The organism is Pseudomonas sp. Z1-29 (assembly GCF_051131995.1).
In the GTDB taxonomy this organism is placed as follows: Bacteria; Pseudomonadota; Gammaproteobacteria; order Pseudomonadales; family Pseudomonadaceae; genus Aquipseudomonas.
On sequence record NZ_CP071645.1, the window covers coordinates 680,001 to 736,087 of the forward strand.

Here is a 56,087-nt window from a genome sequence, read left to right on the forward strand (position 1 = left end):
ACCGCCCGTCACACCATGGGAGTGGGTTGCACCAGAAGTAGCTAGTCTAACCTTCGGGAGGACGGTTACCACGGTGTGATTCATGACTGGGGTGAAGTCGTAACAAGGTAGCCGTAGGGGAACCTGCGGCTGGATCACCTCCTTAATCGACGACCGCAGCAGCTTCATGAGCTCCCACACGAATTGCTTGATTCATTGAAGAAGACGATTGGGTCTGTAGCTCAGTTGGTTAGAGCGCACCCCTGATAAGGGTGAGGTCGGCAGTTCGAATCTGCCCAGACCCACCAATTTCATGGTGTTCCCTGTAGCGATACGGGGCCATAGCTCAGCTGGGAGAGCGCCTGCCTTGCACGCAGGAGGTCAGCGGTTCGATCCCGCTTGGCTCCACCATTACAGATTGGTACCAACGTTTAAAGCTTAGAAATGAGCATTCCACCGTACGGTGCCTGAATGTTGATTTCTAGTCTTTTGATTAGATCGTTCTTTAAAAATTTGGGTATGTGATAGAAAGATAGACTGAACGTTACTTTCACTGGTAACGGCTCAGGCTAAGGTAAAATTTGTGAGTTCTCTTAGTTGAGAAATTCGAATTTTCGGCGAATGTCGTCTTCACAGTATAACCAGATTGCTTGGGGTTATATGGTCAAGTGAAGAAGCGCATACGGTGGATGCCTTGGCAGTCAGAGGCGATGAAAGACGTGGTAGCCTGCGAAAAGCTTCGGGGAGTCGGCAAACAGACTGTGATCCGGAGATGTCTGAATGGGGGAACCCAGCCATCATAAGATGGTTATCTTGTACTGAATACATAGGTGCAAGAGGCGAACCAGGGGAACTGAAACATCTAAGTACCCTGAGGAAAAGAAATCAACCGAGATTCCCTTAGTAGTGGCGAGCGAACGGGGACTAGCCCTTAAGCTTCTTTGATTTTAGCGGAACGCTCTGGAAAGTGCGGCCATAGTGGGTGATAGCCCTGTACGCGAAAGGATCTTAGAAGTGAAATCGAGTAGGACGGAGCACGAGAAACTTTGTCTGAATATGGGGGGACCATCCTCCAAGGCTAAATACTACTGACTGACCGATAGTGAACTAGTACCGTGAGGGAAAGGCGAAAAGAACCCCGGAGAGGGGAGTGAAATAGATCCTGAAACCGTATGCGTACAAGCAGTGGGAGCCCACTTTGTTGGGTGACTGCGTACCTTTTGTATAATGGGTCAGCGACTTATTTTCAGTGGCGAGCTTAACCGAATAGGGGAGGCGTAGCGAAAGCGAGTCTTAATAGGGCGTCTAGTCGCTGGGAATAGACCCGAAACCGGGCGATCTATCCATGGGCAGGTTGAAGGTTAGGTAACACTGACTGGAGGACCGAACCGACTACCGTTGAAAAGTTAGCGGATGACCTGTGGATCGGAGTGAAAGGCTAATCAAGCTCGGAGATAGCTGGTTCTCCTCGAAAGCTATTTAGGTAGCGCCTCATGTATCACTGTAGGGGGTAGAGCACTGTTTCGGCTAGGGGGTCATCCCGACTTACCAAACCGATGCAAACTCCGAATACCTACAAGTGCCGAGCATGGGAGACACACGGCGGGTGCTAACGTCCGTCGTGAAAAGGGAAACAACCCAGACCGTCAGCTAAGGTCCCAAAGTTATGGTTAAGTGGGAAACGATGTGGGAAGGCTTAGACAGCTAGGAGGTTGGCTTAGAAGCAGCCACCCTTTAAAGAAAGCGTAATAGCTCACTAGTCGAGTCGGCCTGCGCGGAAGATGTAACGGGGCTCAAACCATACACCGAAGCTACGGGTATCACGCAAGTGATGCGGTAGAGGAGCGTTCTGTAAGCCTGTGAAGGTGAGTTGAGAAGCTTGCTGGAGGTATCAGAAGTGCGAATGCTGACATGAGTAACGACAATGGGTGTGAAAAACACCCACGCCGAAAGACCAAGGTTTCCTGCGCAACGTTAATCGACGCAGGGTTAGTCGGTCCCTAAGGCGAGGCTGAAAAGCGTAGTCGATGGAAAACAGGTTAATATTCCTGTACTTCTGGTTATTGCGATGGAGGGACGGAGAAGGCTAGGCCAGCTTGGCGTTGGTTGTCCAAGTTTAAGGTGGTAGGCTGAGATCTTAGGTAAATCCGGGATCTTAAGGCCGAGAGCTGATGACGAGTTACCCTTTGGGTGACGAAGTGGTTGATGCCATGCTTCCAAGAAAAGCTTCTAAGCTTCAGGTAACCAGGAACCGTACCCCAAACCGACACAGGTGGTTGGGTAGAGAATACCAAGGCGCTTGAGAGAACTCGGGTGAAGGAACTAGGCAAAATGGCACCGTAACTTCGGGAGAAGGTGCGCCGGTGAGGGTGAAGCACTTGCTGCGTAAGCCCACGCCGGTCGAAGATACCAGGCCGCTGCGACTGTTTATTAAAAACACAGCACTCTGCAAACACGAAAGTGGACGTATAGGGTGTGACGCCTGCCCGGTGCCGGAAGGTTAATTGATGGGGTTAGCTAACGCGAAGCTCTTGATCGAAGCCCCGGTAAACGGCGGCCGTAACTATAACGGTCCTAAGGTAGCGAAATTCCTTGTCGGGTAAGTTCCGACCTGCACGAATGGCGTAACGATGGCGGCGCTGTCTCCACCCGAGACTCAGTGAAATTGAAATCGCTGTGAAGATGCAGTGTATCCGCGGCTAGACGGAAAGACCCCGTGAACCTTTACTATAGCTTTGCACTGGACTTTGAATTTGCTTGTGTAGGATAGGTGGGAGGCTTTGAAGCGTGGACGCCAGTCTGCGTGGAGCCATCCTTGAAATACCACCCTGGCAACTTTGAGGTTCTAACTCAGGTCCGTTATCCGGATCGAGGACAGTGTATGGTGGGTAGTTTGACTGGGGCGGTCTCCTCCTAAAGAGTAACGGAGGAGTACGAAGGTGCGCTCAGACCGGTCGGAAATCGGTCGTAGAGTATAAAGGCAAAAGCGCGCTTGACTGCGAGACAGACACGTCGAGCAGGTACGAAAGTAGGTCTTAGTGATCCGGTGGTTCTGTATGGAAGGGCCATCGCTCAACGGATAAAAGGTACTCCGGGGATAACAGGCTGATACCGCCCAAGAGTTCATATCGACGGCGGTGTTTGGCACCTCGATGTCGGCTCATCACATCCTGGGGCTGAAGCCGGTCCCAAGGGTATGGCTGTTCGCCATTTAAAGTGGTACGCGAGCTGGGTTTAGAACGTCGTGAGACAGTTCGGTCCCTATCTGCCGTGGACGTTTGAGATTTGAGAGGGGCTGCTCCTAGTACGAGAGGACCGGAGTGGACGAACCTCTGGTGTTCCGGTTGTCACGCCAGTGGCATTGCCGGGTAGCTATGTTCGGAAAAGATAACCGCTGAAAGCATCTAAGCGGGAAACTTGCCTCAAGATGAGATCTCACTGGGACCTTGAGTCCCCTGAAGGGCCGTCGAAGACTACGACGTTGATAGGCAGGGTGTGTAAGCGCTGTGAGGCGTTGAGCTAACCTGTACTAATTGCCCGTGAGGCTTGACCATATAACACCCAAGCAATTTGCTGATCCTGCTCTGGAAACGGAGAAAGGCACCAGATTGCGGTGTGTGAAGACGAAATGAACCGAAAGTTCGAGTCAAAACCCACAAACTATCGCATACCCATTCGCTGGAACGTGACCGCAAGGCACGCGCTGGCTACCGAATTTCTTGACGACCATAGAGCATTGGAACCACCTGATCCCATCCCGAACTCAGAAGTGAAACGATGCATCGCCGATGGTAGTGTGGGGTTTCCCCATGTGAGAGTAGGTCATCGTCAAGATTAAATTCCGAAACCCCTATCTGCTGACGCAGGTAGGGGTTTTGTTTTGCCCGCAGGAAAGCGCTTGGGTGTTTCTATGCAACCGTCTTGTGCATGGCTATCATGCGGGCCTCGTTATCAGGCGCAGTTCGTATGCTCACGTTGCTAAAACTTCTGAAGGACGGCCGTTTCCATTCGGGCCAGGCGCTGGGTGCTGGGTTAGGTATCAGTCGTAGTGCGGTATGGAAACAATTGCAGCACCTGGAGGCGGAGTTAGGCTTGTCTGTGCATAAGGTTCGAGGCAAGGGGTATCGCCTGGCGAAGCCGCTGTTGCTTTTGGATGCGGCCGAAATCCGCGCGGCAGAAGGCTGTGAGTGGCCTGTTCACCTGTTTGATTCGATTGACTCCACTAATGCCGAAGCGCTGCGGTCCATCGGGCGTGGCGTGGAAGCGCCATTCCTTGTTCTGGCCGAGCGGCAGATAGCCGGTCGGGGACGTCGCGGCCGCAAATGGGTCAGCCCATTCGCCGAAAACCTCTATTACAGCCTGGTGCTGCGCATTGACGGTGGCATGCGGCAGATTGAGGGGCTTAGTCTTGTCGTCGGGCTCGCTGTCATGCATTCGTTGCGTGACATGGGAGTCGTTGAGGCAGGGTTGAAGTGGCCTAACGATGTGTTGGTAGGTGAAAAGAAAATCGCCGGCATACTGCTTGAGTTGGTAGGCGACCCTGCGGATGTTTGTCACGTTGTCCTGGGTGTCGGGGTAAACGTGAATATGCAATCGACTGATGAAGTTGATCAGCAGTGGACGTCCATGAGTCTTGAAGCGGGTCGTGATTTTGACCGGAACGAGTTGGTGGCGCGAATGAGTGGAAAGCTTCAGGGGTATCTGGAGCTGCATCATGCGTCGGGATTTGCAGCGATCCAGTCGGAGTGGGAGCAATACCATTTGTGGCAGGGGCGGGCTGTGTCGCTGATTGCCGGTATCAATCGGATTGACGGCGTGGTGATGGGCATTGATCGCCAAGGTGCGCTGCGTTTGAAGGTGGATGGTGTGGAAAAGATATTCAGTGGTGGCGAGCTCAGCTTGAGGTTGCGTGATGATTCTTGAGCTTGATTGCGGCAATAGTTTTATCAAGTGGCGCGTTGTTCGTGCAGATGGCGTCACCCCTGTCGGCGGTGGGGTAGTCGGCTCGGATAGCGATTTGCTTGCGAGCCTGACAGGCTCAGATAAATTTCAGCTGAAAAAATGCCGTCTTGTCAGCGTCAGGACTTCTGAGGAGACCGATTTGTTGGTCGCCTCCCTGGTAGAGACATTTGGCGTCTCCGTGGCTCGCGCAACACCTACCCAAGAGATGGCGGGCGTTACAAACGGTTATGAAGACTATGAGCGCTTGGGGCTTGATCGATGGCTGGCTTTGCTCGGTGGGTACCACCTGGCTTCGGGCGCATGCCTGGTTCTGGATTTTGGTACGGCAATCACGGCAGATTTCGTAGCGCCTGACGGGCAGCACTTGGGAGGGTTCATCTGCCCTGGTATGCCTCTGATGCGTAACCAGTTACGTACCCATACCCGGCGAATCCGCTATGACGATACTGCTGCAGAACGGGCTCACGAGAGTCTTGCTCCTGGCAGGGCAACGGTCGAGGCGGTGGAGCGTGGTTGTATGCTGATGTTGAGAGGCTTCGTGCTGACTCAGCTCGAATTGGCGCGGCAATATTGGGGAGAGGATTTCGAGGTGTTTCTAACGGGAGGGGATGCCGATCTGGTTTCCGGGGTTGTTCCAGATGCCAAGGTCGTGCCTGACCTGGTTTTTGTTGGTTTGGCGATGGCTTGTCCTTTGTCTTGAGGTTTTCTATGCGGTGGCTATTTTTGTTGTTGCTGGTTTTAAATGGCTTCTATTACATCTGGCATCAGCAAGAGGTCCCGCTTCGCGCCAAGGATGTCACTCCGCTGAGCCTGTATCGAGGTTCGCAGCAAGACATCCATCTCCTGAGCGAGACGGCGGATGCGCTAGTCAGGCGTGAGCCGGGTAAATCGAGTGAAGGGCAAAAGAACTGCAACTACCTGGGTGGCTTCGTTCGCCCGGAGCTGGCCAGGCAACTGGAGCAGCGACTGGTTTCTTCGGGGGTTGCGGGCCGTACCGTTACGTTTAGCTCGCCAGCGTCTCCAGAGTCTGGTGGATTCTGGGTCCAGGTTCCACCGGACAGCGCGGCGAAGATGAATGAGGTGCTGCTTCAAAACCTTTCCAAAGAATTCAATGAGTTAAAACATAAAATAATGCCTTGCGAAGGGGTTGCGCCTGCTGGGTAGTTTGCATAGAATGGCGCCCGCTTCGCAGTGAAGACCTTTAACGGTCATCGGTACGAAGCGGCGTCAACGCAGCTAACCTCAGGTTTTTTATGAGAAAATGCTTGACAGAAGGCTGGCATGATATAGAATGCCGGCTCGCTTAGGAGGGGTTCCCGAGCGGCCAAAGGGATCAGACTGTAAATCTGACGTCTACGACTTCGAAGGTTCGAATCCTTCCCCCTCCACCAGTTTTAGCGTGAGCTGCAAGCTCCGCGGGTATAGTTTAGTGGTAGAACCTCAGCCTTCCAAGCTGATGATGCGGGTTCGATTCCCGCTACCCGCTCCAAGTTTGCAGGTTGTGCAAAGTGTTTTGCTCTTGTAGCTCAGTTGGTAGAGCACACCCTTGGTAAGGGTGAGGTCAGCGGTTCAAATCCGCTCAAGAGCTCCATATTACAAGGCAGATATGAAAATATCTGCCTTTGTTTTAATGGCTCGTGTGACTCGCTAAATTCTTCTCCTAGGGGTGATTTCGATGGCTAAGGAAAAGTTCGAACGTAATAAGCCGCACGTCAACGTTGGTACCATCGGTCACGTCGACCACGGTAAAACCACGCTGACCGCTGCTCTGACCCGTGTCTGCTCCGAAGTTTTCGGTTCGGCCAAGGTTGACTTCGACAAGATCGACAGCGCCCCGGAAGAAAAAGCTCGTGGTATCACCATCAACACCGCTCACGTTGAATACGATTCGGCCGTGCGTCACTACGCACACGTTGACTGCCCAGGTCACGCCGACTACGTAAAAAACATGATCACCGGTGCTGCCCAGATGGACGGCGCGATCCTGGTTTGCTCGGCCGCCGATGGTCCGATGCCGCAAACCCGTGAGCACATCCTGCTGTCCCGTCAGGTAGGCGTTCCGTACATCGTTGTCTTCCTGAACAAGGCTGACATGGTTGACGACGCTGAGCTGCTGGAACTGGTTGAGATGGAAGTGCGCGACCTGTTGAGCACTTACGACTTCCCAGGTGATGACACTCCAATCATCATCGGTTCGGCTTTGATGGCTCTGAACGGCCAAGACGACAACGAAATGGGCACCACTGCGGTGAAGAAGCTGGTTGAGACTCTGGACAGCTACATCCCAGAGCCTGAGCGTGCTATCGACAAGCCGTTCCTGATGCCAATCGAAGACGTATTCTCGATCTCCGGTCGCGGTACTGTTGTGACTGGTCGTGTTGAGCGTGGCATCGTCCGTATTCAGGAAGAAGTTGAGATCGTCGGTCTGCGCGACACTCAGAAAACTACCTGCACCGGCGTTGAAATGTTCCGCAAGCTGCTCGACGAAGGTCGTGCTGGCGAGAACTGCGGCGTGCTGCTGCGCGGCACCAAGCGTGACGACGTTGAGCGTGGCCAGGTTCTGGTCAAGCCAGGTACCGTCAAGCCGCACACCAAGTTCACCGCAGAAGTTTACGTTCTGAGCAAGGAAGAAGGCGGCCGTCATACTCCGTTCTTCAAAGGCTACCGTCCACAGTTCTACTTCCGTACAACTGACGTGACTGGTAACTGCGAGCTGCCAGAAGGCGTTGAAATGGTAATGCCAGGTGACAACATCCAGATGACCGTCACTCTGATCAAGACCATCGCGATGGAAGACGGTCTGCGTTTCGCTATCCGTGAAGGCGGTCGTACCGTCGGCGCTGGCGTCGTAGCCAAAGTCATCGAGTAAACAGTTGTAATGTCTTTTTCGGGCCGGCATAATGGTCGGCCTGATTTTGTTTTAGGTCAGTAGCTCAATTGGCAGAGCGACGGTCTCCAAAACCGTAGGTTGGGGGTTCGATTCCCTCCTGACCTGCCAGATTCACTCGGTGTGTCTGGCTTTCTTTTCACAGGATCTTCATAGATGACTCCTAAAGCTGAAGCTCAAGGCTCTCGCTTCGATCTGCTCAAGTGGCTAGTGGTAGTCGCTTTGGTGGTTGTTGGCGTTGTCGGCAATCAGTATTTTTCTGCTTCGCCGATCCTGTACCGCGTACTTGCATTACTCGCTATTGCTGCTGTTGCTGCCTTTGTAGGCCTGCAAACAGCCAAGGGCAAGTCTTTCTTTGTACTCGCTAAGGAAGCTCGCACCGAGATTCGTAAAGTCGTATGGCCGACTCGCCAAGAAACCACGCAGACCACGTTGATCGTTGTGGCTGTTGTTCTGGTAATGGCGTTGCTGTTGTGGGGGCTTGATTCCCTGCTCGGCTGGCTTGTTTCCTTGATTGTTGGCTAAGGGTGTCCCGTGGCTAAGCGTTGGTACGTTGTGCATGCTTACTCGGGTTACGAGAAGCATGTCATGCGCTCGCTGATAGAGCGCGTAAAGCTGGCTGGCATGGAAGATGGCTTTGGCGAGATTCTGGTCCCCACTGAAGAAGTGGTGGAGATGCGTAACGGCCAGAAGCGCAAAAGTGAACGCAAGTTCTTTCCAGGCTATGTGCTGGTACAGATGGATATGAACGAAGGGACTTGGCACTTGGTCAAGGATACCCCTCGGGTGATGGGCTTCATCGGCGGAACCGCCGACAAGCCTGCGCCGATCACTGACAAAGAGGCAGAAGCAATTCTGCGTCGCGTCGCTGATGGTAGCGACAAACCGAAGCCGAAGACGTTGTTTGAACCAGGTGAAGTTGTACGGGTCACTGATGGTCCATTCGCCGACTTCAATGGTACGGTCGAAGAAGTTAACTACGAAAAGAGCCGGATCCAAGTGGCAGTGCTCATTTTCGGTCGCTCTACTCCGGTAGAGTTGGAGTTCAGTCAGGTCGAAAAGGTCTGATTGAGCAGGCATCCCAACCCCGCAGCCCAAGGCTGTGGGGTTTTGTCGTCACTGGGATAAACGCGCAAGCAACCGGGGAGCCTTTCGAGGCGTTCGAACCCGTAATTGGAGTGCCTCATGGCCAAGAAGATTACCGCTTACATCAAGCTGCAAGTGAAGGCCGCTCAGGCTAACCCAAGCCCACCCGTTGGTCCTGCACTGGGTCAGCACGGCGTGAACATCATGGAATTCTGCAAGGCTTTCAACGCCCGTACCCAGGGTCTTGAGCCAGGTCTGCCGACTCCAGTGATCATCACTGTCTACAGCGACCGTAGCTTCACTTTCGAAACAAAAAGCACCCCTGCTTCGGTTCTGCTGAAGAAGGCTGCAGGTTTGACCAGCGGTTCCGCTCGTCCAAACACCGTTAAGGTTGGCACCGTTACCCGTGCTCAGCTGGAAGAAATCGCGAAAACCAAAAACGCGGATCTGACTGCAGCTGATATGGATGCAGCCGTGCGTACTATCGCCGGTTCTGCTCGTAGCATGGGCCTTAACGTGGAGGGTGTGTAATGGCTAAGCTGACCAAGCGTCAAAAGGCTATCGCCGGCAAAATCGAAGCAGGCAAGGCCTACAACTTTGTAGACGCCGCCGCTCTGCTGGCCGAGCTGTCGACTGTCAAGTTCAGCGAGTCGTTCGACGTTGCTGTAAACCTGGGCGTTGACCCACGTAAATCCGACCAGGTCGTTCGTAGCGCTACCGTGCTGCCACACGGCACTGGCAAGACCGTACGTGTTGCCGTGTTCACTCAGGGCCCTGCAGCTGAAGCTGCTCTGGCTGCTGGCGCTGATCGCGTAGGCATGGACGACCTGGCTGCCGAAATGAAAGGCGGCGACCTGAACTATGACGTCGTGATCGCATCCCCGGATGCCATGCGTGTTGTAGGTCAGTTGGGTCAGATCCTCGGTCCACGTGGCCTGATGCCTAACCCTAAGGTTGGTACCGTGACTCCAGACGTAGCCACCGCGGTTAAAAACGCCAAGGCTGGTCAGGTTCGTTATCGCACCGACAAAAACGGCATCATCCACACTTCCGTTGGCAAGATCGGCTTCGACGCCGTCAAGCTGAAGGAAAACGTTGAAGCCCTGATCGCTGATCTGAAGCGTATCAAGCCAGCTTCTTCGAAAGGTATCTACGTCAAGCGCGTTACCCTGAGCACCACTATGGGCCCAGGTCTGATCATCGATCAGAGCTCGCTCGACGCGTAAGACTCAGGTTGGCGCAAGCGATTGCGCCAATCACATATTGGGGTCCCTGCCTGGCGGGGGCTGTCCAAGACCGTAGGCGACGCAAGTCTTAAACCACAAGCCTACGCAGATGGTGCTCCCGGTTCCTTACCGAATCAGACACCAAAACGACATTCGGTTTCGATCGGATGAAACGGTAACAAGCAGGAGTTAAACCCGTGGCAATTAATCTCGAAGACAAGAAGGCCATCGTCGCTGAAGTCAACGAGGCTGCCAAAGTCGCTCTGTCCGCTGTCGTGGCTGATGCCCGTGGCGTAACAGTAGGCGCAATGACCGGACTCCGTAAAGAGGCCCGTGAAGCTGGCGTTTATGTACGTGTCGTACGTAACACCCTGCTCAAGCGCGCTGTTGCTGACACTGAATACAGTGTTCTCAACGACGTGTTCACCGGCCCGACCCTGATCGCGTTCTCCAAAGATCATCCAGGCGCTGCTGCCCGTTTGTTCAAGGAATTCGCCAAGGGTCAGGACAAGTTCGAGATCAAGGCAGCTGCGTTCGAGGGCAAGTTCCTCGCAGCTAATCAGATCGATGTACTGGCAACACTGCCGACCCGCGACGAAGCCATTTCGCAGTTGATGAGCGTGATTCAAGGCGCCACCAGCAAGCTGGCTCGTACTCTGGCTGCAGTTCGCGAGCAAAAAGAAGCTGCCGCGGCCTAAGGCTGAGCACTTTCTCTCGCGCTTTTTTGTTTATTTCGATGGCCGCGTAGGCCGTCCCCCAATTCAGGAAATACAGTAATGTCTATCTCCCAAGACGATATCCTCAACGCCGTAGCTGAAATGTCGGTTCTGCAGGTTGTTGAGCTGATCAAAGCTTTCGAAGAAAAATTCGGCGTTTCCGCTGCTGCTGCTTCCGCTGGTCCAGCTGCTGCTGCCGCTGTTGTTGAAGAGCAAACCGAATTCAACGTCATGCTGACCGAAGCTGGCGAGAAGAAAGTTAACGTGATCAAGGCAGTACGTGAACTGACCGGTCTGGGCCTGAAAGAAGCCAAGGCTGTAGTTGACGGCGCTCCTGCCATGGTTCTGGAAGCTGTTGCCAAAGACGCAGCTGACAAAGCCAAAGCAGTACTGGAAGAAGCAGGCGCTAAAGTCGAGCTGAAGTAAGCATCGACTTTGCGTCTCCAGCCCGAGCGTTAAGCGACAGGCTGATGGCTGGTGGCTCTTGCCACCGGCCTTTTTCCGTTATTGGCAGCCGACTGGGTCGGTGCTGATCACGCGCTGTAACCACCCGATGTGGTGGCGCAAACCAAGGGGTTTGCACGATTTTCTGGCTGCTCCCGTCGGGAGGGGCCAAACAAGCAGGTGACCAAGCTGGGGAACGCTGATGGCTTACTCATATACTGAGAAAAAACGTATCCGCAAGGACTTTAGCAAGTTGCCGGACGTCATGGATGTGCCGTACCTCCTGGCCATCCAGCTGGATTCGTATCGTGAATTCTTGCAAGCGGGAGCGACTAAAGATCAGTTCCGCGACGTGGGCCTGCATGCGGCCTTCAAATCCGTTTTCCCGATCATCAGCTACTCCGGCAATGCTGCGCTGGAGTACGTCGGTTATCGCCTGGGCGAACCGGCATTTGATGTCAAAGAATGCGTATTGCGCGGTGTGACTTACGCCGTACCTTTGCGGGTAAAAGTGCGCCTGATCATTTTCGACAAAGAATCGTCGAACAAAGCGATCAAGGACATCAAAGAGCAAGAAGTCTACATGGGTGAAATCCCCCTGATGACTGAAAACGGTACCTTCGTAATCAACGGTACCGAGCGTGTAATCGTTTCCCAGCTGCACCGTTCTCCGGGCGTGTTCTTCGACCACGACCGTGGCAAGACGCACAGCTCCGGCAAACTGCTCTACTCCGCGCGCATCATTCCTTACCGCGGTTCGTGGCTGGACTTCGAGTTCGACCCGAAAGACTGCGTATTCGTGCGTATCGACCGTCGTCGCAAGCTGCCTGCATCGGTATTGCTGCGCGCGCTCGGCTATACCACCGAGGAAGTGCTGGACGCGTTCTACACCACCAACGTCTTCCATGTGCAGGGTGAAAACCTGAGCCTGGAGTTGGTGCCTCAGCGCCTGCGCGGTGAAATCGCCGTCCTGGATATCCAGGATGACAAGGGCAAGGTTATTGTCGAGCAAGGTCGTCGTATCACCGCTCGCCACATCAACCAGCTGGAAAAAGCCGGGATCAAAGAGCTGCAGGTGCCGATGGACTACGTCCTGGGTCGCACCACCGCCAAGGTCATCGTGCATCCGGCCACTGGCGAGATCATTGCCGAGTGCAATACCGAGCTGACCACCGAGATCCTGGCGAAAATCGCCAAGGCTCAGGTTGTTCGCATCGAGACTCTGTACACCAACGATATCGACTGCGGTCCGTTCATCTCCGATACGCTGAAGATCGACTCCACCGGCAACCAACTGGAAGCCCTGGTCGAGATCTATCGCATGATGCGTCCTGGCGAGCCGCCAACCAAGGATGCCGCCGAGACCCTGTTCAACAACCTGTTCTTCAGCCCTGAGCGCTATGACCTGTCTGCGGTCGGCCGGATGAAGTTCAACCGTCGTATCGGTCGTACCGAGATTGAAGGTTCGGGCGTGCTGAACAAGGACGACATCGTTGCGGTGCTCAAGACCCTGGTCGACATCCGTAACGGCAAAGGCATCGTCGATGACATCGACCACCTGGGTAACCGTCGTGTCCGCTGCGTAGGCGAGATGGCCGAGAACCAGTTCCGTGTTGGCCTGGTGCGTGTCGAGCGCGCGGTCAAGGAACGTCTGTCGATGGCTGAAAGCGAAGGCCTGATGCCGCAAGACCTGATCAACGCCAAGCCAGTGGCTGCGGCGGTGAAGGAGTTCTTCGGTTCGAGCCAGCTGTCGCAGTTCATGGACCAGAACAACCCGCTGTCCGAGATCACCCACAAGCGTCGTGTCTCCGCACTCGGCCCAGGCGGTCTGACTCGTGAGCGTGCAGGCTTCGAAGTTCGTGACGTACACCCGACTCACTACGGTCGCGTATGCCCGATCGAAACGCCGGAAGGTCCGAACATCGGTCTGATCAACTCCCTGGCTGCCTATGCGCGCACCAACCAGTACGGTTTCCTTGAGAGCCCGTACCGTGTGGTGAAAGACGCCCTGGTTACCGACGAGATCGTATTCCTGTCCGCCATCGAAGAAGCTGATCATGTGATCGCCCAGGCTTCGGCCACGATGAACGACAAGAAAGTCCTGACCGACGAACTGGTAGCTGTTCGTCACTTGAACGAGTTCACCGTCAAGGCGCCGGAAGACGTCACCCTGATGGACGTATCGCCCAAGCAGGTAGTTTCGGTTGCTGCGTCGCTGATCCCGTTCCTCGAGCACGACGACGCCAACCGTGCGTTGATGGGTTCCAACATGCAGCGTCAAGCTGTACCGACCCTGCGTGCCGACAAGCCGCTGGTAGGTACCGGCATGGAGCGTAACGTTGCCCGTGACTCCGGCGTTTGCGTCGTGGCTCGTCGTGGTGGCGTGATCGACTCCGTCGATGCCAGCCGTATCGTGGTTCGTGTTGCCGATGACGAAGTTGAAACTGGCGAAGCCGGTGTCGACATCTACAACCTGACCAAGTACACCCGCTCCAACCAGAACACCTGCATCAACCAGCGTCCGCTGGTGAGCAAGGGTGATCGGGTTCAGCGCAGCGACATCATGGCCGACGGCCCGTCCACCGACATGGGTGAACTGGCACTGGGTCAGAACATGCGCATCGCGTTCATGGCATGGAACGGCTTCAACTTCGAAGACTCCATCTGCCTGTCCGAGCGTGTGGTTCAGGAAGACCGCTTCACCACGATCCACATTCAGGAACTGACCTGTGTGGCCCGTGACACCAAGCTTGGCCCGGAAGAAATCACTGCGGACATCCCGAACGTGGGTGAGGCTGCACTGAACAAGCTGGACGAAGCGGGTATCGTTTACGTAGGTGCCGAAGTAGGCGCAGGCGACATCCTGGTCGGCAAGGTCACTCCGAAAGGCGAGACCCAACTGACTCCGGAAGAGAAACTGCTGCGTGCCATCTTCGGTGAAAAAGCCAGCGACGTGAAAGACACCTCCCTGCGTGTGCCTACCGGCACCAAGGGTACCGTCATCGACGTACAGGTCTTCACCCGTGACGGTGTCGAGCGTGATGCTCGTGCATTGTCCATCGAGAAGACTCAGCTCGACGAGATCCGCAAGGATCTGAACGAAGAGTTCCGTATCGTTGAAGGCGCGACTTTCGAACGTCTGCGTTCCGCTCTGGTAGGCCACAAGGCCGAAGGCGGCGCAGGCCTGAAGAAAGGTCAGGAAATCACCGACGAAGTTCTCGACGGCCTTGAGCATGGTCAGTGGTTCAAACTGCGCATGGCTGAAGACGCTCTGAACGAGCAGCTCGAGAAGGCCCAGGCCTACATCGTTGATCGCCGCCGTCTGCTGGACGACAAGTTCGAAGACAAGAAGCGCAAACTGCAGCAGGGCGATGACCTGGCTCCAGGCGTGCTGAAGATCGTCAAGGTTTACCTGGCAATCCGTCGTCGTATCCAGCCGGGCGACAAGATGGCCGGTCGTCACGGTAACAAAGGTGTGGTCTCCGTGATCATGCCGGTTGAAGACATGCCGCACGATGCCAATGGCACCCCGGTCGATGTGGTCCTCAACCCGCTGGGCGTACCTTCGCGTATGAACGTTGGTCAGATCCTCGAAACCCACCTGGGCCTCGCGGCCAAAGGTCTGGGCGAGAAGATCAACCGCATGATCGAAGAGCAGCGCAAGGTCGCCGACCTGCGTAAGTTCCTGCACGAGATCTACAACGAGATCGGCGGGCGCAACGAAGAGCTGGATACCTTCTCCGACCAGGAAATCCTGGACCTGGCGAAGAACCTGCGCGGCGGCGTTCCAATGGCTACCCCGGTGTTCGACGGTGCCAAGGAAAGCGAAATCAAGGCCATGCTGAAACTGGCAGACCTGCCGGAAAGCGGCCAGATGCAGCTTTTCGACGGCCGTACCGGCAACAAGTTCGAGCGTCCGGTTACCGTTGGCTACATGTACATGCTGAAGCTGAACCACTTGGTAGACGACAAGATGCACGCTCGTTCTACCGGTTCTTACAGCCTGGTTACCCAGCAGCCGCTGGGTGGTAAGGCGCAGTTCGGTGGTCAGCGTTTCGGGGAGATGGAGGTCTGGGCACTGGAAGCGTACGGTGCTGCTTACACTCTGCAAGAAATGCTCACAGTGAAGTCGGACGATGTGAACGGCCGGACCAAGATGTACAAGAACATCGTGGACGGCGATCACCGTATGGAGCCGGGCATGCCCGAGTCCTTCAACGTGTTGATCAAGGAAATTCGTTCCCTCGGCATCGATATCGATCTGGAAACCGAATAACACGTGACGCGAATCGAGAGCGGGGCTGTCTTGCCCGCTCTCTGCTCCGCCAGGAGGAAAGGCCTTGAAAGACCTACTGAATTTGCTGAAAAACCAGGGTCAAGTCGAAGAGTTCGACGCCATCCGTATTGGATTGGCCTCGCCTGAGATGATCCGTTCGTGGTCGTTCGGTGAAGTTAAAAAGCCGGAAACCATCAACTACCGTACGTTCAAACCCGAGCGTGACGGCCTGTTCTGCGCCAAGATCTTTGGCCCGGTAAAGGATTACGAGTGCCTGTGCGGTAAGTACAAGCGCTTGAAGCATCGCGGCGTGATCTGCGAGAAGTGCGGCGTTGAAGTTGCGCTGGCAAAAGTTCGTCGTGAGCGCATGGCGCACATCGAGCTGGCTTCGCCGGTTGCCCACATCTGGTTCCTGAAATCGCTGCCGTCCCGTATCGGCTTGCTGATGGACATGACCCTGCGTGATATCGAGCGCGTTCTCTACTTCGAGAGCTATGTCGTTATCGATCCAGGCATGACCACCCTTGAAAAAGGTCAGTTGCTCAACGACGAGCAATACTTCGAAGCGCTGGAAGAGTTTGGCGACGATTTCGATGCCCGCATGGGTGCCGAAGCTGTCCGCGAGCTGCTGCACGCTATCGACCTGGAGCACGAGATTGGTCGTCTGCGCGAAGAGATTCCGCAAACCAACTCCGAAACCAAGATCAAGAAGCTGTCCAAGCGTCTGAAGTTGATGGAGGCCTTCCAGGGTTCCGGCAACCTGCCAGAGTGGATGGTGCTGACCGTTCTGCCGGTACTGCCGCCAGACCTGCGTCCACTGGTTCCGCTGGATGGCGGTCGTTTCGCGACTTCCGACCTCAACGATCTGTATCGTCGAGTGATCAACCGTAACAACCGCTTGAAGCGCCTGCTCGATCTGTCCGCTCCGGACATCATCGTGCGCAACGAAAAGCGTATGTTGCAGGAAGCGGTCGACGCACTGCTCGACAACGGTCGTCGTGGTCGCGCTATCACTGGTTCGAACAAGCGTCCTCTGAAATCCCTGGCTGACATGATCAAGGGTAAGCAAGGTCGTTTCCGTCAGAACTTGCTCGGTAAGCGTGTTGACTACTCGGGTCGTTCGGTAATTACCGTAGGTCCGACCCTGCGTCTGCACCAGTGCGGTCTGCCTAAGAAGATGGCACTGGAACTGTTCAAGCCGTTCATTTTCGGCAAGCTGGAAATGCGTGGTCTCGCTACCACCATCAAAGCTGCCAAGAAAATGGTCGAGCGCGAGCTGCCAGAGGTCTGGGACGTTCTTGCCGAAGTGATTCGCGAACACCCGGTGCTGCTCAACCGTGCACCGACCCTTCACCGTCTGGGCATCCAGGCGTTTGAACCGGTACTGATCGAAGGCAAGGCTATCCAGCTGCACCCTCTGGTCTGTGCTGCGTACAACGCCGACTTCGACGGCGACCAGATGGCCGTACACGTACCGCTGACGCTGGAAGCCCAGCTCGAAGCGCGTGCGTTGATGATGTCGACCAACAACATCCTGTCGCCAGCCAACGGTGAGCCAATCATCGTTCCGTCGCAGGACGTTGTATTGGGTCTGTACTACATGACTCGTGAAGCGATCAACGCCAAGGGCGAAGGTCGTGTGTTCGCGGACCTGCAGGAAGTTGACCGGGTGTTCCGTGCCGGCGAAGCCGCACTGCACGCCAAGGTCAAGGTGCGGATCAACGAAACCGTTAACGATCGTGATGGTGGCAGCGTCAAGAACACTCGCATCGTCGACACCACTGTTGGTCGTGCGCTGTTGTTCCAGGTTGTTCCACCTGGCCTGTCGTTTGACGTCGTCAACCTGCCGATGAAGAAAAAGGCGATCTCCAAGCTGATCAACCAGTGCTACCGCGTGGTTGGTTTGAAAGAGACCGTGATCTTCGCCGACCAGCTGATGTACACCGGTTTTGCCTATTCGACCATCTCCGGCGTTTCCATCGGTGTTAACGACTTCGTTATCCCTGATGAAAAAGCCCGCATCATCGGTGCTGCCACTGAGGAAGTGAAAGAGATCGAGAGCCAGTACGCGTCCGGCCTGGTAACCCAGGGCGAGAAGTACAACAAGGTGATCGACCTCTGGTCGAAGGCGAACGACGAAGTATCCAAGGCAATGATGGCCAACCTCTCGAAAGAGAAAGTCATCGATCGCCACGGCAACGAAGTCGACCAGGAATCGTTCAACTCGATGTACATGATGGCCGACTCGGGTGCGCGGGGTTCTGCTGCGCAGATCCGTCAGCTCGCCGGTATGCGTGGCCTGATGGCCAAGCCGGACGGCTCCATCATCGAGACGCCGATTACCGCGAACTTCCGTGAAGGTTTGAGCGTACTTCAGTACTTCATCTCCACTCACGGTGCTCGTAAGGGTCTTGCGGATACCGCGTTGAAAACCGCGAACTCCGGTTACCTGACCCGTCGTCTGGTAGACGTGGCGCAGGATCTGGTTGTGACCGAGATCGATTGCGGCACCGAACACGGTCTGGTCATGACACCGCACATTGAAGGCGGTGACGTTGTCGAGCCGCTGGGTGAGCGCGTATTGGGTCGTGTCATTGCCCGTGACGTATTCAAGCCGGGTACCGAGGACGTCATCGTTCCTGCTGGCACCCTGGTTGACGAGAAGTGGGTCGAGTTCATCGAGCTCAACAGCATCGACGAAGTGATCGTGCGTTCGCCGATCAGCTGCGAAACCCGCTACGGCATCTGCGCCAAGTGCTACGGCCGCGATCTGGCTCGTGGTCACCAGGTGAACATCGGTGAAGCGGTCGGCGTTATCGCTGCCCAGTCCATCGGTGAGCCGGGTACCCAGCTGACCATGCGTACGTTCCACATCGGTGGTGCGGCAAGCCGGACCTCCGCGGCAGACAGCGTTCAGGTGAAGAATGGCGGTACCGTCCGTCTGCACAACCTGAAGCACGTTGAGCGTGTCGACGGTCACCTGGTGGCTGTGTCCCGTTCCGGTGAGCTGGCGATTGCCGACGACTTCGGTCGCGAGCGCGAGCGCTACAAGCTGCCGTACGGTGCTGTGATTTCGGTGAAGGAAGGTGACAAGGTTGACGCTGGTGCCATCGTGGCCAAGTGGGATCCGCACACTCACCCAATCGTCACCGAGATGAAAGGTACCGTGACCTACGTGGGCATGGAAGAAGGCATCACGATCAAGCGTCAGACTGACGAATTGACCGGTATGACCAACATTGAAGTACTCGACGCGAAAGATCGTCCAGCTGCCGGCAAGGACATCCGTCCTGCTGTGAAGATGGTCGATGACAACGGCAAGGATCTGTTGCTGCCAGGCACTGACGTAATCGCTCAGTACTTCCTGCCAGCCAACGCCCTGGTCGGTGTAGCGGATGGTGCGAAGATCGCGATCGGTGATGTTATCGCGCGTATCCCGCAAGAAACTTCGAAGACCCGTGACATCACCGGTGGTCTGCCGCGTGTTGCCGACTTGTTCGAAGCTCGTCGTCCGAAAGAGGCCTCGATTCTGGCTGAAGTCAGCGGCACCATCGCGTTCGGTAAAGAAACCAAGGGCAAGCGCCGTCTGGTCATTACCCCGAACGACGGTACCGATCCGTACGAAGAGCTGATTCCGAAGTGGCGTCACCTGAACGTCTTCGAAGGCGAACAGGTAAACCGCGGCGAAGTTATCTCCGACGGCCCGAGCGATCCACACGACATCCTGCGTCTGCTGGGTGTGAGTGCGCTGGCCAAGTACATCGTGAACGAGATCCAGGACGTTTACCGCCTGCAAGGCGTGAAGATCAACGATAAGCACATCGAGACCATCCTGCGTCAGATGCTGCGTAAAGTTGAAATCGCTGAATCCGGCGATTCCAGTTTCATCAAGGGCGACCAGATGGAACTGACTCACGTACTGGTGGAAAACGAGCGCCTGGGTGCGGACGACAAGTTCGTGTCCAAGTTCACTCGTGTGCTGCTGGGTATCACCAAGGCGTCGTTGTCCACCGAATCGTTCATCTCGGCGGCTTCCTTCCAGGAAACCACCCGCGTACTGACCGAAGCGGCGGTAACCGGCAAGCGCGACTACCTGCGCGGCCTGAAAGAAAACGTGGTCGTGGGTCGTCTGATCCCGGCCGGTACCGGTTTGGCCTACCACAGCGAGCGCAAGCGCCGCCGTGAAGCAGACAAGCCGTTGCGCGTAAGCGCCAGTGAAGTGGAAGCTGCACTGACCGAGGCACTGAACTCGAGTGGTAACTGAGTTCTGCGCTGATTGAGTGCCTGGCCCCGGTCGCCCCAATTCGGCGGATCGAGACAAATTGTCGAGATCCGGCGGGTGGGGAGGTCGGGGCCTTGCCTTGACTGGGGACAAGATCCTCTTTAGACTCTTGATCCCCTAAATTTGGCGGGAATTCGTTCCTGCCATTTTGCTTTTCTTGTAAGACAATAGCGTCGCAAGACAACAGTGGAGCTAGTAGATGGCAACTATCAACCAGCTGGTACGTCAGCCGCGTAAGCGTATCGTCGAGAAATCCGACGTGCCTGCGCTGCAGAACTGCCCGCAACGTCGTGGCGTATGCACCCGTGTGTATACCACCACGCCGAAAAAACCTAACTCGGCACTGCGTAAAGTATGCCGTGTGCGTCTGACCAACGGTTTCGAGGTTTCCTCGTACATCGGCGGTGAAGGCCACAACCTGCAAGAGCACAGCGTGGTACTGATCCGCGGCGGTCGTGTAAAAGACTTGCCAGGTGTTCGTTACCACACCGTCCGCGGTTCTTTGGATACTTCCGGCGTCAAAGGTCGTAACCAGGGTCGTTCGAAGTACGGTACCAAGCGTCCGAAGTAATCGGTCGTTTTGCAGTTTTTCATTTTTATTGAGTCGATAAGAGTAAGGTCGGGCAAGCGTGAGCTGTCCCGGGCTAACCTGAAGACCGCTTGAGGGCTTATCATGCCAAGACGTCGCGTAGCAGCCAAACGTGAGATTCTGGACGATCCGAAATACGGAAGCCAGATCCTCGCCAAGTTCATGAACCACGTTATGGAGAGCGGCAAGAAAGCCGTTGCCGAGCGTATTGTTTATGGCGCACTGGACAAAGTTAAGGAACGCAAGAACAGCGATCCCCTGGAAATCTTCGAGAAAGCTCTCGACGCCATCGCTCCGCTGGTCGAAGTGAAGTCGCGCCGTGTAGGCGGTGCTACTTACCAGGTTCCGGTCGAAGTTCGTCCTTCCCGTCGTAACGCCCTGGCAATGCGCTGGCTGGTAGACTTCGCCCGCAAGCGCGGCGAGAAGTCCATGGCTCTGCGTTTGGCTGGTGAACTGTTGGACGCTGCTGAAGGTAAAGGTGCTGCAGTTAAGAAGCGTGAAGACGTGCACCGTATGGCTGAAGCCAACAAGGCTTTCTCGCACTACCGCTTCTAATTTTAGCGTCACTCAATTTGCGAGGGCTTTATGGCTCGTACTACACCGATTAATCGCTACCGTAACATCGGTATCGTTGCTCACGTGGATGCTGGTAAGACCACCACCACCGAGCGCGTCCTTTTTTACACCGGCAAAAGTCACAAAATGGGCGAGGTGCATGACGGCGCCGCGACCACAGACTGGATGGTGCAGGAGCAGGAGCGTGGTATTACCATTACTTCTGCTGCTATCACCGCCTTCTGGAAAGGTTCCGAGAAGCAGTACCCGCACGAGCATCGCTTCAACGTAATCGATACCCCGGGCCACGTAGACTTCACCATTGAAGTTGAACGTTCCCTGCGTGTACTCGACGGCGCGGTCGTTGTGTTCTGCGGTACTTCGGGTGTTGAGCCTCAGTCGGAAACCGTATGGCGTCAGGCCAACAAATACGGCGTTCCACGTCTTGTTTACGTAAACAAGATGGACCGTGCTGGTGCCAACTTCCTGCGCGTGATCGCTCAGATCAAGCAGCGTCTGGGTCACACTCCGGTGCCGATCCAGTTGGCTATCGGTTCCGAAGACAACTTCCAGGGTCAGATCGATCTGATCAACATGCAAGCTGTCTACTGGAACGATTCCGACAAGGGCATGGTTCCTGTTCGCAAGGACATTCCTGCTGAATTGCTGGAAGAAGCCGAGAAGTGGCGCGGCAACATGGTCGAGGCTGCGGCCGAAGCCAACGAAGAGCTGATGAACAAGTACCTCGAGGGTGAAGAACTCACCAACGAGGAAATCAAGGCCGCTCTGCGTCAGCGTACTATCGCTGGTGAGATCGTTCTGGCTGTTTGCGGTTCTTCCTTCAAGAACAAGGGTGTTCCCCTGGTTCTCGACGCCGTTATCGACTTCCTGCCTGCTCCAACCGACATTCCCGCTATCAAGGGTTCCAACCCGGATAACGAGGAAGAGGAAATGGAGCGTCACGCAAGTGACGACGAGCCGTTCGCGGCTTTGGCATTCAAGATCGCTACCGACCCATTCGTGGGTACCTTGACCTTTGTTCGGGTTTACTCGGGCGTGTTGGCCTCCGGCGACGGCGTGATCAACTCGGTCAAAGGCAAGAAAGAGCGTGTGGGTCGTATGGTGCAGATGCACGCAAACGCCCGTGAAGAAATCAAGGAAGTACGCGCTGGTGACATCGCGGCCTTGATCGGCATGAAGGACGTCACCACTGGCGAAACCTTGTGCAACGCTGACAAGCCAATCATCCTGGTTCGCATGGACTTCCCGGAGCCGGTTATTTCGGTTGCCGTTGAGCCCAAGACCAAGGATGACCAGGAAAAAATGGGTATCGCTCTGGGCAAACTTGCTCAGGAAGACCCGTCTTTCCGCGTCAAGACTGATGAAGAGACTGGTCAGACGATCATCTCCGGCATGGGCGAGCTGCACCTGGACATCCTGGTTGACCGGATGCGCCGTGAGTTCAACGTCGAAGCCAACATCGGCAAGCCTCAGGTTTCCTATCGTGAGCGCATCACGAAGAACTGTGAAATCGAAGGCAAGTTCGTTCGCCAATCCGGCGGTCGTGGCCAGTTCGGTCACTGCTGGATCCGTTTTGCACCGGCTGACGAAGGTCAGGAAGGTCTGCAATTCGTGAACGAAGTCGTAGGTGGTGTTGTTCCTAAGGAATACATCCCGGCGATCCAGAAGGGTATCGAAGAGCAGATGAAGAACGGCGTTGTTGCCGGCTATCCGCTGATCGGCCTGAAGGCAACAGTGTTTGATGGTTCTTACCACGACGTCGACTCCAACGAGATGGCGTTCAAGGTGGCTGCTTCCATGGCAACCAAGCAACTGGCCCAGAAGGGCGGTGGTGAGTTGCTCGAGCCGATCATGGCAGTAGAAGTCGTTACGCCTGAAGACTACATGGGTGATGTCATGGGCGACCTTAACCGTCGTCGTGGCATGATTCTGGGTATGGAAGATACGGTTTCCGGCAAGGTTATCCGCGCCGAGGTTCCGTTGGGTGAAATGTTCGGTTACGCGACCGACGTTCGTTCCATGTCTCAGGGTCGCGCAAGCTACTCTATGGAATTCAAAAAATACAATACAGCTCCGTCGCATATCGTCGAGACTGTTACTAAAAAGCAAGGCTGATTCAGCCCTTTAGGCAAGGAGTTAATTGTCGTGGCTAAAGAAAAATTTGATCGTTCCCTACCGCACGTCAACGTTGGCACCATTGGTCACGTTGACCACGGTAAAACCACTCTGACCGCTGCTCTGACTCGCGTCTGCTCCGAAGTTTTCGGTTCGGCCGTTGTTGCTTTCGACAAAATCGACAGCGCTCCGGAAGAAAAGGCTCGTGGTATCACCATCAACACCGCGCACGTTGAGTACAACTCTTCGATTCGTCACTACGCTCACGTTGACTGCCCAGGTCACGCTGACTATGTGAAGAACATGATCACCGGTGCTGCCCAGATGGACGGCGCGATCCTGGTTTGCTCGGCCGCCGATGGTCCGATGCCACAAACCCGTGAGCACATCCTGCTGTCCCGTCAGGTAGGCGTTCCGTACATCGTTGTCTTCCTGAACAAGGCTGACATGGTTGACGACGCTGAGCTGCTGGAGCTGGTTGAGATGGAAGTGCGCGATCTGCTGAGCACTTACGACTTCCCAGGTGATGACACCCCAATCATCATCGGTTCGGCTCTGATGGCTCTGAACGGCCAGGACGACAACGAAATGGGTACCACCGCTGTGAAGCGTCTGGTAGAAACTCTGGACAGCTACATCCCAGAGCCAGTTCGTGTTATCGACAAGCCGTTCCTGATGCCTATCGAAGACGTATTCTCGATCTCCGGTCGCGGTACTGTTGTGACTGGTCGTATCGAGCGCGGTATCGTCAAGGTTCAGGATCCGCTGGAAATCGTAGGTCTGCGTGACACCACCGTCACCACCTGCACCGGTGTTGAAATGTTCCGTAAGCTGCTCGACGAAGGTCGTGCTGGCGAGAACTGCGGCGTTCTGCTGCGTGGTACCAAGCGTGACGACGTTGAGCGTGGCCAGGTTCTGGTTAAGCCGGGTTCGGTCAAGCCGCACACCAAGTTCGAAGCTGAAGTGTACGTTCTGAGCAAAGAAGAAGGCGGTCGTCACACTCCGTTCTTCAAAGGCTACCGTCCACAGTTCTACTTCCGGACCACTGACGTGACCGGTAACTGCGAGCTGCCGGAAGGCGTTGAAATGGTAATGCCAGGCGACAACATCAAAATGGTTGTCACCCTGATCAAGACCATCGCAATGGAAGACGGTCTGCGTTTCGCTATCCGTGAAGGCGGTCGTACCGTCGGCGCTGGCGTCGTAGCCAAAATCATCGAGTAAGACTCTCTTGTAGAGTTGACTCGGTGAGTTGAAAAGCCCCCGCTTAGCGGGGGCTTTTTTATTGGGTTGACACCTATCGGGGGCGTCTATAGAATTGCGCCTCCTTTTAACGGGCGTATTGCGCCCGGTGGGAATAGCAGCCGGAGTCTGAAATCCAATGCAAAATCAGCAAATCCGTATCAGGTTGAAGGCTTTCGACCATCGCCTGATCGACCAATCCACCCAGGAAATCGTGGAAACCGCGAAACGTACTGGTGCTCAAGTGCGTGGTCCAATTCCACTGCCTACCCGTAAAGAGCGGTTCACCGTTCTGGTCTCCCCGCACGTCAACAAAGACGCGCGTGACCAGTACGAGATCCGTACTCATAAGCGTGTTCTGGACATCGTCCAGCCAACGGATAAAACCGTTGATGCTCTTATGAAGCTCGATCTTGCGGCCGGTGTGGAAGTGCAGATCAGCCTCGGCTAAGACTCGGTCTTAGTCGTGTAACGCTCTGAAATGGGCGGCCATAGCGGGTGAAAGCCCCGTACACTCATGAGGTTTACAACATGACTATTGGTGTAGTCGGTCGTAAATGCGGTATGACCCGTATTTTCACCGAAGAAGGTGTCTCCATTCCGGTCACGGTCATTGAGATCGAGCCGAATCGCGTCACCCAGTTCAAAACTGAAGAGACCGATGGCTATCGTGCAGTGCAAGTCACTGTCGGCGAGCGTCGTGCTTCGCGTGTAACAGCTGCTCAAGCTGGCCACTTCGCCAAGGCGAACGTTGCCGCTGGTCGTACCGTAATGGAATTCCGCCTTGAAGAAGGCGAGTACCAGGCCGGCGATCTGATCAACGCTGAAATCTTCGCTGCTGGTCAACTGGTTGATGTAACCGGTCAGTCCAAGGGTAAAGGCTTCCAGGGTACGATCAAGCGTTGGAACTTCCGCGGGCAAGATAACACCCACGGTAACTCCGTATCCCACCGCGTTCCAGGCTCTATCGGCCAGTGCCAGACTCCTGGTCGTGTATTCAAGGGCAAAAAAATGTCCGGTCATATGGGCGCCGAGCGCGTGACCGTGCAGTCCCTCGAAGTAGTGCGCGTGGACGCTGAACGCAATCTGTTGTTGGTCAAGGGCGCTGTTCCTGGCGCTACTGGCGGCAACTTGGTTGTACGTCCAGCAGCCAAGGCTCGCGGTTAAGGGGAAGCTGACATGCAATTAAATGTAAATGACGCTCAAGCGATCGAAGTTTCCGAACTGACATTTGGCGGCGAATTCAACGAGACGCTGGTTCACCAAGCAGTCGTGGCCTACATGGCCGGCGGCCGTCAAGGTAGCAAGCAGCAAAAGACCCGTTCCGACGTTTCTGGTGGCGGTAAGCGCCCATGGCGTCAGAAAGGTACTGGCCGTGCTCGTGCCGGTACTATCCGTAGCCCAATCTGGCGTGGCGGCGGTACCACTTTCGCAGCTCGTCCTCAGGATCACTCCCAGAAGCTGAACAAGAAGATGTATCGCGCAGCAATGCGTTCCATCCTTGCTGAGCTGGTGCGTACTGATCGTCTGGTCGTGGTTCAGGACTTCGCTGTTGAAGCACCGAAAACCAAAGATCTGCTGAACAAGCTGAATGGCATGGGCCTGACTGACGTCCTGATCGTGTCTGACGCTGTTGATCAGAACCTGTACCTGGCTGCTCGCAACCTGCCACACGTCGATGTCCGTGACGTGCAGGGTTCCGATCCGGTCAGTCTGATCGCATACGACAAGGTGTTGATCACCGTGTCGGCCGTGAAGAAATTCGAGGAGCTGCTGGGATGAACCAGGAACGCGTATTTAAAGTTCTGCTTGGCCCGCACGTTTCCGAGAAGGCTACGGTTCTGGCAGACAAGAAAGGCCAGTTCGTTTTCAAGGTTGCAACCGATGCAACCAAGCTGGAAATCAAGAAGGCCGTCGAAAGCCTGTTCAGCGTGAAAGTAGAGCGCGTTACTACCCTGAACGTTCTGGGTAAGAGCAAGCGCACTGCTCGCGGTCTGGGCAAGCGTAATGACTGGAAGAAGGCAGTTATCTCCCTTCAGCCAGGCCAAGATCTCGATTTCAGCAGCAGTGCTGAGTAAGGAAGGGGTGCATCATGGCAATCGTTAAATGCAAACCGACTTCCCCTGGCCGCCGTTTTGTGGTCAAGGTGGTCAACCAGGAGCTGCATAAAGGCGCTCCTCACGCACCGCTGCTCGAGAAAAAATCGAAGTCTGGTGGTCGTAACAACAATGGCCGTATTACCACTCGTCACATTGGTGGTGGTCATAAGCAGCATTATCGTCTGGTCGACTTCCGTCGCAACGACAAGGATGGCATCGCTGCCACCGTCGAGCGTATCGAATACGATCCAAACCGTACTGCTCACATCGCTCTGCTGCTGTACGCAGATGGCGAGCGTCGCTACATCATCGCCCCTAAAGGCGTGAGCGCTGGCGACCAGCTGATCGCAGGTGCCCTGGCACCGATCAAGCCGGGCAACGCTCTGCAACTGCGCAACATTCCAGTTGGTAGCACCGTACACGGCATCGAATTGAAGCCAGGTAAAGGCGCGCAAATCGCTCGTTCCGCTGGTGCTTCGGCTCAGCTGATCGCTCGTGAAGGTGTCTACGTGACCCTGCGTCTGCGTTCTGGTGAGATGCGTAAAGTCCTGGCTGAATGCCGTGCGACCCTGGGCGAAGTCTCGAACTCCGAGCACAGCCTGCGTTCGTTGGGTAAAGCTGGTGCCAAGCGCTGGCGTGGCGTTCGCCCAACCGTTCGTGGTGTTGCCATGAACCCGGTTGACCACCCACATGGTGGTGGTGAAGGTCGTACCTCTGGTGGTCGTCATCCGGTATCGCCATGGGGCTTCCCGACTAAGGGCGCGAAGACTCGTGGTAATAAGCGTACCGACAAAATGATCGTCCGTCGTCGCAAGTAAATAGAGGGATACGACAGTGCCACGTTCTCTGAAAAAAGGTCCTTTTATTGATCTTCACCTACTGAAGAAGATCGAAGTGGCGGCGGAAAAGAACGATCGCAAACCAGTTAAGACCTGGTCGCGTCGTTCGATGATCCTGCCACAGATGGTCGGTCTGACCATCGCTGTACACAACGGTCGCCAGCACGTCCCAGTTCTCGTGAACGAAGACATGGTCGGCCACAAACTGGGCGAGTTTGCCGGTACCCGCACATATCGTGGGCACGTGGCTGACAAGAAAGCCAAGCGTTAAGGGGTAAGGAAATGGAAGTAGCCGCTAAGTTGTCGGGCGCTCGAATCTCCGCCCAGAAAGCCCGCTTGGTCGCCGACCAGATCCGCGGGAAGAAGGTGGGCGAAGCGCTCAACCTGTTGGCTTTCAGCAGTAAGAAAGCCGCCGAGATCATGAAGAAAGTGCTGGAGTCGGCCGTAGCCAACGCCGAGCATAACGAAGGCGCAGACGTTGATGACCTGAAGGTCAGCACTGTTTTCGTCAACGAAGGGCGTTCGCTGAAGCGCATCATGCCACGTGCCAAAGGCCGTGCTGATCGCATCGTCAAGCGGTCTTGCCATATCACTGTCAAGGTTGCTGACAAGTAACGGAGTCGAAGAGATGGGTCAGAAAGTACATCCCATTGGCATTCGCCTGGGAATCGTCAAGGAGCACACCTCCGTCTGGTACGCAGACGGTCGGACTTATGCGGACTACTTGTTCGCTGATCTGAAGGTGCGTGAGTATCTCCAAGACAAACTAAAAAGCGCGTCCGTCAGCCGTATCGATATCCATCGTCCGGCTCAGACTGCACGTATCACCATCCACACCGCTCGTCCAGGTATCGTTATCGGGAAGAAAGGTGAAGATGTTGAGAAACTGCGTCAGGACCTGACCAAGCAAATGGGTGTGCCTGTGCACATCAATATCGAAGAGATCCGCAAGCCGGAGCTCGACGGTATGCTGGTTGCGCAGAGCGTAGCTCAGCAGCTGGAGCGTCGCGTAATGTTCCGTCGCGCTATGAAGCGCGCTGTACAGAACGCCATGCGCATTGGTGCCAAAGGCATCAAAATCCAAGTGAGCGGTCGTCTCGGCGGTGCTGAAATCGCACGTACTGAATGGTATCGCGAAGGTCGTGTGCCACTGCACACCCTGCGTGCCGACATCGACTATGCCAACTACGAAGCTCACACCACCTACGGTGTGATCGGTGTAAAGGTTTGGATCTTCAAAGGCGAAGTAATTGGTGGTCGCCAAGAAGAACTGAAACCACAAGCACCAGCGCCTCGTAAAAAAGCTGCTAAGTAAGGGGTACGCCAAATGTTGCAACCAAAGCGTACGAAGTTCCGCAAGCAGATGACCGGTCACAACCGTGGCCTGGCATTGCGCGGTAGCAAAGTCAGCTTCGGCGAGTTCGCGCTGAAGTCTGTTGCTCGTGGTCGTCTCACCGCTCGTCAGATCGAGTCAGCGCGTCGTGCTCTGACCCGTCACGTAAAACGTGGCGGCAAGATCTGGATCCGTGTATTCCCGGACAAGCCTGTCACCAAGAAGCCACTCGAAGTTCGGATGGGTAAAGGTAAGGGTAACGTGGAGTACTGGGTTGCCCAGATTCAGCCAGGCAAAGTCCTGTATGAAATCGAGGGTGTTTCTGAAGAGCTGGCGCGTGAGGCTTTCGCCCTGGCTGCTGCAAAGCTGCCGCTCGCCACCTCCTTTGTTAAACGGACGGTGATGTGATGAAAGCGAATGAACTTCGTGAAAAATCAGCACAGCAGCTGAACGAGCAACTGCTCGGCCTGCTGCGCGACCAGTTCAATCTGCGTATGCAGAAGGCAACTGGCCAGTTGGGGCAGTCTCATCTGCTCTCGCAAGTTAAGCGTGACATCGCTCGCGTGAAAACTGTGCTCAACCAGCAGGCAGGTAAGTAATCATGGCTGAAGCCGAAAAAACTGTCCGTACGCTGACTGGCCGTGTTGTCAGCGACAAGATGGACAAAACCATCACCGTTCTGATCGAGCGTCGCGTTAAGCACCCGATCTACGGTAAATACGTTAAGCGTTCGACTAAGCTGCACGCGCACGACGAAACCAATCAGTGCCACATCGGCGACAAAGTCACTATTCGTGAAACTCGTCCGATGGCCAAGACCAAATCTTGGGCGCTGGTTGATGTTCTCGAACGCGCTGTGGAAGTCTAAGGGCTAGGGGTCGGAGAAATTATATGATTCAGACTCAATCCATGCTCGATGTGGCCGATAACAGCGGCGCTCGCCGTGTTATGTGCATCAAGGTGCTGGGTGGCTCCCATCGTCGTTACGCTGGTATCGGTGACATCATCAAAGTTACCGTCAAGGAAGCAATTCCTCGCGGTAAGGTGAAGAAAGGCCAAGTGATGACTGCTGTTGTAGTCCGCACTCGCCACGGTGTTCGTCGTGCTGACGGCTCCATCATCCGCTTTGATGGCAACGCTGCTGTTCTGTTGAACAACAAGCAAGAGCCAATCGGCACCCGTATCTTTGGGCCAGTGACCCGTGAACTTCGTACTGAGAAGTTCATGAAGATCGTCTCGCTCGCCCCAGAAGTGCTGTAAGGAGATCCGACATGCAAAAGATTCGTCGTGACGACGAGATCATCGTGATCGCCGGCAAAGACAAGGGTAAGCGCGGTAAGGTGCTGAAGGTTCTTGCTGACAACCGTCTGGTTGTTGGTGGTCTGAACCTGGTCAAGCGTCATACCAAGCCTAACCCGATGTCGGGCGTACAGGGCGGTATCGTCGAGAAAGAAGCGCCACTGCACGCTTCCAACGTCGCCATTTTCAACGGCGAAACCAACAAGGCTGACCGCGTTGGTTTCAAAGTAGAAGACGGTAAGAAAATTCGTGTCTTCAAGTCGACCCAAAAAGCGGTTGATGCTTGAACACTGCTAGGTAGAAGACCATGGCACGACTAAAAGAGATTTACCGGAAGGAAATCGCACCGAAACTTAAGGAAGAACTTAAGCTTTCGAACGTGATGGAAGTTCCGCGCGTTACCAAAATCACCCTGAACATGGGTCTGGGCGAAGCGATCGGCGACAAAAAAGTCATCGAGCACGCTGTAGCCGACCTGGAAAAGATCACCGGTCAGAAAGTCGTTGTGACTTACGCTCGGAAATCCATCGCTGGCTTCAAAGTCCGTGAAGGTTGGCCGATCGGCGTCAAAGTGACCCTGCGCCGTGAGCGTATGTACGAGTTCCTGGATCGTCTGCTGTCGATCTCCCTGCCTCGGGTTCGCGACTTCCGCGGCCTGAATGCCAAGTCCTTCGATGGTCGTGGCAACTACAGCATGGGCGTGAAAGAGCAGATCATCTTCCCGGAAATCGATTACGACAAGATCGACGCTCTCCGCGGTCTGGACATTACCCTGACCACCACTGCTCGGACGGATGAAGAAGGTCGCGCACTGCTGCGTGCTTTCAAATTCCCGTTCCGCAACTGATTGGAGTAGGACAATGGCCAAGAAGAGCATGAAGAACCGTGAGCTGAAGCGTCAGCTCACCGTTGCCAAGTACGCCACCAAGCGTGCAGCGCTGAAAGCTATCATCGTTGATCTGAACGCAAGTCCAGAAGCGCGTTGGGAAGCTACCGTAGCACTGCAGAAGCAGCCACGTGACGCCAGCGCTTCGCGCATGCGTAACCGCTGCCGCCTGACTGGTCGTCCGCACGGCGTGTACCGCAAGTTCGGCCTCGGCCGTAACATGCTGCGTCAAGCTGCAATGCGTGGTGACGTTCCAGGTCTGGTCAAGGCCAGCTGGTAAGCACTGTCAAAGTCGCGGCGCTCGGGATCGCAAGATCCTGACCGCCGGTGACCTTGAACTTGAATCAAGCCCCTTTTGGGGCTTGATTCATTTGTGGGGTGTGTCTAGAATACCCGGCTCGCCTGAGCCCGTGTTTTTATTGCACGGATGCGCTCGGCGACACGTACTAGCCGAAAGGCTAATTTTTTGTGTATTAGGAGCGTCTAGCCCATGAGTATGCAGGACCCGTTAGCGGACATGCTAACTCGTATCCGTAATGCCCAGATGGCTGAAAAGTCCGTCGTAAGCATGCCATCTTCTACGTTGAAGGTAGCTGTTGCCAAAGTCCTGAAGGACGAAGGTTACATTGCGGGTTATCAGATCAGCAGCGAAATCAAGCCTCTGCTGTCCATCGAGCTTAAGTACTTCGAAGGCCGTCCGGTCATCGAGGAAGTGAAGCGCGTTAGCCGTCCAGGCCTGCGTCAGTACAAGTCCGTCGATGATCTGCCAAAAGTTCGTGGCGGTCTCGGTGTGTCTATCGTCTCCACCAACAAAGGTGTGATGACGGATCGTGCTGCGCGCGCTGCCGGTGTCGGCGGCGAAGTTCTTTGCACTGTGTTCTAAGGGGGGATAAGCATGTCACGCGTCGCTAAGAACCCCGTTAAGCTGCCAGCCGGTGTCGAAGTCAAATTCGCAGGCCAACAGCTTTCGGTGAAGGGTGCCAAGGGCACTCTGCAACTGAACATCCATTCGTCCGTTGAGATCGTTGAAGAAGCTGGTGAGCTGCGTTTCGCTGCTCGCAATGGCGATCAACAGACTCGCGCAATGGCTGGTACCACTCGTGCGTTGGTAAACAACATGGTCCAAGGCGTAAGCCAAGGCTTCGAGCGCAAGCTCCAGCTGGTCGGTGTTGGTTACAAAGCGCAAGCAAAAGGCACAGTGCTGAACCTGGCTCTTGGCTTCTCGCACCCAGTGGATTATGAACTGCCGGAAGGCATCACCGCTGAGACTCCTAGCCAGACCGATATCCTGATCAAGGGCATCGACAAGCAGCTGGTAGGTCAAGTGGCCGCCGAGATCCGCGACTTCCGTCCACCAGAGCCGTACAAAGGCAAAGGTGTGCGCTACGCGGACGAAGTCGTCCGTCGTAAAGAAGCCAAGAAGAAGTAGGGCATAGCAAATGACCGACAAAAAAGTTACTCGACTGCGTCGCGCTCGCAAAGCACGCCTGAAAATGCACGAACTCGAAGTCGTGCGTCTCTGCGTGTTCCGCTCGTCGCAGCACATCTACGCCCAGGTCATTTCGGCCGACGGCAACAAAGTCCTGGCAAGTGCCTCGACTTTGGATAAAGAACTGCGTGATGGCGCCACTGGCAACATCGACGCGGCCACTAAGGTTGGCCAGCTGGTCGCTACGCGTGCTAAAGCCGCTGGCGTCTCGCAGGTGGCTTTCGACCGCTCTGGCTTCAAGTACCACGGCCGCGTCAAGGCGCTGGCTGATGCTGCTCGTGAAGCTGGGCTGGAGTTCTAAGTTATGTCAAATAACGACCAAAAGCGCGACGAAGGCTACATCGAGAAGCTGGTTCAAGTTAACCGCGTAGCCAAAACCGTTAAAGGCGGCCGTATCTTCACTTTCACCGCGTTGACCGTGGTAGGTGATGGTAAAGGGCGTGTTGGCTTCGGCCGTGGCAAGTCGCGTGAAGTGCCTGCTGCGATCCAGAAGGCAATGGAAGCTGCTCGCCGCAACATGATCCAGGTTGATCTGAACGGCACCACCCTGCAGTACGCAATGAAGTCTGCCCATGGCGCTTCGAAGGTGTACATGCAGCCTGCTTCTGAAGGTACCGGTATCATCGCTGGCGGCGCTATGCGTGCTGTCCTCGAAGTTGCTGGCGTTCAGAACGTTCTGGCCAAGTGCTACGGCTCGACTAACCCGGTAAACGTGGTTCACGCCACCTTCAAGGGTTTGAAAGCAATGCAGTCTCCTGAATCCATTGCCGCCAAGCGTGGCAAAAGCGTCAAGGAGATCTTCTGATCATGGCTACCGTAAAAGTTACGCTGATCAAAAGCATGACCGGCCGCATCCCTAACCACAAACTGTGCGTTAAGGGTCTGGGTCTGCGTCGCATCGGTCACACTGTAGAAGTCCAGGATACTCCCGAGAATCGCGGGATGATCAACAAGGCTTACTACATGCTGCGTGTCGAGGGTTAATCGATGAAACTCAATGATCTGAGTCCAGCGCCGGGTTCCCGTCGCGAAAAGCATCGTCCGGGCCGTGGTATCGGTAGTGGTTTGGGCAAGACCGGTGGCCGTGGCCACAAGGGTCAGACCTCCCGCTCCGGTGGCACCATTGCTCCAGGCTTTGAAGGCGGTCAACAGCCGCTGCATCGTCGCCTGCCGAAGTTCGGTTTCGTTTCCCTGAAAGCCATGGACCGCGCAGAAGTGCGTCTGTCCGAGCTGGCCAAGGTGGATGGCGACATCGTCACCGTGCAGTCCCTGAAGGATGCCAACGTGATCAACCAGAACGTACAGCGTGTGAAAATCATGCTGTCGGGCGAAGTTGCTCGTGCTGTCACCATCGGAAAGGGAATCGGCGCCACCAAAGGTGCGCGTGCGGCTATCGAAGCAGCTGGCGGCAAGTTCGAGGAATAAATGGCTAAGCAAGGTGCTCTCTCTGCGCTCGGCAAAGGCGGTATGTCTGAACTCTGGGCTCGTCTGCGTTTTCTGTTCCTGGCGATTATCGTCTACCGAATAGGCGCACACATCCCGGTTCCAGGTATCAACCCGGACCGACTCGCGGACCTGTTTCGACAGAATGAGGGGACCATTCTTAGCTTGTTCAACATGTTTTCCGGCGGCGCGCTGGAGCGGATGAGCATCTTTGCACTGGGGATCATGCCGTACATTTCGGCATCGATCATCATGCAGCTGATGTCCGCTGTCAGCCCGCAGCTGGAGCAGTTGAAGAAGGAAGGTGAAGCTGGCCGTCGCAAGATCAGCCAGTACACCCGCTACCTCACTGTCGTCCTCGCTCTCGTCCAGGCTGTTGGCATGTCCATCGGTCTGGCGGGGCAGGGCGTAGCGTTCACTGGTGACTTTGGCTTCCATTTCGTCGCGGTAACCACTTTTGTGGCGGGTGCGATGTTCATGATGTGGCTGGGTGAGCAGATTACTGAGCGTGGTGTTGGCAACGGTATCTCGATGTTGATCTTCGCAGGTATCGTCGCCGGTCTTCCGAGAGCGATCGGGCAGTCTTTCGAGTCTGCGCGTCAGGGTGATATCAACATCTTCGCCCTGGTTGCCATCGGTTTGCTGGCAGTAGCGATTATCGGTTTCGTGGTGTTCATTGAGCGTGGCCAGCGTCGTATCGCTGTTCACTACGCCAAGCGTCAGCAGGGCCGCAAGGTTTTTGCTGCGCAGACCAGCCACTTGCCGTTGAAGGTGAACATGGCCGGCGTTATCCCGGCCATTTTCGCGAGCAGCATCTTGCTGTTCCCGGCTTCGTTGGGTGCCTGGTTCGGCCAGTCTGAAGGTATGGGCTGGTTGCAGGACATCTCGCAGTCGATCGCTCCTGGTCAGCCGTTGAATATTCTGCTGTTTAGTGCAGGGATTATTTTCTTCTGCTTCTTCTATACGGCGTTGATGTTCAATCCGAAAGACGTAGCGGAAAACCTGAAGAAGTCCGGTGCCTTTATTCCGGGTATCCGTCCGGGCGAGCAGTCGGCGCGCTACATTGATGGCGTTCTGACGCGTTTGACCTTGTTCGGTGCTCTTTACATGACGGCCGTGTGCTTGCTTCCCCAGTTCCTGGTGGTTGCGGCAAACGTTCCGTTCTACCTTGGCGGGACCTCGTTGCTGATCGTGGTCGTGGTTGTGATGGACTTCATGTCCCAAGTACAATCGCACCTCGTTTCGCACCAGTACGAATCCCTGATGAAGAAAGCCAACCTGAAGGGCTACGGCAGCGGCATGTTGCGCTGAGTAGCGTCCATAAGGTTCGAGGAGTTGGTGATGAAAGTTCGTGCATCGGTGAAAAAGCTGTGCCGTAACTGCAAGATTATTCGCCGCGAAGGTGTTGTTCGGGTAATTTGCAGCGCGGAACCGCGTCACAAACAGCGCCAAGGCTGAGTGTGATTGTGCTTTAAGCCCGGCAGCTAGTGCGCTGCCGGGTTGATTATTTGTTATTACAGCGATATTATCTCGCGCCCTATTTCTTGGCTTCCGGGGCGTAGGTAGCTGTCAATTGGAGTCCCACTGAATGGCCCGTATTGCAGGCGTCAACATTCCAGATAACAAGCATACTGTTATCTCGCTGACCTACATCTATGGTGTTGGTCGCACTACTGCACAGAAAATTTGTGCAGAGACTGGGGTCAACCCAGCAGCAAAGATCAAGGATCTGAGCGACGAGCAAATTGAACAGCTGCGTGGCGAAGTGGCGAAGTTCACCACTGAAGGTGACCTGCGTCGCGAAATCAACATGAAAATCAAGCGCTTGATGGACCTCGGTTGCTATCGCGGTCTGCGTCATCGTCGTGGTCTGCCAGTACGCGGTCAGCGTACCAAGACCAACGCGCGTACCCGTAAAGGTCCGCGTAAGCCGATCCGCAAGTAATCGCCCCAGCGAATCGACAGGAATTTAATCATGGCAAAACCTGCTGCTCGTCCTCGTAAAAAAGTTAAAAAGACAGTGGTTGATGGCATCGCCCACATCCATGCATCTTTTAACAACACCATCGTGACCATTACCGACCGTCAAGGTAACGCTCTTTCCTGGGCTACCTCCGGTGGTTCGGGTTTCCGCGGTTCCCGCAAGTCCACCCCGTTCGCTGCTCAAGTAGCTGCTGAGCGTGCTGGTCAAGCTGCGCTGGAATACGGCCTGAAAAACCTCGACGTCAACGTCAAAGGTCCAGGTCCAGGTCGTGAATCCGCAGTCCGCGCTTTGAACGGCTGTGGCTACAAGATCGCCAGCATCACCGACGTGACGCCAATCCCGCACAACGGGTGCCGTCCGCCGAAGAAGCGCCGCGTGTAATCCAGGAGATTGTAAAGAATGGCTCGTTACATTGGTCCAAAATGCAAACTCGCTCGTCGCGAAGGCACCGATCTCTTCCTGAAGAGCGGCGTGCGCGCGATCGAATCGAAGTGCAACATTGAAGCAGCACCTGGTATCCACGGCCAACGCCGCGGTCGCCAGTCCGATTACGGCACCCAACTGCGTGAAAAGCAGAAGGTCCGTCGTATCTACGGCGTTCTCGAGCGTCAATTCAGCGGCTACTACAAAGAAGCTGCTGGCAAGAAAGGCGCAACCGGCGAAAACCTGTTGCAGCTGCTCGAATGCCGTCTGGACAACGTTGTATACCGTATGGGTTTCGGTTCTACTCGTGCCGAATCCCGTCAGCTGGTATCGCACAAGTCGATCAGCGTTAACGGCCAGACCGTGAACGTTCCGTCCTACCAGGTTCGTGCTGGTGACGTGGTTGCTGTTCGCGAGAAAGCAAAAAACCAACTTCGCATTGTCCAAGCTCTCGATCTGTGTGCCCAACGTGGCCGCGTAGAATGGGTAGAAGTAGACACTGAGAAGAAGTCGGGCGTTTTCAAGAACGTTCCTGCTCGCAGTGATCTGTCCGCCGACATCAACGAAAGCCTGATTGTCGAGCTCTACTCCAAGTAAGGGCTAGAAAATAGGTGCATCCATGCAGATTTCGGTAAATGAGTTCCTGACACCCCGCCATATTGATGTGCAGGTTGTCAGTCCAACCCGCGCCAAGATCACACTCGAGCCTCTCGAGCGTGGTTTCGGCCACACCCTGGGCAACGCGCTGCGCCGCATCCTGTTGTCCTCAATGCCCGGCTGTGCAGTAGTCGAGGCCGAGATTGACGGTGTGCTCCACGAGTACAGCGCCATCGAAGGTGTACAGGAAGACGTAATTGAAATCCTGTTGAACCTTAAAGGTCTGGCTATCAAGCTGCACGGTCGTGACGAAGTTACGCTGACCTTGTCGAAGAAGGGTTCGGGGGTGGTTACCGCTGCCGATATTCAGCTGGATCATGATGTCGAGATCGTTAACCCCGATCACGTAATCGCTAACCTGGCGTCTAACGGCGCCCTGAACATGAAGCTCACCGTAGCTCGTGGTCGTGGTTATGAACCGGCAGACTCGCGTCAGAGCGATGAAGACGAAAGCCGCAGCATCGGTCGCTTGCAGCTTGACTCTTCGTTCAGCCCGGTTCGCCGTATCGCATACGTGGTGGAAAACGCCCGTGTCGAACAGCGTACCAACCTGGACAAGCTGGTTATTGATCTGGAAACCAACGGTACCCTGGATCCTGAAGAGGCTATCCGCCGCGCTGCAACCATCCTGCAACAGCAGTTGGCTGCGTTCGTCGACCTCAAGGGTGACAGTGAGCCAGTGGTTATCGAGCAGGAAGACGAGATCGATCCGATCCTGCTTCGCCCGGTTGACGATCTGGAACTGACTGTACGTTCGGCTAACTGCCTTAAGGCGGAAAACATCTACTACATCGGTGACCTGATTCAGCGTACCGAAGTAGAGCTGTTGAAGACTCCGAACCTTGGCAAGAAATCCTTGACTGAAATCAAGGACGTTCTGGCCTCCCGCGGTCTGTCCCTCGGCATGCGCCTCGACAACTGGCCGCCTGCAAGTCTTAAGAAGGACGACAAGGCGACTGCCTGATCGTCGTAATCACCGAACGTTGTGTTTGGTAAGGAATGAACCATGCGTCATCGTAAAAGTGGTCGTCACCTGAGCCGCACCAGCTCGCACCGCAAGGCCATGTTCCAAAACATGGCGGTGTCGCTGTTCGAGCACGAGCTGATCAAAACTACACTGCCGAAAGCCAAAGAACTGCGCCGCGTTGCCGAGCCGCTGATCACTCTGGCCAAGACAGACAGCCTGGCTAACCGCCGCCTGGCTTTCGACCGTACTCGTTCGAAAGCTATCGTTGGTAAGCTCTTCAACGACCTGGGCAAGCGTTACGCTACCCGTGAGGGTGGCTACCTGCGCATCCTCAAGTGCGGTTTCCGCGCTGGCGACAACGCGCCTATGGCGTACGTCGAGTTGGTTGATCGTGCTACTGCCGGCGAAGCTGTAAGCGCCGAGTAAGACGACAGTCTGCAACGAAGAACCGGGCCTAGTGCCCGGTTTTTTGTGCTCGATGGAAAAGTGCTTTAGCCGTTTCGCCTGGCCTGGCTATTGGCAATCTTGCTTATTAGATAATGACTATCGAAGCCCATGATTTAATGAATTTGGATACTGTCACTAACATGATCAATACTCCTCACCAGCCGATTAGCCGGCAGTCCGAACCGACCTAGGAAGATTTGAGCATGAGCCAGACCAAAACGCTTACGACCGCCAGTGGCGCTCCTGTCGCCGATAACCAGAACTCTCGCTCCGCCGGCCCACGTGGCCCGCTGCTGCTCGACGATTTCCACCTGATCGAGAAGCTTGCTCATTTCAATCGCGAAAACATTCCAGAGCGTCGTGTGCACGCCAAGGGCTCAGGCGCTTACGGCACCTTCACCGTAACTCGCGACATCACTCAATACACCAGCGCCAAGTTGTTCGAGTCGGTTGGCAAGCAGACGCCGACTTTCCTGCGCTTCTCTACCGTGGGTGGCGAGCGCGGCTCCGCCGATACCGAGCGCGATCCACGCGGTTTCGCCCTGAAGTTCTACACCGAAGAAGGTAACTGGGACATCGTCGGCAACAACACACCGGTGTTTTTCATCCGCGACCCACTTAAGTTTCCAGACTTCATTCACACCCAGAAGCGCCTGCCACAAAGCAACCTCAAAAGTGCCCAGATGATGTGGGACTTCTGGTCGCACTCGCCCGAAGCGTTGCATCAGGTCACCATTCTGTTCTCTGACCGCGGTATTCCTGACGGCTACCGTCACATGCACGGTTTCGGCAGTCACACCTACAGCCTGATCAATGCCCTGGGTGAGCGTCACTGGGTGAAATGGCACTACAAGACCAAGCAAGGCATCAAGAACCTCGCGCCGGCCGAAGCTGCACGCCTGGCGGGCACCGATCCGGATTATGCCCAGCGCGACCTGTTCAACGCGATCGAGCGTGGTGACTTCCCGAAATGGAGTGTCTGCATCCAGATCATGACCGAGGCACAGGCCGCGGCCCATTACGAAAACCCGTTCGATGTGACCAAGACCTGGTCGCAGAAAGAGTTTCCGCTGATCGAAGTCGGCGAGCTGGAGCTCAACCGCAACCCGCTGAACTACTTCGCCGAAGTGGAGCAAGCGGCATTCGGGCCTAGCAACATGGTGCCGGGTGTGGGTCTCTCGCCTGATCGCATGCTGCAGGGGCGTGTGTTTGCCTATGCCGATGCACACCGCTACCGCGTAGGCACCAACCATCAGCAGTTGCCGGTGAACGCGCCGCGCAGCCCGGTCAATACCTACCAGCGCGACGGCGCCATGGCGTTCGGCAGCAATGGCGGCGCGGCTCCGAACTATGAGCCAAACAGCTTCGTGGAGGCGCCGAAGCAAGCGCCGCGTTATGCGGAGCCGGCACTGGCCCTCAGCGGTGCGGCGGATCGGTATGATCATCGCGAAGACACCGACTACTACAGCCATGCCGGTGCACTGTTCCGCTTGATGAACGATGAGCAGAAAGCGCTTTTGATCAGCAATATCGCCGGTGCGATGGCGGGGGTCTCGGCGGATGTTGTCGATCGCCAGCTGCAGCATTTCTTCAAGGCAGACGCTGCTTATGGAGAAGGTATCGCAAAAGCCTTGGGCGTACAGCTTAACTAAGTCTAAACGAGAAGCAGAACCGCCCTCATTTGGGCGGTTTTTGCGTTATTTACCCTGCTTTTCTCGGATTTTCTTCACTTTTATTGCGATAGGCGAGTGACCTTGCAGTCAGCTTGGTTCAAACTAGGGCCTTTCAAAGCTTGTGGAGATGTAGGGCGATGCAAGGTCACCCAGACGTAATCGATTACCTCAACACGTTGCTGACAGGCGAACTGGCAGCCCGTGATCAATATTTCATCCACTCACGGATGTACGAGGATTGGGGTTTTACCGAGCTCTACGAACGTATCAACCACGAGATGGAAGAAGAAGCGCAGCACGCCGACGCCTTGATGCGCCGGATCCTGATGCTCGAAGGCACGCCACGCATGCGCCCGGACGACCTGGATATCGGTACCACCGTACCTGACATGCTCGCCGCCGACCTGCGTCTGGAATACAAAGTCCGCGCGGCGCTGTGCAAAGGTATCGAGCTGTGCGAACAGCACAACGACTACGTCACTCGCGAGATCCTGCGGGTGCAGCTCAACGATACTGAAGAAGACCACACTTACTGGCTTGAAAAGCAGCTGGGTTTGATCAAGTTGATCGGGCTGGAGAATTACCTGCAATCGCAGTTCTGATGTATTTATTGCGGGATAAAAAAGCCCCTGCCATCGATGAGATGACAGGGGCTTTTTCATGCCCGGTGCTTCAGTCCCGGTCACGCTCCAGCAACGGCTTGAGGTAATAGCCGGTGTGAGACTGCTTCATTTCCGCCACTTGCTCCGGCGTACCTACGGCGATGATCTGGCCGCCCTTGGAGCCGCCTTCCGGCCCGAGGTCTACCAGCCAGTCAGCCGTCTTGATCACATCCAGGTTGTGCTCGATGACCACAACGGTGTTGCCGTGGTCGCGAAGGCGATGCAATACATCGAGCAATTGCTGGATATCGGCGAAGTGCAGGCCTGTGGTCGGCTCGTCGAGGATATACAGGGTCTTGCCGGTATCGCGCTTGGACAGTTCACGGGACAGCTTGACCCGCTGCGCCTCGCCGCCGGACAAGGTCGTCGCCGACTGCCCGAGCTTGATGTACGAAAGCCCCACATCCATCAATGTCTGGAGCTTGCGCGCCAATGCCGGTACTGCGTCGAAGAACGCTCGGGCCTCCTCGATCGTCATTTCGAGGGTTTCGTGGATATTCTTGCCCTTGTACTTGATCTCCAGCGTTTCACGGTTATAGCGCTTGCTCTTGCACACATCGCACGGCACATAGATGTCGGGCAGGAAATGCATCTCCACCTTGATCAGGCCATCGCCCTGGCAGGCTTCGCAGCGCCCGCCCTTGACGTTGAACGAGAAGCGGCCCGGGCCGTAGCCCCGCGAGCGTGATTCCGGTACGCCGGCGAACAGTTCGCGGATTGGCGTGAACAACCCGGTATAGGTCGCCGGGTTGGAGCGCGGCGTCCGGCCGATCGGGCTCTGGTCGATGTCGACAACTTTATCCAGATGCTCCAGGCCCTTGATGCTGTCATGCGCGGCGGCTTCCAGGGTGGTGGCACCGTTCAGCGCGGTGGCACTGAGGGGAAACAGCGTGTTGTTGATCAGCGTCGACTTGCCGGAGCCGGAAACACCGGTAACGCAGGTCAGCAGGCCGATCGGGATTTCCAGGTCGACGTTGCGCAGGTTGTTGCCGCGTGCGCCCTTGAGGGTCAACGACAGCTTTTTATTGCGTGGGGTACGCTTGGCCGGCACCTTGATCTTCACCCGGCCCGACAGGTATTTGCCGGTCAGCGAGTCGGGGTGCGCCATGACTTCGGCGGCGGTGCCCTGGGCGACGATGTGTCCGCCGTGCACCCCCGCGCCCGGGCCGATATCCACGACGTAATCGGCGAGGCGAATCGCGTCTTCATCGTGCTCGACCACGATCACCGTATTGCCGATGTCGCGCAGGTGTTTCAGCGTGCCGAGCAACCGGTCGTTGTCCCGCTGGTGCAAGCCAATGGACGGTTCGTCGAGGATGTACATGACACCCACGAGCCCGGCACCGATCTGGCTGGCCAGACGGATACGCTGGGCCTCACCGCCGGACAGGGTATCCGCGCTGCGGTCGAGGGTCAGGTAGTCCAGGCCGACGTTCACCAGGAACTGCAAGCGCTCGCGGATCTCCTTGAGGATCTTGTCGGCGATTTCGCCACGACGGCCGGTGAGCTTCAAGCCACCGAAATAGTCAGTGGCATCGCCGATCGGCAGGCTGGTCACCGCCGGCAGGGTTTTCTCACCCACCCACACGTGCCGCGCCTCCCGGCGCAAACGGGTGCCGCGGCAGTCCGGGCAGGGCTGGGTGCTGAGGAACTTGGCAAGTTCTTCGCGCACGCTGGCCGATTCGGTCTCGCGGTAGCGCCGTTCCAGGTTAGGCACGATGCCTTCGAACGGGTGGGAGCGCTTGACGATATCACCACGGTCGTTCAGGTATTTGAAATCGACGTTCTGCGTGCCGCTGCCATGCAGGATGAATTTCTGCTGGTCCGCGGGCAGCTCGTTGAATGGTTTGTCCAGGCTGAACTTGTAATGGGCCGCCAGCGACCCGAGCATTTGGAAGTAATAGACGTTGCGCCTGTCCCAGCCACGAATCGCGCCTTCGGCCAGGGTCAGCTCGCCGTTGACCAGCCGCTTGGTGTCGAAGAACTGCTTGACCCCCAGGCCGTCGCAGGTAGGGCAGGCGCCGGCCGGGTTGTTGAAGGAAAACAGCTTGGGTTCCAGCTCGCTGATGGCGTGGCCGCAGATCGGGCAGGCGAAGCGTGCCGAGAAGATAATCTCTTCACCGGGTTCGTCGTCCATCGGCGCCACCAGGGCGATGCCGTCGGCCAGCTTCAGTGCGGTCTCGAAGGATTCGGCCAGGCGCTGCTGCAGGTCGGCGCGGACCTTGAAGCGGTCTACCACCACATCGATCGAGTGCTTCTTCTGTTTATCCAGCTTCGGCAGCTCGTCGAGCTCGCACAGCTTGCCGTTGACCCGGGCGCGTACGAAGCCCTGGGCGCGCAATTCTTCGAAGACCATCAGGTGTTCACCCTTGCGCTCGCGAATCACCGGTGCGAGCAGCATCAGCTTGCTGCCTTCCGGCTGGGCGAGCACCAGGTCGACCATCTGGCTGACGGTCTGGGCTTCCAGTGGGGTGTCGTGATCAGGGCAGCGGGGGATACCGACTCGCGCATACAGCAAGCGCAGGTAGTCGTAGATCTCGGTAATGGTGCCGACCGTCGACCGCGGGTTATGGGACGTCGACTTCTGTTCGATGGAGATCGCTGGCGACAGGCCTTCGATGGTATCGACGTCGGGTTTTTCCATCATCGACAGGAACTGCCGGGCGTAGGCCGACAGCGATTCGACATAGCGGCGCTGGCCTTCGGCGTACAAGGTGTCGAAGGCCAGGGATGATTTGCCGGATCCGGACAGGCCGGTGATGACGATCAGCTTGTCCCGGGGCAGGGTCAGGTCGATGTTCTTCAGGTTGTGGGTACGGGCCCCACGAATCAGGATCTTGTCCAAAGTGGCCTCGCTCGGCGGGCGTCGAAAACGTAGGAGTATACGGGCAAATACTGGATGGATGCACACTATTGCAAGCCATACATGAAGACTGCGCGGCAAACGGTCGCCATATACCCCCTCAATCGATGGGACTGGTAGAATCCCCGCCGGTTCACACGAGGTTTTTCCATGCAAGATCCCCACAGCGAACGCATGAGTAGCGGCGAGACCCGCGCGGCAGGCGGTCTGGCCCTGGTGTTCGCCTTCCGCATGCTCGGCATGTTCATGGTGTTGCCGGTACTGGCGACCTATGGCATGGACCTGGCGGGCGCGACCCCGGCCCTCATCGGGCTCGCCATCGGCGCCTACGGCCTGACCCAGGCGATTTTCCAGATTCCCTTCGGGATCATTTCCGACCGGATCGGCCGGCGCCCGGTGATATACCTGGGGCTCATCGTGTTCGCCCTCGGCAGCGTGCTGGCGGCGAATGCCGATTCGATCTGGGGCGTGATCGCCGGACGGATCCTACAAGGAGCGGGCGCCATTTCCGCTGCAGTCATGGCGTTGCTGTCGGACCTGACCCGCGAGCAACATCGCACGAAAGCCATGGCGATGATCGGCATGACGATTGGTCTGTCGTTCGCCGTCGCCATGGTTGTAGGACCGTTGTTGACCCGTGCCTTTGGGTTGTCGGGGTTGTTCCTGGCGACCGGTGCCATGGCACTGGTGGGCATCCTCATCGTCGCGTTGATCGTGCCGCGCTCCACCGGGCCGTTGCAGCACCGTGAATCCGGGGTGGCCCGCCAGGCGCTGGTGCCGACGCTCAAGCATCCTGACCTGCTGCGCCTGGACCTGGGCATCTTCGTGCTGCACGCCATGTTGATGTCCAGCTTCGTGGCCTTGCCGCTGGCGCTGGTGGAAAAGGCCGGCCTGCCCAAGGAGCAGCACTGGTGGGTCTATCTGACGGCACTGGTCATTTCGTTCTTCGCCATGATTCCGTTCATTATCTATGGCGAGAAGCGACGCAAAATGAAACGAGTTTTGCTCGGCGCCGTCGTGACGCTCATGCTCACTGAGCTATTCTTCTGGCAGTTCGGCGACAGCTTGCGCGCCTTGGTGATTGGCACGGTGGTGTTCTTCACCGCGTTCAACCTGTTGGAGGCGTCACTGCCGTCGCTGATCAGCAAGGTGTCACCGGCGGGTGGCAAGGGCACGGCGATGGGGGTTTATTCAACCAGCCAGTTCCTCGGTTCGGCATTGGGCGGGATCCTCGGCGGCTGGCTGTTCCAGCATGGCGGTTTGTCGGTTGTGTTCCTGGGATGTGCCGCGCTGGCTGCACTTTGGCTGGTTTTTGCTGTTACCATGCGCGAACCTCCGTATGTGACGAGCCTGCGCTTGCCGTTGTCGCCCGAAGCCATCCGCGAAGCAGGCCTGGCCGAGCGCCTCAGGGCCGTCGTTGGAGTAACCGATGCAGTGGTGGTCGCCGACGAGGCGGCCGTTTATATCAAACTGGACACCGAATTATTGGATCGTGCGACGCTTGAGCGCCTGGTGAACAACCCGGCCCCGGCAGCGTGCGAAGCCTAGGAGAACGTTATGGCCCGTGGGGTTAACAAAGTCATATTGGTCGGTACTTGCGGCCAGGATCCAGAAGTTCGCTACCTGCCTAACGGCAACGCCGTGACTAACCTGAGCCTGGCGACCAGCGAACAATGGACCGACAAGCAGACCGGCCAGAAGGTCGAGAAGACCGAATGGCACCGCGTGTCGATGTTCGGCAAAGTGGCGGAGATTGCCGGCGAATACCTGCGCAAGGGTTCGCAGGTCTACATCGAAGGCAAGCTGCAGACCCGCGAGTGGGAAAAAGACGGCATCAAGCGTTACACCACCGAAATCGTGGTCGACATGCAAGGCACCATGCAGTTGCTCGGTGGCCGTCCGCAAGGTGACCAGCAGCAGGGTGGCAACAACTACCAGCAGTCAGCTCCACGCCAGCAAGCCCCTCGTCCGCAATCGGCGCCACAGCCACAGCGCGAGCGCCCAGCTCCGCAACAGGCCGCACCGCAACCGGCTCCGGATTTCGACAGCTTTGATGACGATATTCCGTTCTGATCCGCAGTGGTTTCATTCGATGAGTCTCCTCATCCACTGAAACCTGAAAGCTCGAAAAAACCCTCTTCGCTGCAAAGCCTGGAGGGTTTTTTTCGCTCTGCGTAAGCCAAGGTGTCCCAAGATCAATCAATTGAGATGAGCACGGATTGACGGGTTATGCCGCGAATGGATCAGTCATAGATAATCGTCTGATAGACCGGCGTTTGCTTGGCGCTGTGCTTGATGCGCCGCACCGAACTGCCGGTTATCAGGTGTCCACCGAGAAGAAGATTGCCACAAGGCGATCGCGGTTCGAAAAGCTGCTGTCTCAAGATCCTTATCGCTTCCGCGCCCAGTTCACCGCGGGGCACGTGAAGCGTGGTGAGCGGTATATCGTTGATGTCCGCCAGGTTGAACCCGTCCATGCTCATCACTGAAACATCCTGAGGAACCCTCAAGCCGGCATTCTGCAGCGCTTTAACCGCGCCGGCTGCCATGAAGTCGCCCCCGGCCAGGATGGCAGTCGGTCGGTCGTCGGGGGCGCAGTTTTCCAGGAAGGCCGCTACCCGCGCTTCAGATTCAGCACTGCCGAAACCTTCGGCAACCATCAGGTGTTTTGTTTCGATGAATTCGAGATTTTGCTCCTTCCATGCATCACGAATTCCACGTATCCGCAGATCCATCGTGTACCGCCTGAGACACTGGAGGGTCAGTACATTTCGGTGCCCCATCTGAAACAGATAATTTATCGAATAATGACCGATCAAGAAGTGGTCGGGCGATATCGAGGGCAAGCGCATGCTGCGATCAATGCAGTTGATCAGTACCGTCGGCTTGCTGAGGTCGGCCGCGAGTTGGTGTATGTGCGGATCATCAATACCAATCAGGATCGCCGCACCGGTGTCCTTCTGATTCATCTTCTGTAAAAACAGCAATGCGTCGCTATCAACCTCTTCAAGCTCGCAATAGCGAACTCGAACATCATGTTGCGCGACCGCCTGCGTGATGCCCTGGATAACTTTGTAGTAGAAGATATCCGAGCGTACGTTGAAGGCCCGCGAGGGCGCGAAGATGGTCAGCCCGTTGAGCAGGAAGCGACCATTGGCGAGGCCTTCCATCACGCCCTGCTGACGAGCCGCCGCCAGCACTTTTTCTCTCGTGGCGTGGCGGGTGTTGGATTTGCCAGCAAGCACCCGCGACACCGTCGCGATGGACAGGCCCGTCTGTGCCGCAATTTCAGCAATGCGTAACTTTCCCACCGTGGCTTATCCATTGAGACAATTTATGTAAAAGCTTTCATAGCAGAAAAGGGCCATCAATCCTAGCGTGCTTGGGTTTCTGTCGAGTTGCGTCGGCGGTGGATGTAAATCTATACACGCCTGCTTCTGTACGGATCATGAGCAGTTGCCATAGCGTTCAAGCCTCAAATAAAAACAAAACGCCGGAAAATACGGCGACAGGCGAAGAATTGATGACTATCGATATCGAACGCAATGCTCGACTTTCGGCCAAGCTAAAATTCATCCCGCATCTGCGATGGTGGATGCTTTCCCTGTTTTTGCTCGGCGTCACCGTCAACTATATAACCCGCAATTCACTGGGTATCTTGGCGCCGGAACTGAAAACCACGTTCAGCATGTCGACGGAACAGTACTCGTGGGTCGTCGCCTCGTTTCAACTTGCCTACACAGTTTTCCAACCCGTCTGCGGCTGGCTGATCGATGCGATCGGGCTCAAGCTCGGCTTCGTCATATGCGCCGTCGTATGGTCAGTGATGTGCCTTCTTCATGCCGGGGCAGCGAGTTGGGTACATCTGGCGATTCTGCGTTTTTTCATGGGCGCTTCGGAGGCAGCGGCTACACCCGCCAATGCCAAGGCGATAGGGGACTGGTTTCCCAAAAAAGAACGCCCTATCGCTGCGGGATGGGCGGGGGTTGGTTTTTCTCTGGGGGCGATGCTCGCCCCTCCCATCATCTATCTGGCTCATGTAAGCCTGGGCTGGCAGGGCGCATTCCTGATTTCCGGCGGGATCGGCCTGATATGGGCCGCCGTCTGGGGATGGCTCTACCACGCTCCCACTATTCATCCGCGCTTATCGCCCGATGAGTTGAAGCATATCCAACAAGACGGCGAAAAAATCGGCCAGCAAATGCCTTTTTTCAAAGCGTTGAAAAAGATTGGTCGGGACAAGCGATTTTACGGTATCGCGCTTCCCGCCTTCATGGCAGAGCCGGCATGGGCAGTCATGAGTTTCTGGGTGCCGCTGTATCTGGCCAACGAAAGAGGAATGGACCTCAAGCAAATCGTACTGTTTGCCTGGGTTCCGTTTCTGGCGGCGGATCTGGGCAGTGTCGCCAGCGGTTACCTGTCACGCGCTTACCATCGTTTTTTCAAATGCACCCGTGTGAATTCGATTGTCGCCAGTTCAATCACCGGCGCGTTCCTGATGTTTTCGTTAGCCGTGATGACCCAGGTGGAAGACCCCTATGTAGCGATTGCGCTTATTTCAGTCGGCGGTTTTGGCCACCAGATTATCTCCTGCATGTTAAGTGCACTGGTCGTCGAAACGTTTGATCGGGATGAGCTGGCGACTGTGAACGGAATGCGAGGCTCATGTGCCTGGATTGCCAGCTTCATTTTTTCGCTGATCATCGGTGTCAGCGTGGACAAGATAGGATTCAACCCATTGTTCATTGCGATGGGGCTCTTTGATTTTATAGGTGCGTTTTTCATGATTTTGTTTATCGCCGACAGAGCGTCCAAACCTGAAGCGGTGCGTGCCCAATGAAGTCACTTAAAGTCTGGGAATTACAGGCCCAGGAAAAAGGCTACATCGAGCTTCTGGTCGAGGGCCGACATCTCTTCAGAATTCATATCCTCGAAGACGGTTTGGCGCGTGTACTGCTCATGCGTGCAGGCGCGTTGGCACTGGATCGGACCTGGAGCATCGCGCCCCGGGAGGATGTCGCCTGGGAGGGCCGGGCCCGCAAGTCGTTGGCGGATTTTTCTTTGCCCGCGTACCGGGTCGAAGAATTTCAGGACCGGTTGGTACTCACGACCAGAAAACTCCGCATCACGGTAAATCGTCCGCTGTGGTTGCAATGGGAATACCACGATGGCCAGGACTGGAGGCCGTTGGTTTCGGATCGGCCCACCGGTGCCTATTCGCTTGATGCTCATGGTGAAGGCCTGGAGCATTACCAGCTTCGCGCGCCGGAACATCGCTATTACGGGCTCGGCGAAAAGACCGGCGATTTGAATCGCGCCGGCAAACGCTTTGAAATGCGTAACCTGGATGCAATGGGATATGACGCTGCGAGCACTGACCCGCTGTACAAACATATCCCCTTTGTCATCACGCACCAGGAGCACGCCAGCTTCGGGATGTTCTATGACAACCTGAACACCAGCCTCTTTGATCTGGGGAACGAGCTGGATAATTATCACCGGCCCTACCGTCGGTACAAAGCGGATGCCGGTGACCTCGATTACTGGGTACTTGCAGGCCCGCGCATACTGGATGTGACGAAGGCTTTTGTTCGTCTGACCGGACGCACTCTGTTTCTGCCTAAATGGAGCCTGGGCTACAGCGGCTCGACGATGCACTACACCGATGCCGAAAATGCCCAGGAACAATTGCTGGATTTTCTTGATCTGTGCCGTCGGCACGATATCCCTTGTGACTCTTTTCAACTGTCATCCGGGTACACCTCCATTGGCGAAAAACGTTATGTTTTCAACTGGAACCGTGAAAAGGTCCCAGACCCCAAGGCGCTTGCCCAGGCCTACCGTGATGCCGGCGTCAGGCTGGTTGCCAACATCAAGCCTTGTCTCTTGCAGGACCATCCGCGCTACGCCGAGGTAGCCAGGCGAAAGATGTTCATCGGCGACTCTGAACACGACATGCCAGAGCGCTCTGTCTTCTGGGACGATGAGGGCTCTCATCTGGACTTCACCAACCCGGACGCTGTCAGCTGGTGGCAGTCGAATGTCACAACACAGCTGTTGGAGCTGGGTATTGAATGCACGTGGAACGATAACAATGAGTTCGAGGTGTGGGACGGTGAGGCACGCTGCCACGGCTTCGGGCGCGAAATAGCAATCAAACATATCCGGCCTGTCATGGCATTGCTGATGATGAGAGCGTCTTTAGAGGCACAACAGCGGTTTTCGCCATCGGAACGGCCCTATCTCATCTCACGCTCAGGTTGCGCCGGCATGCAGCGCTACGTTCAGACTTGGAGCGGTGATAACCGAACCAACTGGAAAACCCTCCGCTACAACACCCGCATGGGCCTGGGCATGAGCCTGTCGGGGTTGTACAACGTCGGGCACGATGTAGGTGGGTTCTCGGGTAACAAGCCGGATCCGGAGTTGTTTGTCCGTTGGGTCCAGAATGGTGTGATGCATCCGCGCTTCACCATTCACTCCTGGAACGACGATGGCACCGTCAATGAGCCATGGATGCACCCAACGGTCACCGATGCGGTCCGTGACGCCATCGGGCTCCGATACAGATTGATGCCTTACTTCTATACCTTGCTGTGGCAAGCCAGTAACGAAGATGAGCCCATCTTGCGACCTACGTTTCTTGACCACGAGCATGACCTTGAAACGTTCGAGGAAAACGACGAGTTCCTTCTTGGCCGAGATGTCCTCGTCGCCAGCGTGGTAGAGGAAGGCGCCCGCGAGCGCGAGGTGTGGTTACCCCTGAATGCGACGGGATGGTGCGACTGGCATACCGGTGACTGGTACGAAGGTGGCCAATCCGTTGTTCTGGATGCGCCTTTGGAACGTTTGCCCTTGTTGGTGCGAGGGGGCGCTGCGATACCGATCGGTGAATGCCACAAGCTTAACGATCCCTCTCTTGATCGGCGTCGCGAGCTGGTGATTTTTCCTGCGCCTTCAGGTGCCTCCAGCGGCGTGCTGTTTGAAGATGACGGCATCAGTCATGACTGGAAAAACGGCAACTGCGTTGTCATCAAATGGACCCTTGAATATGGCCTGGACTTCATTGATTTGACGATCGCTAAAACAGGGGACTTTTGTCCGGCGTGGGAGCAGCTTGAGGTGTCCTTGAAGATTACGGATGCGCGAGCCTTGAGAATCAATGGCCGTAGTGGGTGCGCTTTGAAGTTGGCGGATATTCCGGAGCATGGACAACTTCATTGATTCGCTGGCAGGTCTTGCCCTCCCGGTCCAGGAGGGCAAGTCCACCGGCTCACAAGTCCAGATTCAATAACTCCTGCATCCTCTCCCCAATCGACTGCGTCAACCATGTGGCATGGAACTCCATTTCCGCCACCGTGATGTCCACCCAAAACCGAAGCGAAATCGGCTTGCCATCGGCTCCGGTGTAGCCGACATCAAAGTGGTTCACATTGGCGAAAGTGCTCAAGGTGTAGGGCTTGATGTAATGGATGTCGCTATAGGGCACGCATTTCTCGGTGGTTTCCCGGGCAGGACGGCGCTGGGTGAAGGTGAGGCGTTGCTGGCGTTCGTCAAAACAGAAGCCAAGCACCTTGGGCCCGGAGACGAGCCAGTTGATCGTACAGACGGCCGCGAACGCACTGATGAACATGAGCGCGATAATCAGCGGTTCCATAATGATCTGCTTGTGAATCGACGACAGGCCTTCGACCTTGAACAGCATCAGGGTGAACACTGCCAGCCAGTAGGCAGGCAGGGCCAGCAAGATTGCCGCGACGTAGATCATGGTCCCCAGGAATCCCGGCCTGGATACGTCGCTTGAGCAATCCCACGTGGGCGGGTGCCGTGGCGCTGATGTAGCGGTCGGGAAGGGCGATTCGACCAGGCGCGGCGGGCGTCTGCGTTTCATGCGGCTGGCTCTTGGGAAGATATCTGGCCATTCTCGTCGTAACCGCTCACACACGCCTAGTCATTTCCGCTTGCTGTTGATGCCTGCGCCTACGCCTGGCTGCCGCTCAGGAATTGCTCGGTACTCACCACATTCGCATAGGCAAACCCCAGCGCCGACATGAACGCAGCGTGGACATGGGCCGCAGGGACGACGAGGCCGTTGAATTCCAGGTCGCGGCTGGCACAGGCATCATGCACCACCGTGACCTCATAGCCCATGTCAGCGGCAGCGCGGGTAATGCCGTCGATGCACATGTGGCTCATGCTACCGACCACCACCAACCGCTCGATGCCGTGGCGTTCAAGGACAGCTTGCAGCTCGGTTTCGCGAAACGAATTGACGAAGTGCTTGAGCACGACCGGTTCATCGGCGCGGTTGAGTACCTTGGGATGCAACTGCGCACCTTCAGAGCCGGGCGTAAAAAATGGCGCTTCGTCGGAGGTGAATTCGTGACGGATGTGCACCACCTGGTTTCCGGCCTGGCGAAACGCCTCGATCAATCTGACGGCATTGTCGGCAGCGGCTTCGGCGCCGACCAAAGGCCATTTGCCTTCGGGGAAGTAGTCGTTCTGGATATCAACTACGATGAGCGCTTGCTTGGACATGGTACTTCCTCGGTTATCAACAGGGGGAAAGTCAGTATTGGTCCTGAACGGTGATGCGGGAATTGGCCGTAACGACAATAGGCGAGGGAAAACTGACAATGGCGCAGGAACAGGCATTCGTCGAACTCGGCGTGCTGATCTACCCCGGCGCGCAAATGGCCGCGGTGCATGGTTTGACCGATCTGTTTGCCGTGGCGGATGGCATTGCGGCGGAGCATGCCAGTGTGCAGCTGCCGCGGCTACGCGTGAGCCACTGGCAAACGGCGGGCGGAGAAATGCCGTCGCGGGTGTTTGCCAGTGATACCGGTCCGCACGCGCCACTGGTCGCCTTGTTGATCCCACCGTCCATTGCCGGCTTCAATGAAGCTGTCGCAACACAGACGCTGATGGATTGGCTCCGGGCGCAACACGCTAGCGGCACGGTACTGGGCGGGGTTTGCGTCGGCTCGATCCTGCTGGCCGAAAGCGGTTTGCTGGATGGGCGTAGTGCCACGACCCACTGGACCTCGGCCAAGACCTTTGCGGCACGTTATCCGAAGATCAAGCTCAACGCCGATAAACCCATTGTCGACGACGGCGACCTGATCACCACCGCCGGGCTCATGGCCTGGTCGGAGCTCGGGCTGCGGCTGGTGGACCGCTTGCTCGGCCCCGGCATTGCCACACGCACCGCGCAATTTCTGGTGATCGAGCACAGCGACAGCGCGAGCCAGTGCGGCAGTAATTTCGCGCCGATCCTCGGGCATGGCGATGGAGCGATTCTGAAAGTGCAGCACTGGTTGCAACGCAGCGGCGCGGTGGATGTTTCCCTTGGCGCGATGGCCGAACAGGCTGGGCTGGAGGAGCGCACATTCCTGCGCAGGTTTCGCGCGGCTACCGGCCTCAAGCCCACCGAATACTGCCAGCACCTGCGGGTCGGCAAGGCCCGGGAAATGCTGGAGTACACCAACGGTACCATCGACCACATTGCCTGGACCGTCGGTTATCAGGATCCGGGCGCCTTTCGAGCGACGTTCAAGAAAATCACCGGGCTGGCGCCGAGTGATTACCGGGCAAGGTTCGGGGTGAACCCGAGTGCTGCCAGAAGCTGACACGGAGCCTCTGTGGCGAGGGAGCTTGCTCCCGCTGGGGGGTGAAGCCCCCCCAATAATGTGCACCGCGGTTTGTCAGTTTAAAGTTGGGGCTGCTGCGCAGCCCAGCGGGAGCAAGCTCCCTCGCCACGGGAAAATGCTGGCTTGAGTTGTCATGCAAATTGCCGGACATCCGCCTCCAGTCGTGCAGAATGAAACAGGCCCGGTGCCACATCATCCGCTCATCTCCCCGTTTCCTTGACCGTTCGTCCCCCGCCGTGCCGTTGGCCTGATCTCTGCAATCCTTATAGCTACGGCTATTTAGCGCAGTTGAAAGGACAACGCATGACCCAGATCCATCGTGACAAATGTGTAGTGGCCCACTCGGTCAATCCCCAGGCACCCCTGCATGAAGTCGAGACCAATCGGGCGCTGGCGCGCTGGCTGGCGAATATCCTTGGCCTGGAGTTCGGCGGCAGCTATGACAGCCGGAACCACGCCGGGCGGGATCTGTACCTGTTGCCTACGCAAACCCTGATCGGTCCCGAGGCTGCGTTGCGCCTGGGCGTCAAGGGACCGGACGATCTTTGGGGCGGTTACGTCGACCACGATTTCATCTGCACCAAGGCGATTGCCCATGGTCTGTTGAATAAGGATGCGGTCGCGCCGAAGGGCTGGTCACCGCTGTTCGCCAAGCTGACCCGGGGCGTTGTGCTCGACGGCATCAGCGTGTTTTCGCTCAAGGATGCGCGCCAGGCCGCAGAGCATCTGCTCTACGCCGGGCCGATTCGCTTCAAGCCAATCCATGCTTGCGCCGGACGTGGCCAGCGAGTCATCCGGAGCATCGGGCAATTCGATGAGATCGTCGCGGCTCCAGACGCCCAGGCGTTGTTCAGCGAGGGAATCGTGCTGGAACAGAATCTCAGTGAGGTCAAGACCCAGAGCGTCGGCCAAAGCTTTATCAACGGCAAGGTCTTGAGCTACTGCGGCGTGCAGCACCTGACCCACGACAACGAAGGGGAAGAGGTCTACGGCGGCTCCGACCTGCTGGTGGCGCAAGGGGGCTACATCGAGCTTCTCGGCCTGGAATTGCCGGACGATGTGCGCGAAGCGGTCCGGCTGGCGCAGGTATTCGATGACGCCGCCAACCAGGCTTTCCCCACGTTCTTTGCTTCGCGGCGCAACTACGACATTGCCCAAGGGACGGATACCGGGGGCCAGCCTCGCGGTGGCGTGCTGGAGCAGTCCTGGCGAATGGGCGGCGCCAGCAGCGCTGAACTGGCTGCCTTGCAGGTGTTCGTCGAGGACCCATCGATCCGCGCGGTTCGGGTGTCCTCAGTCGAAACCTACACCGACCAACCGCTGCCGCCCGGCGCCACGGAGGTTTATCGCGGCGCTGCGGAAAATGGTGATTTCCTACTCAAATACGTAACGGTTCAATCCTATGACGGCTAGAAGCGAAACCATCCAGATTGCGATTGATGATGAACACATGAATGGAACCTTCCTCAGCCCCAAGTCGAAGGTTCCCGGTGTGTTGTTCGTACACGGTTGGGGCGGCAGCCAGGAGCGAGATCTTGAGCGGGCCAAAGGCATTGCCGGCCTGGGCTGCGTGTGCCTGACCTTCGACTTGCGCGGCCACACCGGTGGGGCCGGGATTCCGCTGTCGCGGGTCACGCGCGAGGACAACCTGCGGGACTTGCTGGCGGCCTACGACCGGTTGCTCGCCCACCCGGCCCTGGACACCTCGGCGATCGCGGTGGTCGGTACCAGCTACGGTGGTTACCTGGCCTCGATCCTTACCTCATTGCGACCGGTGCGCTGGCTGGCCCTGCGGGTGCCGGCGCTGTACCGCGACGAGCAGTGGCACACGCCCAAGCGCGACCTCGACAAGGCTGACTTGCTCGATTACCGCAGCACCCTGGTGCACGCCGATACCAACCGGGCCTTGCACGCCTGCGCGCAATTCACCGGCGATGTGTTGCTGGTGGAGTCGGAGACGGACGATCATGTGCCCCACGCCACGATCATGAGCTACCGGGCCGCCTGCCAGCAGACTCACTCGTTGACTCATCGGATCATCGATGGCGCCGACCATTCCCTGAGTGACCCCGTGTCACAACAGGCCTACACCTCGATCCTGGTGAGCTGGATCACGGAGATGGTGGTGGGCGAGCGGTTGAGCATCATTCAGGAGCGGTAGACAGCTGGTGTCCTGGCGGGCCTCTTCGCGAGCAGGCTCGCTCCCACAAGGACTCGCAGAAAGTCTGAGCCCGGGTTCACACAGGTCTCTTGTGGGAGCGAGCCTGCTCCGGGCGGCGATCCGACGAAGGCGTCATGCCAGGCGCCGCATCACTTGAGCCCAGGCTTGACCCGCAACGCCTTGGCCTTCGCCTCGATCACCAGATACATCACCACGGTAATCAGCAATGGCAGGATGAAGTAGATCGCCCGGTAGGCAATCAGTCCCGCGATCAGGCTGCCTCGCGACACTTCATGCTGCAGCAGCGCGACGAATACCGCTTCCAGCACTCCGAGCCCGGCGGGGATATGGGTAATCACCCCGGCGATGCTGCTGATCAACAACACCCCCAGCACCACGGGATAGTCCAGTTTGCTCGGCAGCAAGGTAAAGATCACCGCCGCCATCAGCGACCAGTTCAGCGCACCCAGTGCCAATTGCAGGACGGCCATGCGCAGGGACGGCAGATTGATTTCCATACCGCGAATCGTCCAGGCCCGGCGCCTGGAGAAACGGCAGGCCGCCAGGTAACCGGCACTGGCCAGCAACAGCAGCACGCCGACGCCTTGCAGCGCGTTGCTGCTCAGTTTCCAACCCGGCGGCATGGTCACCAGGCCGCTGCTGAACACTACGCCGGCCAGGGTCATGTAGCCGAACCAGTTGGTGGCCAGGCTCAGGCCGAGGATCTTGGCGATGTTGCCGTTGCTGACGCCGAGCCGCGAATACAACCGATAGCGCATGGCGATGCCGCCGACCCAGGCACTGAGATTCAGGTTGAAGGCATAGCTGATCA

The 56,087-nt window shown here is 56.5% G+C and carries 58 protein-coding genes, 6 tRNA genes and 3 rRNA genes (2 of these 67 cut by a window edge); 62 read left to right on the forward strand and 5 right to left on the reverse strand.

Going from position 1 to position 56,087, the window contains the following annotated elements; genetic code table 11:
• The 55 genes from J3P84_RS03170 to bfr form a co-directional block, all read left to right on the forward strand.
• A 16S ribosomal RNA gene (locus tag J3P84_RS03170) occupies positions 1-145 on the forward strand (it extends 1,394 nt beyond the left edge of the window).
• Positions 146-210: 65 nt separating this feature from the next.
• Positions 211-287, forward strand: a tRNA-Ile gene (locus J3P84_RS03175).
• Positions 288-314: 27 nt separating this feature from the next.
• Positions 315-390 (forward strand) — tRNA-Ala (locus J3P84_RS03180).
• Between the two features lie 251 nt (positions 391-641).
• A 23S ribosomal RNA gene (locus J3P84_RS03185) occupies positions 642-3,533 on the forward strand.
• Positions 3,534-3,697: 164 nt separating this feature from the next.
• Positions 3,698-3,813 (forward strand): 5S ribosomal RNA (gene rrf / locus J3P84_RS03190).
• The 16S, 23S and 5S rRNA genes sit together here with 2 tRNA genes alongside, the layout of an rRNA operon.
• A 132-nt stretch (positions 3,814-3,945) precedes the next feature.
• Complete coding sequence (gene birA, locus J3P84_RS03195) at positions 3,946-4,902, forward strand: bifunctional biotin--[acetyl-CoA-carboxylase] ligase/biotin operon repressor BirA (protein WP_434627766.1); 957 nt, start codon at positions 3,946-3,948, stop codon at positions 4,900-4,902.
• The gene (locus J3P84_RS03200) at positions 4,892-5,641 is read left to right on the forward strand and encodes a pantothenate kinase (protein ID WP_434627769.1); all 750 of its coding nucleotides are present in this window, start codon (positions 4,892-4,894) and stop codon (positions 5,639-5,641) included. The genes birA and J3P84_RS03200 overlap by 11 nt, the downstream gene beginning before the upstream one ends.
• Positions 5,642-5,649: 8 nt before the next feature.
• The gene (locus tag J3P84_RS03205) at positions 5,650-6,105 is read left to right on the forward strand and encodes a hypothetical protein (protein ID WP_434627772.1); all 456 of its coding nucleotides are present in this window, start codon (positions 5,650-5,652) and stop codon (positions 6,103-6,105) included.
• A gap of 142 nt (positions 6,106-6,247) precedes the next feature.
• Positions 6,248-6,332 (forward strand) — tRNA-Tyr (locus J3P84_RS03210).
• A gap of 24 nt (positions 6,333-6,356) precedes the next feature.
• Positions 6,357-6,430, forward strand: a tRNA-Gly gene (locus J3P84_RS03215).
• Positions 6,431-6,456: 26 nt separating this feature from the next.
• Positions 6,457-6,532 (forward strand) — tRNA-Thr (locus J3P84_RS03220).
• Positions 6,533-6,616: 84 nt separating this feature from the next.
• Complete coding sequence (gene tuf / locus J3P84_RS03225; RefSeq protein WP_003186103.1) at positions 6,617-7,810, forward strand: elongation factor Tu; 1,194 nt, start codon at positions 6,617-6,619, stop codon at positions 7,808-7,810.
• A 53-nt stretch (positions 7,811-7,863) separates the two neighbouring features.
• Positions 7,864-7,939, forward strand: a tRNA-Trp gene (locus J3P84_RS03230).
• A 45-nt stretch (positions 7,940-7,984) separates the two neighbouring features.
• Entirely contained in the window at positions 7,985-8,353 is a 369-nt protein-coding gene (gene secE, locus J3P84_RS03235; protein ID WP_024776457.1) for a preprotein translocase subunit SecE, read from the forward strand.
• Between the two features lie 9 nt (positions 8,354-8,362).
• A complete protein-coding gene (gene nusG, locus J3P84_RS03240; RefSeq protein ID WP_010443972.1) occupies positions 8,363-8,896 on the forward strand; it encodes a transcription termination/antitermination protein NusG in 534 nt (177 codons plus the stop codon).
• Between the two features lie 117 nt (positions 8,897-9,013).
• Positions 9,014-9,445 (forward strand): 50S ribosomal protein L11, encoded by a 432-nt coding sequence (gene rplK / locus J3P84_RS03245; RefSeq protein ID WP_003176435.1) that lies wholly within the window; start codon positions 9,014-9,016, stop codon positions 9,443-9,445.
• Positions 9,445-10,140, forward strand: coding sequence for a 50S ribosomal protein L1 (gene rplA / locus J3P84_RS03250; protein ID WP_030138521.1), 696 nt, complete (start codon positions 9,445-9,447; stop codon positions 10,138-10,140). Before rplK ends, rplA begins: the two co-directional genes overlap by 1 nt.
• 197 nt (positions 10,141-10,337) lie before the next feature.
• The gene (rplJ, locus tag J3P84_RS03255) at positions 10,338-10,838 is read left to right on the forward strand and encodes a 50S ribosomal protein L10 (RefSeq protein ID WP_047230484.1); all 501 of its coding nucleotides are present in this window, start codon (positions 10,338-10,340) and stop codon (positions 10,836-10,838) included.
• Between the two features lie 78 nt (positions 10,839-10,916).
• Positions 10,917-11,282, forward strand: a complete 366-nt coding sequence (rplL, locus tag J3P84_RS03260) for a 50S ribosomal protein L7/L12 (protein ID WP_053125869.1) — start codon at positions 10,917-10,919, stop codon at positions 11,280-11,282.
• Positions 11,283-11,502: 220 nt separating this feature from the next.
• Positions 11,503-15,576, forward strand: a complete 4,074-nt coding sequence (gene rpoB, locus J3P84_RS03265; protein WP_434571472.1) for a DNA-directed RNA polymerase subunit beta — start codon at positions 11,503-11,505, stop codon at positions 15,574-15,576.
• A gap of 64 nt (positions 15,577-15,640) precedes the next feature.
• Complete coding sequence (gene rpoC / locus J3P84_RS03270) at positions 15,641-19,840, forward strand: DNA-directed RNA polymerase subunit beta' (RefSeq protein ID WP_434627776.1); 4,200 nt, start codon at positions 15,641-15,643, stop codon at positions 19,838-19,840.
• A gap of 217 nt (positions 19,841-20,057) precedes the next feature.
• Positions 20,058-20,429, forward strand: a complete 372-nt coding sequence (rpsL, locus tag J3P84_RS03275; RefSeq protein ID WP_003186084.1) for a 30S ribosomal protein S12 — start codon at positions 20,058-20,060, stop codon at positions 20,427-20,429.
• Between the two features lie 102 nt (positions 20,430-20,531).
• Positions 20,532-21,002 carry a 30S ribosomal protein S7 gene (rpsG, locus tag J3P84_RS03280; protein WP_003186074.1) on the forward strand — a complete coding sequence of 157 codons (471 nt, stop codon included), beginning with the start codon at positions 20,532-20,534 and terminating at the stop codon, positions 21,000-21,002.
• 30 nt (positions 21,003-21,032) lie between these two features.
• Entirely contained in the window at positions 21,033-23,138 is a 2,106-nt protein-coding gene (fusA, locus tag J3P84_RS03285) for an elongation factor G (RefSeq protein ID WP_053125865.1), read from the forward strand.
• Positions 23,139-23,168: 30 nt separating this feature from the next.
• A complete protein-coding gene (gene tuf / locus J3P84_RS03290; RefSeq protein WP_003186071.1) occupies positions 23,169-24,362 on the forward strand; it encodes an elongation factor Tu in 1,194 nt (397 codons plus the stop codon).
• A gap of 157 nt (positions 24,363-24,519) precedes the next feature.
• Positions 24,520-24,831, forward strand: coding sequence for a 30S ribosomal protein S10 (gene rpsJ, locus J3P84_RS03295; RefSeq protein ID WP_003186070.1), 312 nt, complete (start codon positions 24,520-24,522; stop codon positions 24,829-24,831).
• A gap of 80 nt (positions 24,832-24,911) precedes the next feature.
• Positions 24,912-25,547: a 50S ribosomal protein L3 gene (rplC, locus tag J3P84_RS03300; protein ID WP_003186059.1), complete on the forward strand. Its 636-nt coding sequence runs from the start codon at positions 24,912-24,914 to the stop codon at positions 25,545-25,547.
• 12 nt (positions 25,548-25,559) lie between these two features.
• Positions 25,560-26,162, forward strand: a complete 603-nt coding sequence (rplD, locus tag J3P84_RS03305) for a 50S ribosomal protein L4 (protein WP_003186057.1) — start codon at positions 25,560-25,562, stop codon at positions 26,160-26,162.
• Entirely contained in the window at positions 26,159-26,458 is a 300-nt protein-coding gene (gene rplW, locus J3P84_RS03310) for a 50S ribosomal protein L23 (protein ID WP_002555488.1), read from the forward strand. Before rplD ends, rplW begins: the two co-directional genes overlap by 4 nt.
• A 14-nt stretch (positions 26,459-26,472) precedes the next feature.
• Positions 26,473-27,297 carry a 50S ribosomal protein L2 gene (gene rplB / locus J3P84_RS03315; RefSeq protein WP_003186055.1) on the forward strand — a complete coding sequence of 275 codons (825 nt, stop codon included), beginning with the start codon at positions 26,473-26,475 and terminating at the stop codon, positions 27,295-27,297.
• 16 nt (positions 27,298-27,313) lie between these two features.
• Positions 27,314-27,589, forward strand: coding sequence for a 30S ribosomal protein S19 (gene rpsS / locus J3P84_RS03320; protein WP_002555486.1), 276 nt, complete (start codon positions 27,314-27,316; stop codon positions 27,587-27,589).
• An 11-nt stretch (positions 27,590-27,600) separates the two neighbouring features.
• Positions 27,601-27,933 (forward strand): 50S ribosomal protein L22, encoded by a 333-nt coding sequence (gene rplV, locus J3P84_RS03325; protein WP_003103908.1) that lies wholly within the window; start codon positions 27,601-27,603, stop codon positions 27,931-27,933.
• A gap of 13 nt (positions 27,934-27,946) precedes the next feature.
• Positions 27,947-28,633 (forward strand): 30S ribosomal protein S3, encoded by a 687-nt coding sequence (rpsC, locus tag J3P84_RS03330; protein ID WP_003176422.1) that lies wholly within the window; start codon positions 27,947-27,949, stop codon positions 28,631-28,633.
• Between the two features lie 12 nt (positions 28,634-28,645).
• Entirely contained in the window at positions 28,646-29,059 is a 414-nt protein-coding gene (rplP, locus tag J3P84_RS03335; RefSeq protein ID WP_003186052.1) for a 50S ribosomal protein L16, read from the forward strand.
• Positions 29,059-29,250, forward strand: a complete 192-nt coding sequence (gene rpmC, locus J3P84_RS03340; protein WP_002555481.1) for a 50S ribosomal protein L29 — start codon at positions 29,059-29,061, stop codon at positions 29,248-29,250. Before rplP ends, rpmC begins: the two co-directional genes overlap by 1 nt.
• A 2-nt stretch (positions 29,251-29,252) precedes the next feature.
• Positions 29,253-29,519, forward strand: a complete 267-nt coding sequence (rpsQ, locus tag J3P84_RS03345) for a 30S ribosomal protein S17 (RefSeq protein WP_003194644.1) — start codon at positions 29,253-29,255, stop codon at positions 29,517-29,519.
• Positions 29,520-29,542: 23 nt separating this feature from the next.
• Positions 29,543-29,911, forward strand: a complete 369-nt coding sequence (gene rplN, locus J3P84_RS03350) for a 50S ribosomal protein L14 (protein ID WP_002555479.1) — start codon at positions 29,543-29,545, stop codon at positions 29,909-29,911.
• A gap of 11 nt (positions 29,912-29,922) precedes the next feature.
• Complete coding sequence (rplX, locus tag J3P84_RS03355; RefSeq protein ID WP_003186046.1) at positions 29,923-30,237, forward strand: 50S ribosomal protein L24; 315 nt, start codon at positions 29,923-29,925, stop codon at positions 30,235-30,237.
• Between the two features lie 20 nt (positions 30,238-30,257).
• Positions 30,258-30,797, forward strand: a complete 540-nt coding sequence (gene rplE / locus J3P84_RS03360; protein WP_030140492.1) for a 50S ribosomal protein L5 — start codon at positions 30,258-30,260, stop codon at positions 30,795-30,797.
• 13 nt (positions 30,798-30,810) lie between these two features.
• Positions 30,811-31,116 (forward strand): 30S ribosomal protein S14, encoded by a 306-nt coding sequence (rpsN, locus tag J3P84_RS03365; RefSeq protein WP_003186042.1) that lies wholly within the window; start codon positions 30,811-30,813, stop codon positions 31,114-31,116.
• A 210-nt stretch (positions 31,117-31,326) separates the two neighbouring features.
• On the forward strand, positions 31,327-31,719 hold the full coding sequence (rpsH, locus tag J3P84_RS03370) for a 30S ribosomal protein S8 (protein WP_003186040.1): 393 nt from the start codon (positions 31,327-31,329) through the stop codon (positions 31,717-31,719).
• A 12-nt stretch (positions 31,720-31,731) separates the two neighbouring features.
• Positions 31,732-32,265 carry a 50S ribosomal protein L6 gene (rplF, locus tag J3P84_RS03375; RefSeq protein ID WP_003186039.1) on the forward strand — a complete coding sequence of 178 codons (534 nt, stop codon included), beginning with the start codon at positions 31,732-31,734 and terminating at the stop codon, positions 32,263-32,265.
• 10 nt (positions 32,266-32,275) lie between these two features.
• On the forward strand, positions 32,276-32,626 hold the full coding sequence (rplR, locus tag J3P84_RS03380) for a 50S ribosomal protein L18 (protein ID WP_003186037.1): 351 nt from the start codon (positions 32,276-32,278) through the stop codon (positions 32,624-32,626).
• Between the two features lie 3 nt (positions 32,627-32,629).
• Positions 32,630-33,130 (forward strand): 30S ribosomal protein S5, encoded by a 501-nt coding sequence (gene rpsE, locus J3P84_RS03385; RefSeq protein WP_003186035.1) that lies wholly within the window; start codon positions 32,630-32,632, stop codon positions 33,128-33,130.
• A gap of 2 nt (positions 33,131-33,132) precedes the next feature.
• Complete coding sequence (gene rpmD, locus J3P84_RS03390) at positions 33,133-33,309, forward strand: 50S ribosomal protein L30 (protein WP_003176408.1); 177 nt, start codon at positions 33,133-33,135, stop codon at positions 33,307-33,309.
• A gap of 3 nt (positions 33,310-33,312) precedes the next feature.
• Positions 33,313-33,750 (forward strand): 50S ribosomal protein L15, encoded by a 438-nt coding sequence (gene rplO / locus J3P84_RS03395; protein WP_003186032.1) that lies wholly within the window; start codon positions 33,313-33,315, stop codon positions 33,748-33,750.
• Positions 33,751-35,079: a preprotein translocase subunit SecY gene (secY, locus tag J3P84_RS03400; RefSeq protein WP_018612224.1), complete on the forward strand. Its 1,329-nt coding sequence runs from the start codon at positions 33,751-33,753 to the stop codon at positions 35,077-35,079.
• 30 nt (positions 35,080-35,109) lie between these two features.
• On the forward strand, positions 35,110-35,226 hold the full coding sequence (gene rpmJ / locus J3P84_RS03405; RefSeq protein ID WP_002555468.1) for a 50S ribosomal protein L36: 117 nt from the start codon (positions 35,110-35,112) through the stop codon (positions 35,224-35,226).
• Between the two features lie 130 nt (positions 35,227-35,356).
• On the forward strand, positions 35,357-35,713 hold the full coding sequence (gene rpsM, locus J3P84_RS03410; protein WP_009045849.1) for a 30S ribosomal protein S13: 357 nt from the start codon (positions 35,357-35,359) through the stop codon (positions 35,711-35,713).
• A 30-nt stretch (positions 35,714-35,743) separates the two neighbouring features.
• A complete protein-coding gene (gene rpsK, locus J3P84_RS03415) occupies positions 35,744-36,133 on the forward strand; it encodes a 30S ribosomal protein S11 (RefSeq protein WP_002555466.1) in 390 nt (129 codons plus the stop codon).
• An 18-nt stretch (positions 36,134-36,151) separates the two neighbouring features.
• Positions 36,152-36,772: a 30S ribosomal protein S4 gene (gene rpsD / locus J3P84_RS03420; RefSeq protein ID WP_003176404.1), complete on the forward strand. Its 621-nt coding sequence runs from the start codon at positions 36,152-36,154 to the stop codon at positions 36,770-36,772.
• 22 nt (positions 36,773-36,794) lie between these two features.
• Positions 36,795-37,796: a DNA-directed RNA polymerase subunit alpha gene (locus J3P84_RS03425; protein ID WP_003176403.1), complete on the forward strand. Its 1,002-nt coding sequence runs from the start codon at positions 36,795-36,797 to the stop codon at positions 37,794-37,796.
• 42 nt (positions 37,797-37,838) lie between these two features.
• On the forward strand, positions 37,839-38,225 hold the full coding sequence (rplQ, locus tag J3P84_RS03430) for a 50S ribosomal protein L17 (RefSeq protein WP_003176402.1): 387 nt from the start codon (positions 37,839-37,841) through the stop codon (positions 38,223-38,225).
• A gap of 224 nt (positions 38,226-38,449) precedes the next feature.
• On the forward strand, positions 38,450-39,898 hold the full coding sequence (locus tag J3P84_RS03435) for a catalase (RefSeq protein WP_434627781.1): 1,449 nt from the start codon (positions 38,450-38,452) through the stop codon (positions 39,896-39,898).
• 158 nt (positions 39,899-40,056) lie between these two features.
• Positions 40,057-40,521, forward strand: a complete 465-nt coding sequence (bfr, locus tag J3P84_RS03440) for a bacterioferritin (RefSeq protein WP_024778335.1) — start codon at positions 40,057-40,059, stop codon at positions 40,519-40,521.
• A 70-nt stretch (positions 40,522-40,591) separates the two neighbouring features.
• On the opposite strand, the gene uvrA is transcribed toward bfr, so the two are convergent.
• A complete protein-coding gene (uvrA, locus tag J3P84_RS03445; RefSeq protein WP_434571478.1) occupies positions 40,592-43,426 on the reverse strand; it encodes an excinuclease ABC subunit UvrA in 2,835 nt (944 codons plus the stop codon).
• 168 nt (positions 43,427-43,594) lie between these two features.
• Between uvrA and J3P84_RS03450 the strand changes: the two genes are divergently transcribed.
• Both J3P84_RS03450 and J3P84_RS03455 read left to right on the forward strand, forming a co-directional pair.
• Positions 43,595-44,992 (forward strand): MFS transporter, encoded by a 1,398-nt coding sequence (locus J3P84_RS03450; RefSeq protein WP_305498449.1) that lies wholly within the window; start codon positions 43,595-43,597, stop codon positions 44,990-44,992.
• 9 nt (positions 44,993-45,001) lie between these two features.
• A complete protein-coding gene (locus J3P84_RS03455) occupies positions 45,002-45,517 on the forward strand; it encodes a single-stranded DNA-binding protein (protein ID WP_024778338.1) in 516 nt (171 codons plus the stop codon).
• A gap of 170 nt (positions 45,518-45,687) precedes the next feature.
• Here the strand turns inward: J3P84_RS03455 and J3P84_RS03460 are convergent, their stop codons facing one another.
• On the reverse strand, positions 45,688-46,755 hold the full coding sequence (locus J3P84_RS03460; protein ID WP_434627784.1) for a LacI family DNA-binding transcriptional regulator: 1,068 nt from the start codon (positions 46,753-46,755) through the stop codon (positions 45,688-45,690).
• Positions 46,756-46,967: 212 nt separating this feature from the next.
• Here J3P84_RS03460 and J3P84_RS03465 point away from each other — a divergent pair, with 212 nt between their 5' ends.
• Both J3P84_RS03465 and J3P84_RS03470 read left to right on the forward strand, forming a co-directional pair.
• Positions 46,968-48,284, forward strand: coding sequence for an MFS transporter (locus tag J3P84_RS03465; RefSeq protein ID WP_434601986.1), 1,317 nt, complete (start codon positions 46,968-46,970; stop codon positions 48,282-48,284).
• On the forward strand, positions 48,281-50,668 hold the full coding sequence (locus tag J3P84_RS03470; RefSeq protein WP_434627788.1) for a TIM-barrel domain-containing protein: 2,388 nt from the start codon (positions 48,281-48,283) through the stop codon (positions 50,666-50,668). The genes J3P84_RS03465 and J3P84_RS03470 overlap by 4 nt, the downstream gene beginning before the upstream one ends.
• A 49-nt stretch (positions 50,669-50,717) precedes the next feature.
• On the opposite strand, the gene J3P84_RS03475 is transcribed toward J3P84_RS03470, so the two are convergent.
• Positions 50,718-51,335, reverse strand: a complete 618-nt coding sequence (locus J3P84_RS03475; RefSeq protein ID WP_434627791.1) for a hypothetical protein — start codon at positions 51,333-51,335, stop codon at positions 50,718-50,720.
• 89 nt (positions 51,336-51,424) lie between these two features.
• A complete protein-coding gene (locus J3P84_RS03480) occupies positions 51,425-51,982 on the reverse strand; it encodes a cysteine hydrolase family protein (protein WP_434627794.1) in 558 nt (185 codons plus the stop codon).
• A 98-nt stretch (positions 51,983-52,080) separates the two neighbouring features.
• Between J3P84_RS03480 and J3P84_RS03485 the strand changes: the two genes are divergently transcribed.
• From J3P84_RS03485 to J3P84_RS03495, 3 genes are all read left to right on the forward strand, one after another.
• The gene (locus J3P84_RS03485; RefSeq protein WP_434627797.1) at positions 52,081-53,073 is read left to right on the forward strand and encodes a GlxA family transcriptional regulator; all 993 of its coding nucleotides are present in this window, start codon (positions 52,081-52,083) and stop codon (positions 53,071-53,073) included.
• 324 nt (positions 53,074-53,397) lie between these two features.
• Positions 53,398-54,507 carry a DUF3182 family protein gene (locus J3P84_RS03490; protein ID WP_434627800.1) on the forward strand — a complete coding sequence of 370 codons (1,110 nt, stop codon included), beginning with the start codon at positions 53,398-53,400 and terminating at the stop codon, positions 54,505-54,507.
• Complete coding sequence (locus J3P84_RS03495) at positions 54,497-55,255, forward strand: alpha/beta hydrolase family protein (RefSeq protein WP_434571500.1); 759 nt, start codon at positions 54,497-54,499, stop codon at positions 55,253-55,255. Before J3P84_RS03490 ends, J3P84_RS03495 begins: the two co-directional genes overlap by 11 nt.
• 149 nt (positions 55,256-55,404) lie before the next feature.
• Here the strand turns inward: J3P84_RS03495 and J3P84_RS03500 are convergent, their stop codons facing one another.
• A protein-coding gene (locus J3P84_RS03500) for a lysylphosphatidylglycerol synthase domain-containing protein (protein ID WP_434627803.1) crosses the window boundary here: on the reverse strand, positions 55,405-56,087 show its 3' portion. Its footprint extends 319 nt past the window's final position; only the last 683 of its 1,002 coding nucleotides appear in the window; its start codon lies beyond the right edge, outside the window — the gene reads right to left on this strand; its stop codon occupies positions 55,405-55,407.

Excerpts from the sequence above, each read along its gene's own strand:
- birA (WP_434627766.1), top strand. The coding sequence starts at position 3,946 with ATGCTCACGTTGCTAAAACTTCTGAAGGACGGCCGTTTCCATTCGGGC.
- J3P84_RS03200 (WP_434627769.1), top strand. The coding sequence starts at position 4,892 with ATGATTCTTGAGCTTGATTGCGGCAATAGTTTTATCAAGTGGCGCGTT.
- J3P84_RS03205 (WP_434627772.1), top strand. The coding sequence starts at position 5,650 with ATGCGGTGGCTATTTTTGTTGTTGCTGGTTTTAAATGGCTTCTATTAC.
- tuf (WP_003186103.1), top strand. The coding sequence starts at position 6,617 with ATGGCTAAGGAAAAGTTCGAACGTAATAAGCCGCACGTCAACGTTGGT.
- secE (WP_024776457.1), top strand. The coding sequence starts at position 7,985 with ATGACTCCTAAAGCTGAAGCTCAAGGCTCTCGCTTCGATCTGCTCAAG.
- rplK (WP_003176435.1), top strand. The coding sequence starts at position 9,014 with ATGGCCAAGAAGATTACCGCTTACATCAAGCTGCAAGTGAAGGCCGCT.
- rplA (WP_030138521.1), top strand. The coding sequence starts at position 9,445 with ATGGCTAAGCTGACCAAGCGTCAAAAGGCTATCGCCGGCAAAATCGAA.
- rplL (WP_053125869.1), top strand. The coding sequence starts at position 10,917 with ATGTCTATCTCCCAAGACGATATCCTCAACGCCGTAGCTGAAATGTCG.
- rpoB (WP_434571472.1), top strand. The coding sequence starts at position 11,503 with ATGGCTTACTCATATACTGAGAAAAAACGTATCCGCAAGGACTTTAGC.
- rpsL (WP_003186084.1), top strand. The coding sequence starts at position 20,058 with ATGGCAACTATCAACCAGCTGGTACGTCAGCCGCGTAAGCGTATCGTC.
- rpsG (WP_003186074.1), top strand. The coding sequence starts at position 20,532 with ATGCCAAGACGTCGCGTAGCAGCCAAACGTGAGATTCTGGACGATCCG.
- fusA (WP_053125865.1), top strand. The coding sequence starts at position 21,033 with ATGGCTCGTACTACACCGATTAATCGCTACCGTAACATCGGTATCGTT.
- rpsJ (WP_003186070.1), top strand. The coding sequence starts at position 24,520 with ATGCAAAATCAGCAAATCCGTATCAGGTTGAAGGCTTTCGACCATCGC.
- rplC (WP_003186059.1), top strand. The coding sequence starts at position 24,912 with ATGACTATTGGTGTAGTCGGTCGTAAATGCGGTATGACCCGTATTTTC.
- rplD (WP_003186057.1), top strand. The coding sequence starts at position 25,560 with ATGCAATTAAATGTAAATGACGCTCAAGCGATCGAAGTTTCCGAACTG.
- rplW (WP_002555488.1), top strand. The coding sequence starts at position 26,159 with ATGAACCAGGAACGCGTATTTAAAGTTCTGCTTGGCCCGCACGTTTCC.
- rplB (WP_003186055.1), top strand. The coding sequence starts at position 26,473 with ATGGCAATCGTTAAATGCAAACCGACTTCCCCTGGCCGCCGTTTTGTG.
- rplV (WP_003103908.1), top strand. The coding sequence starts at position 27,601 with ATGGAAGTAGCCGCTAAGTTGTCGGGCGCTCGAATCTCCGCCCAGAAA.
- rpsC (WP_003176422.1), top strand. The coding sequence starts at position 27,947 with ATGGGTCAGAAAGTACATCCCATTGGCATTCGCCTGGGAATCGTCAAG.
- rplP (WP_003186052.1), top strand. The coding sequence starts at position 28,646 with ATGTTGCAACCAAAGCGTACGAAGTTCCGCAAGCAGATGACCGGTCAC.
- rpmC (WP_002555481.1), top strand. The coding sequence starts at position 29,059 with ATGAAAGCGAATGAACTTCGTGAAAAATCAGCACAGCAGCTGAACGAG.
- rpsQ (WP_003194644.1), top strand. The coding sequence starts at position 29,253 with ATGGCTGAAGCCGAAAAAACTGTCCGTACGCTGACTGGCCGTGTTGTC.
- rplN (WP_002555479.1), top strand. The coding sequence starts at position 29,543 with ATGATTCAGACTCAATCCATGCTCGATGTGGCCGATAACAGCGGCGCT.
- rplX (WP_003186046.1), top strand. The coding sequence starts at position 29,923 with ATGCAAAAGATTCGTCGTGACGACGAGATCATCGTGATCGCCGGCAAA.
- rplE (WP_030140492.1), top strand. The coding sequence starts at position 30,258 with ATGGCACGACTAAAAGAGATTTACCGGAAGGAAATCGCACCGAAACTT.
- rpsN (WP_003186042.1), top strand. The coding sequence starts at position 30,811 with ATGGCCAAGAAGAGCATGAAGAACCGTGAGCTGAAGCGTCAGCTCACC.
- rpsH (WP_003186040.1), top strand. The coding sequence starts at position 31,327 with ATGAGTATGCAGGACCCGTTAGCGGACATGCTAACTCGTATCCGTAAT.
- rplF (WP_003186039.1), top strand. The coding sequence starts at position 31,732 with ATGTCACGCGTCGCTAAGAACCCCGTTAAGCTGCCAGCCGGTGTCGAA.
- rplR (WP_003186037.1), top strand. The coding sequence starts at position 32,276 with ATGACCGACAAAAAAGTTACTCGACTGCGTCGCGCTCGCAAAGCACGC.
- rpsE (WP_003186035.1), top strand. The coding sequence starts at position 32,630 with ATGTCAAATAACGACCAAAAGCGCGACGAAGGCTACATCGAGAAGCTG.
- rpmD (WP_003176408.1), top strand. The coding sequence starts at position 33,133 with ATGGCTACCGTAAAAGTTACGCTGATCAAAAGCATGACCGGCCGCATC.
- rplO (WP_003186032.1), top strand. The coding sequence starts at position 33,313 with ATGAAACTCAATGATCTGAGTCCAGCGCCGGGTTCCCGTCGCGAAAAG.
- secY (WP_018612224.1), top strand. The coding sequence starts at position 33,751 with ATGGCTAAGCAAGGTGCTCTCTCTGCGCTCGGCAAAGGCGGTATGTCT.
- rpmJ (WP_002555468.1), top strand. The coding sequence starts at position 35,110 with ATGAAAGTTCGTGCATCGGTGAAAAAGCTGTGCCGTAACTGCAAGATT.
- rpsM (WP_009045849.1), top strand. The coding sequence starts at position 35,357 with ATGGCCCGTATTGCAGGCGTCAACATTCCAGATAACAAGCATACTGTT.
- rpsK (WP_002555466.1), top strand. The coding sequence starts at position 35,744 with ATGGCAAAACCTGCTGCTCGTCCTCGTAAAAAAGTTAAAAAGACAGTG.
- rpsD (WP_003176404.1), top strand. The coding sequence starts at position 36,152 with ATGGCTCGTTACATTGGTCCAAAATGCAAACTCGCTCGTCGCGAAGGC.
- J3P84_RS03425 (WP_003176403.1), top strand. The coding sequence starts at position 36,795 with ATGCAGATTTCGGTAAATGAGTTCCTGACACCCCGCCATATTGATGTG.
- rplQ (WP_003176402.1), top strand. The coding sequence starts at position 37,839 with ATGCGTCATCGTAAAAGTGGTCGTCACCTGAGCCGCACCAGCTCGCAC.
- J3P84_RS03435 (WP_434627781.1), top strand. The coding sequence starts at position 38,450 with ATGAGCCAGACCAAAACGCTTACGACCGCCAGTGGCGCTCCTGTCGCC.
- bfr (WP_024778335.1), top strand. The coding sequence starts at position 40,057 with ATGCAAGGTCACCCAGACGTAATCGATTACCTCAACACGTTGCTGACA.
- J3P84_RS03450 (WP_305498449.1), top strand. The coding sequence starts at position 43,595 with ATGCAAGATCCCCACAGCGAACGCATGAGTAGCGGCGAGACCCGCGCG.
- J3P84_RS03455 (WP_024778338.1), top strand. The coding sequence starts at position 45,002 with ATGGCCCGTGGGGTTAACAAAGTCATATTGGTCGGTACTTGCGGCCAG.
- J3P84_RS03465 (WP_434601986.1), top strand. The coding sequence starts at position 46,968 with ATGACTATCGATATCGAACGCAATGCTCGACTTTCGGCCAAGCTAAAA.
- J3P84_RS03470 (WP_434627788.1), top strand. The coding sequence starts at position 48,281 with ATGAAGTCACTTAAAGTCTGGGAATTACAGGCCCAGGAAAAAGGCTAC.
- J3P84_RS03475 (WP_434627791.1), bottom strand. The coding sequence starts at position 51,335 with ATGAAACGCAGACGCCCGCCGCGCCTGGTCGAATCGCCCTTCCCGACC.
- J3P84_RS03480 (WP_434627794.1), bottom strand. The coding sequence starts at position 51,982 with ATGTCCAAGCAAGCGCTCATCGTAGTTGATATCCAGAACGACTACTTC.
- J3P84_RS03485 (WP_434627797.1), top strand. The coding sequence starts at position 52,081 with ATGGCGCAGGAACAGGCATTCGTCGAACTCGGCGTGCTGATCTACCCC.
- J3P84_RS03490 (WP_434627800.1), top strand. The coding sequence starts at position 53,398 with ATGACCCAGATCCATCGTGACAAATGTGTAGTGGCCCACTCGGTCAAT.
- J3P84_RS03495 (WP_434571500.1), top strand. The coding sequence starts at position 54,497 with ATGACGGCTAGAAGCGAAACCATCCAGATTGCGATTGATGATGAACAC.